Origin of the sequence: Streptomyces sp. NPDC093260 (assembly GCF_040683715.1) — a bacterium.
GTDB classification, from domain to species: Bacteria; Actinomycetota; Actinomycetes; order Streptomycetales; family Streptomycetaceae; genus Streptomyces; species Streptomyces sennicomposti.
Map to the genome: position 1 here is coordinate 230687 of NZ_JBFBEK010000006.1, position 57149 is coordinate 287835.

Genomic DNA, 57149 nt, shown 5'->3' on the forward strand with positions numbered 1-57149 from the left:
CCCGGTCGTAGGACTCGGTCGCCTTCTCGGCCTCCTGGTAGAGGCGGTCGACCTCGGTCCGGGCGTCGCCGTGCGGTGTGGCGGGCGCGGCGGGTGCGGCGCCGGCCGGCAGGGCGCCGAGGGCGGCGGCCGTGACGGACAGGACACTGGCGGCGGTGCCGGCGCCGCGGACCGACCCGGACGGCGCACGGCGGCGATGAGACCCCACGGGAAGCCGAACTCCCTCCACTGGCTGACGGTTGGCGTTCCCGGCCGCAGCGGGGCGGTGCGCTCCGGCGGCGGGGAAACGCGGCAGACAGTAGCCGCGCGGTGACGCACCGGCCAAAACGCCTCGGTGCGCGCACAGCACGGCGCCCCGCCTCCGACACAGGTCAGAGGCGGGGCGCGGGGTCGGTGCGGGCCGCTGTGATTCGCCCGTTCGGGCGGTACGGCGGCGTGATCCGGACGGCGGTCCGGGCCGGTGTGGCGTCAGACGCGGACGCCGAACTGGAAGGGCATGTTGCCCATGGCCTCGTAGCGCACGACGGCTCCGGTGTGCGGGGCGTGCAGCACCTGGCCGTTGCCCGCGTACAGGCCGACGTGGTGCAGGTCGCCGTAGAAGAAGACGAGGTCGCCGACCTGGAGCTGGCTCTGCGAGTAGATCCGCTGGCCGATGTTGGCCTGCGACTCGGAGGTGCGCGGGATGGAGACGCCGGCCTGCGCGTAGGCCCACGAGGTGAGGCCCGAGCAGTCGAAGGAGGACGGCCCGGTGGCGCCGTAGACGTAGGCGGAGCCTATCTTGCTCTGCGCCGCGGAGAAGGCGGCGCCGGCGCGGCCGGAACCGGCGGAGATCTTGCCGGGGTTGCCGGTGTCGCTGTTGAGGGCGGCCCGCTCGCTGGCCCGGCTGGCGCGGTTCTGCTCGGCGGCCAGGGCCGCCTTCTCCTGCGCGGTGAGGGAGTTGAGCAGCTTCTGCGCCTCGGCGAGCTTGCTCTGGACTTCCTTCTTCTTGTTGCCGAGCTCGGTCCGGGTGGCGGAGAGGTCCTTGAGCTTGGCGGTGGCCTCGGCGCGCTCCTGGGCGAGTTCGCGCTGCTTGTCCTGGATCTTCTTCAGACCGTCGGCCTGCTGGCCGCTGACCTGGTCCAGCGTGGAGGCCTTGTCCAGGTAGTCGTCCGGGTCGGCGGACAGGAACAGCTGGAGCGAGGGGTCGATGCCGCCGGTGCGGTACTGGCCGGCCGCCATCGAACCGATGCCGTCGCGCAGCTTGTTGAGGTCCTGCTGGCCTCGGGCGACGTTGTCCTGGATGGTGGAGATCTCCTTCTGGAGCTTCTCCTGCTTCTCCTTGGCCCCGTTGTACTTCTCGGTGGCCTGCTCGGCCTCCTCGTAGAGCTTGTCGACCTTGGACTTGACCTCGTCCTTGCTCGGCTTCGCGCTGGGCGCCGCGTTGGCCGCCTGTGCGCTGATCGCGACGGCGGCCGCTGCGGTGGCGGTGAGCACGGTCACACGTGCGCGGCTGGGCTGTTTGGGTCGACGGTGGGACGCCACGGAAGCGATCTCCTTCTTTTGGGTGATCACCCGCTTGGAGGTTCGAAGGCAGACCCTAGTGACCTCATCGTGATGAATTCAAATCCCACAGCAGAAAATACCGCCCCCCGAGAGGTTTCTTTGCACTCAACTCACGAGAAGTGAACCCAGGTTGACGCAGGGTCGCGCGGCACGCCCGCCAATTCGGGCGTTAAACCCCTACGCTGGGATTGCGGAGTGAAACGCCTTATGTCCGTTTCCGGTTGCCCGCCGCGGCCCCGCGCCCCGGGGCGCCGCGCCCCGCACCCGCCTCAGCCGCCGGAGAAGCGCTTCAGGAGCATCGCCGAGGCCACCGGGCGGGCGCCCGCCTTCGCCACGCCGTCGGCGACCTCGCGGTCGGTGGAGGCGACGATGACCGGGCGGCCGGGGGGCTCGGCCCGGACCAGCTGGCGGATCAGCTCGTCGGCGGTCACCCCGGGCTTGGAGAACAGCACCCGCACCCCGCGTGGCGGCGCGAGCAGCACCGGCGCGACCAGTTCCGCCCCGTCGAAGACGCAGGTGACCTCCGCACCGGTCTGTGCGGCGAGCTGCGAGAGCTGCCCGAGCAGCCTGAGCCGCTGCTTCTCCAGCGGCATCTGCGGATAGCCGGTCTTGGTGACGTTGTAGCCGTCCACGACCAGATGCGCCTGCGGCAGAGCCAGCAGCTGGTCCAGTACCGCCGGGTCGTGCTCGGACAGCGCGCGGGCCGCGATGTCCTTCGGGGTCATCCGCCCCGGCTCCACCGCGTCCACGGTCTCGGCCGGCCGCACCGACACCGGCGGCAGTGCCAGCTCCCGGCGCAGCCCCTGGGCCGCGTCGAGGACGGTGTCCAGCAGCAGCCGTACCCGCATGTCCTCCACGCTGCGCCCCTCGCGGGCCGCCCTGCGGGTGGCCTCCAGGGCGGACTCCGCCTCGGCGAGGCGCGCCTTGAGCCGCCGGGTCTCGCTCTCGGCGGCCGACACCTGCGTCTGCCCCTCGGCGCGCGCCGCCTCGATCCCGGCCAGCGCCTTGCGCAGCGCCGCCTCGCCGCGCTTGACGTCGCTGTGCGCGGCGCGCAGCTTGCGGTGCAGGGCCTCGGTCTCCTTGCGGGCCGAGTCCAGCTCGGCGCGCAGCCGCTCGGTCTCCGCACGGGTCTGCTCGCGGGCCGCCGCCAGTTCGGCGCGCAGCCGCTCCAGCTCGGCCCGGCTCTCCTCCTCGACGCGTTCGGCGTGGGCCCGCTGGACCTCCTCGCCGGCGGCGGTCACCAGCTTCACCCAGCCCGGCGGGCGCAGCACATAGGCCGCGGCCGCCACGTCGAGCGGGTCCGCGGCCGGGGGCGGGGAGCCGGATTCCAGGGCGCCGGACAGCTCCGGCTCGGCCTCTCTGAACTTCTCCCCCACGCGCTGGCGGAACAGCGTGTCGCCCTCCAGGGCCGCCGCCATCGCGTTGCCGGCGAACTTGGCCCGGCGGTTGGGCGCGAACCGGGCGTACTGGCGCAGCTGGGCCGGCAGCTCGGCGACGGTCAGCCGGCCGAAGGCGTCGGCCACGATCTGCACGACCCGGCGCCGCACGCCGTCGGGCAGGGAACGGTCGAGCACCTCAGCGGCGCCGTCGTCCGGCTCCCCGCCTCGTGTCTCCACCATCCTCACCCCAATGCCTTGCCGGACCCCCGTCCGGGGATCGCCTGTGCGGGGCCCGCTCCGCTCAGGAGCCGGCGCCCGGCCTGTCCACGAGTTCCACCTTGTCCACCGCGTTGCACCAGCGGCAGCGCACCGACTCGATGGTCTCACTGACCACTTCGCGCTCCTCGACGCTCGGCTCGCCGGCCAGATCCAGATGGACGTACTCGACGACCTTCGACGAGCGCGTCACGTCGAAGCGGGTGAGGTTGCCGCAGAGGGTGCAGCGCCACCGCGTCGTGGCGGTCGGCAGGGGAACCGTCATCGTGGCTTCACTTTCCTTCTGGTCTCCGTGACGCGCCAGCTTCCCTGGAGCGCTGGCTCGTAACCCTACGGCCTGGCGGCCCCTCGCCGCCCGGGTGTCCACGGCGGCGAGGCGGTCTGTGCGGATGCGTCCCGTTACGCCATGCTCTGTGCACATGATCGGGTACAGGAACACGGTGGCCGTCCGGGCGGTCGGAACCCTGCGGGCGGTACGGAGCACGCGGGCACCGGTGACGAGGACGCTGATCGTCCTGTGCTGCCTGGTCTTCGCGATCGGCCCGGCCGGGGGCCTGAATCCCGCCCACGGCTCCGGGGACGCGCTGCTCGCCGCGCAGCAGGCCTACTTCCGGCGCTGGGGCGTGATCCCCGCCGAGCTGTTCACCGGCTCCGCCCGCGCCGCCCTCACCCCGGCGACGGCCCTGTTCGTGCACGGCAGCTGGGTGCACCTGCTCGGCAACATGCTCTTCCTGCACGTCTTCGGGGCGATGACCGAGGAGCGCATGGGCCGGGTCCGGTTCACGCTCTTCTACACCGGCTGCGGCTATCTCGCGCTGGTCGGCTACGCGCTCGCCCACTCCGCCTCGGACCAGACCCTGGTGGGCGCCTCGGGGGCGATCTCGGCGGTCCTCGGCGCCTTCCTCTACCTGTTCCCCAGGGCCAGGGTGACGAGCGTGCTGCCGTTCCTGTTCTTCCTGCCGCTCAGGCTGCCCGCTTGGGTGGTGCTGCCGTTCTGGGCGGCCCTCCAGTGGCTGGCGGCGGGCCGGGCGGGCCAGGGCCCGGGGGTGGCGTACCTGGCGCACGTGGTGGGCTTCGGGCTCGGGTTCCTGTTCGCGTGGGTCCGTCACGGCGGGCGGGGGCGCCGCGGGCGGCGGCCCGGCGGGGCGCTGGTGGGCGCCGGGCGGACGACTAGAGTGAAGGGCAGCCCCGCTCCGGCCCCCGAGGGAGAGAACCAGCCGTGATCACCGCGATCGTCCTCATCAAGACCAGTGTGGACCGGATTCCCGAGATCGCCGAGCGGATCGCCTCGCTGGAGAGCGTGAGCGAGGTCTTCTCCGTCACCGGCACCTACGACCTGATCGCCATGGTGCGGGTGCGGCAGCACGAGGACCTGGCGGAGATCATCCCGGGCCGGATCAGCAAGATCCCCGGCGTGGAGGCGACGGACACGCACGTGGCGTTCCGGACGTACTCGCAGCACGACCTGGAGGCGGCGTTCGCCATCGGCCTGGACTCCTGACCGGGCGTACCGCCGCCTCCTGAGGCCCGTGCGGGATCACACCGCCGGGACGCAGCGGCCGTCCTCCGTGCGGTAGCGCCACTTCGCGCCGTCGCGGACCAGTTCCCGCACCGCCGTCACGAACCGCTCGACGTGCTCGTCGGGGGTGCCGGCGCCGAAGCTGACGCGGACGGCGTTGAGGGACTTCTCGCCGGGCGCGGCCTCGGGCGCGCCGCACTCGCCCTGGCTCTGCGGGTCGCTGCCGAGCAGCGTGCGCACCAGCGGGTGGGCGCAGAACAGTCCGTCGCGCACCCCGATGCCGTACTCCGCGGAGAGCGCGGCGGCGAAGTGGGAGCTGTTCCAGCCCTCGACGACGAACGAGATCACGCCGACCCGCGGGGCGTCGTCGCCGAACAGCGACAGCACCCTGACCTCGGGGACCTCGGCCAGTCCCGCCCGCACCTTGCCGATCAGGTACCGCTCGCGGGCCACCAGGGAGTCGAAGCCGGCCTCGGTGAGCGCCTTGCAGGCGGAGGCGATGGAGTAGGCGCCGATGACGTTCGGGGAGCCGGCCTCGTGGCGGGCGGCGCTGTCGTGCCACTCCACGTCCACGCCCCCGTCGGTGCGCCGGGAGACCCGGCGGCTCGCGCCGCCGCCCGCGAGGTACGGCTCGGCCTCGCGCAGCCAGTCCGCGCGGCCCGCCAGCACTCCGGCGCCGAACGGGGCGTACAGCTTGTGGCCGGAGAAGGCGACCCAGTCGACGTCCAGGTCCGTCACGGAGACCGGGTGGTGCGGGGCGAGCTGGGCGGCGTCCAGGACGATCCGGGCGCCGTGCGCGTGGGCGGCGGCGGCCAGCTCGCGCACCGGCCACAGCTCGCCGGTGACGTTGGAGGCGCCGGTCACGCAGACCAGGGCGGGACCGTGGCCCCCTTCGATCGGTACGGTGCGGTCGGCCAGCGCCCGCTCCAGGGTCGCCACCGCCTGCTCGGGGGTGCGCGGGGCGTTCAGGTACGTCACCTGCGCCTCGCGCCAGGGCAGCAGCGAGGCGTGGTGCTCGGTCTCGAAGACGAAGACGCGGCAGTCGGCGGGCAGGGCGCGGGCCAGGAGGTTGAGCGAGTCGGTGGTGGAGCGGGTGAAGACCACCTGGTCGTCCGCGCGGCAGCCGAGGAACTCCGCGACCGTCCGGCGGGCGTTCTCGAACAGGTCGGTGGACAGCTGCGAGAGGTAGCCGGCGCCGCGGTGGACGCTGCCGTAGTAGGGCGCGTAGGCGACCACGTCGTCCCAGACGCGCTGGAGGGCGGGGGCGCTGGCCGCGTAGTCGAGCGCGGCGTAGCCGACCTCGCCGCCGGTCACCAGCGGCACGGTGACATCCCGTCCCAGAACGGGCAGCGGGGCACAAACGGACCGGTCGGCGGCAACAGTGGAGACAGACATGGCGAACTCCCGTGAAAGCAGGCTGAATTCACCGAGCGAGCGGCCATGACGCGGCACACGGCATGACGCGCCTCGAGCGCGGTGGAAAAAGAGGTGTACGCGGAGGCGGGGCGCAGGCCCTAGCGCATTCGCTTGCTCACGGAAGGCTCCCTCGTACGACCAGGACCCCTGGCCCCACACTCGACAAGTGTGCGAGGGGTCCGCGCTTGCCGTAGACCTCGCTGCCTACGGCCTGGTCTTCACCCGGGGCACCCCGCCACGGACGGAGGGTTGCCGGACAGCCGGCCGGGGCCACATGGCTGTCACTCATGACCTGGACAGGAACGTACGCGAACTGATCGCGGTCCCGCAACCCCTGTCCGGATCGCGGGACCGCGAAGGGTCCTGAGGAACCGCCGGTCGCCCCTACGGGCCGTCAGGCGTTGCTCGCGGCCACCCAGCGCTCCAGCGTGCGCCGGGCCGCCCCCGAGTCGATGGACTCCGCCGCCCGCTCCATGCCGGCCCGGATCTGCTCCGCCAGCGTCCCGGAGCCGGGACTGAGGGCCACCAGGGCCGCCGCCGAGTTCAGCAGCACGGCGTCCCGTACGGGCCCCCGCTCGCCGTCCAGCAGCCGGCGGGCCACCTCCGCGTTGTACGACGCGTCGGCGCCGCGCAGCGCCTCCACGGGCACCAGGTCCAGGCCCACGTCCCGCGGGTCGAAGGCCTCCTCGGCGACCTGCCCGTCGCGGACCACCCACACCCGGGAGGTGGCCGTCGTGGTCAGCTCGTCCAGGCCGTCGTCGCCCCGGAAGACCAGCGAGGAGTTGCCGCGTTCGGCGAAGACGCCCGCGACGATCGGTGCCTCGTGGGCCACGGCGACGCCCACCGCCTGGGAGCGCACCTTGGCCGGGTTGGTCAGCGGACCGAGCAGGTTGAACACCGTCCGGATGCCCAACTGGCCGCGCGCGGCGCCCACATGACGCAGGGCCGGGTGGAACTTCACCGCGAAGCAGAAGGTGATCCCGGCCTCCTCGGCGACCTCGACCACCCGACGCGGGGTGAGGTCGAGGTTGACGCCGAGCTTCTCCAGCACGTCGGAGGCGCCGGAGGCGGAGGACGCGGCCCGGTTGCCGTGCTTGACGACCTTCGCGCCGGTGCCGGCGACGACGATCGAGGACATGGTGGAGATGTTCACCGTCTTGGCGCCGTCGCCGCCGGTGCCGACGATGTCGACGGTGTCGCCCGGCACCTTGATCACGTTCGCGTGCTCGTACATCGTGCGCACCAGACCGGTGATCTCCTCGACCGTGGCGCCCTTGGCGCGCAGCGCCACCGCGAAGCCGGCGATCTGTGCGTCCGTCGCCTCCCCGCCCATGATCCGGTCCATGGCCCAGGCCGTGTCGTCGGCCCTGAGGTCACGGCCCTCCAGCAGACCGTTCAGTACGGCGGGCCAGGAACGGGCCGCCGCGGTGTCGCCTCCGGCGGGGGTCACAGCGCTCATAAGCCGCTCCTGGGTAGGCGCCCCGGCTCCGGGACGCTCGGTCGCAAGTCAGCTTTCACCCTATCCGCCCCGGCACACGGCGAAGGGCCCCGTCCGGGGTTCGGACGGGGCCCTTCGACCGTGGCGTGGCGACGCTCAGGGGTCAGTGATCAGTGGTGGCCGTGGCCACTCGTGATCTCCTTGTACTCCTCGACAGTCGGCTTCGGGATCTGGTTGTCCTCGCCGTAGTAGGCCTTGCTGAGCTTGGCGCGCAGCTTGGCCGTACCCGACACCTTGCGCTCGACGCCGTTCTCGTCGACCGTCGGGCCGATCTCGGCCGGCTCGTACTGGTGGTGGGCCGTGAGGGTGTACAGCTGCTCCTGGCTGAGCGGCTCGTGCACCTCGATGAACTCACCGTGCGGCAGGCGCTTGATGATGCCGGACTCGCGGCCGTGCAGCACCTTGTCCTTGTCCCGGCGCTGGAGGCCGAGGCAGATCCGCTTGGTGACGACGAAGGTGATGACCGGCACCACGAAGAACGCGATGCGGACGAACCAGGTGATCGCGTTGATCGACAGGTGGAAGTGGGTGGCCCACAGGTCGTTGCCACCGCCGACCAGCAGCACGAAGTACCAGGCGATCCACGCGGCGCCGAAGGCCGTGCGGGTCGGGACGTTGCGCGGGCGGTCCAGGATGTGGTGCTCGCGCTTGTCGCCGGTGACCCAGGACTCGATGAACGGGTACAGGGCGATCGCCGCGAGGACCACGCCGAACAGCACCAGCGGGATGAACACGCCCAGGACCAGGGTGTGACCCCAGAAGTTGATCTCCCAGCCCGGCATCGCGCGGATCAGACCCTCGGCCATGCCCATGTACCAGTCGGGCTGGGCGCCGGTGGACACCTGGTCCGGCCGGTAGGGGCCGATGGCCCAGATCGGGTTGATCTGGGCGATCGCGGCGATCACCGCGATGACGCCGAAGACCAGGAAGAAGAAGCCTCCGGCCTTGGCCATGTAGACCGGCAGCAGCGGCATGCCGACGACGTTGTTGTTCGTCTTGCCGGGACCCGCGAACTGCGTGTGCTTGTGGTAGAAGACCAGGATCAGGTGGCCGACCACCAGACCGAGCATGATGCCCGGCAGCAGCAGGATGTGGATCGAGTAGAACCGGGCCACGAAGTCGTGACCGGGGAACTCGCCGCCGAACAGGAAGTACGAGATGTACGTGCCGATGATCGGCACGGACAGGATCGCGCCCTCCATGAAGCGGACACCGGTGCCGGAGAGCAGGTCGTCCGGGAGCGAGTAACCGGTGAAGCCGGTGAACATGCCGAGGACGAACAGCAGGAAGCCGAACAGCCAGTTGACCTCACGCGGCTTGCGGAACGCGCCGGTGAAGAACACGCGCATCATGTGCACGAACATGCCGGCCAGGAAGACCAGCGCGGCCCAGTGGTGGATCTGCCGGATGAGCAGACCACCGCGCACCTCGAAGGAGATGTGCAGGGTCGAGTTGAACGCCTCGCTCATCAGCTGTCCCTGGAGCGGGACGTAGCTGCCGTGGTACACCACCTCGTTCATCGAGGGGTGGAAGAACAGCGTCAGATACACACCCGTGAGGATGATGATCAGGAAGCTGTAGAGGCAGACCTCACCCAGCATGAACGACCAGTGGTCGGGGAAGATCTTGCGCATGTTGGCCTTGGCCAGGCTGTAGATGCCCAGCCGGCCGTCGGCCCAGTCGGCGAGCTTCTCGCCGGCCGGCGCCTTCCCGCGCGAGCGGGTCTCGTTGCTCGCTGTAGTACTCATCCGCGCTCCCAGAATGCAGGACCGACGGGCTCCTCGAAGTCGCCGAGCGCCTGGAGGTAACCCTCGCTGTCCACGCCGATGCGCAGCTGCGGAAGGGCGTGACCGGCCGGGCCGAAGATCACTCGGGCACCGTCGGAGAGGTCGAAGGTGGACTGGTGGCACGGGCACAGCACGTGATGCGTCTGCTGCTCGTACAGGGAGATCGGGCAGCCCACGTGGGTGCAGATCTTCGAGTAGGCCACGACGCCCTCGTGCGACCACTCCAGCTCGCGCTTGTCCTTGATGTTGTCCGGCTGGAGCCGGACGATCATCAGCGCCGCCTTGGCGATCTCGGTCTGGAACTCCTCGTCCGTCTCCTTCAGCCCGTCGGGCATGGCGAAGGTGAGCGAACCCACGGCGACGTCCTCGGGACGCAGCGGCTGGTTGGTGTTCATGTTGACCAGGCGCTTGCCCTTGGCCCACAGGGTGTGCCGCAGCGTCTCCTTGGGCAGCGGGCCCAGGTCGCGCAGCAGGAACAGACCGGACAGCGGCACCAGGGTGAGCGCGCCCAGCATGGTGTTGCGGATCAGCGGCCGGCGGCCGATCGCCGATTCCTTGGCGCCCTGCTTGAAGTCCGCGTGGACCTTCGCACGGACCTCCGGCGACGCCTCGATCGGGTGACGCTCGTCGGCGACCTCGGCGTCCGACATCAGGGTGCGGGCCCAGTGGACGGCGCCCGCGCCGATGCAGAACAGCGCCACACCCAGCGTCAGACCGAGCGCGAAGTTCATCGCGCTCATGTGGCCGATCGGGAAGACGTAGACCGACTTGTCGTTCGGGATCGTCACGTACGAGACGATGAAGCCGATGGTGGCCAGCATGGACACCGTGAACAGCAGGGCGACGACGCGCTCGGACCGCCTGGCGGCCCGCTCGTCGATGTCCTGGATCCGGTGCTCGTGCGGCGGCAGGCCCGGGTCGGCGAACGGGTTCTTCTCGTCCGCGACGCCTACGGCGCCGTGCGCCGTGCCCTGCTCGGCGGGCAGGTTCTCTTCTGGAATGTCTTGGCTACTCATGACTTCTTGGCCTTTGCGGTCCGAGCGGCGACCCACACGGCTACGGCGATCAGTGCGCCGAGGCCGAAGATCCACGCGAACAGACCCTCACTGACCGGCCCGAGGCCGCCCAGTTCGAGACCGCCCGGGTTGTCGGTCTGGTCGCTGTTGACCGCGTTCAGGTACGCGATGATGTCCTTCTTGTTCTTCGCCGACAGCGTGGTGTCGGGGAAGGAGGGCATGTTCTGCGGGCCGGTCTGCATGGCCTCGTAGATGTGCTTCGGCTGGACGCCTTCGAGGTCCGGGGCGAACTTGCCGTGCGTGAGCGCACCGCCCTTGCCGGTGAAGTTGTGGCACTGGGCGCAGTTGGTGCGGAACAGCTCGCCACCCTTGGCGATGTCCGCGCCCTCCGGGCTGTACTGGTTCTTCGTCGGCACGGCGGGGCCGGCGCCCAGGGAGGCGATGTACGCCGCCAGCTGGTCGATCTCGGGCTGCGTGTAGATGACCTTCTTGCGCGGGATCTGCGCGCCGGGCTGCTGCGCCGGCATACGGCCGGTGCCGACCTGGAAGTCGACCGCGGCGGCGCCCACGCCCACGAGGCTCGGGCCGTCAGTGGTGCCCTGACCGCCCGTGCCGTGGCAGCTTGCGCAGCCGACCGCGTAGAGCTTCTTGCCCTCCTCGATCGTGAGGGACTGGGCTGAGTCGTCGGCCTTGGCCTTGCTCGCGGGCGCGAACGCGGTGTACAGCCCCCCCGTGGCCGCCAGCGCGAGAAGTAGGACGACGACCGCCGCCAGCGGATGGCGTCGTCGTGCGGAGAGCTTTTTCACGGATTACCCCGGTGTCAGGATCTTCTGCGTCGATGCTTTGCGGACTGAGATCGGTTCGTCGGCTACTTGATCAGGTAGATCGTGGCGAAGAGGCCGATCCAGACGACATCGACGAAGTGCCAGTAGTAGGACACGACGATGGCCGCGGTCGCCTGCTCGTGGGTGAACCTCCGCGCCGCGTAGGTGCGGCCGAGGACCAGCAGGAAGGCGATGAGACCGCCCGTCACGTGCAGGCCGTGGAAGCCGGTGGTCAGGTAGAACACCGAGCCGTACGGGTCGGAGGACAGGGAGAGCCCGTCTTCCTTCACCAGGCTGGTGTACTCGTAGATCTGACCGCCGATGAAGATCGCACCCATGATGAAGGTGACGATGAACCAGCCCCGGAGCTTCTTCACGTCACCGCGCTCGGCGGCGAAGACGCCGAGCTGGCAGGTGAGCGAGGAGAGCACCAGGATCGTGGTGTTCGCCGACGAGAAGGGGACGTTGAGGTGGTCCGCCATCTCCTTCCAGTGCGCCGGACCCGTCACCGATCGCAGGGTGAAGTACATCGCGAAGAGGGCCGCGAAGAACATCAGCTCGGAACTCAGCCAGATGATGGTTCCGACGCTGGTGAGGTTCGGCCGGTTGACCGACGGGTGCGCGTGCCCGGTTTCTACTGTCGTTGCTGTCGCCACGACCGACATTATGTCGGTCGCTTATCCCGCCCTCACTCCGGGGGGTGCCGTTCGGAGTGTCTGGGGGGTGTGTCCAGCCCGTATGGCCCATCGAAGGCGTGTTCCAAGCGGTGTTGACCAGGGATGGGGAGGAGTAGCATCCGCCGCATCGGTACCCGGAAGTTCCCGATGAGTTCTCCGACCAAGGCTGTTCTGAGATGCGTGGAGGAACAATGCAGGCGACCGCCACGGTGCTGGTCTACAGCGACGACGCAGGCACCCGGGAGCAGGTGCGGCTTGCCACCGGCCGCAGGCCGGCCCAGGACGCGCCCTTGGTGGAGTTCCTGGAGTGCGCCACGCCCGCCGCGGTGCTCAAGGAGCTGGACAGGGGCGGGGTCGACGTCTGCGTCCTGGACGGCGAGGCCGTGCCGATGGGCGGCATGGGGCTGTGCCGGCAGATCAAGGACGAGGTCTTCCGGTGCCCGCCGGTGCTGCTGCTGATCGGGCGGCCGCAGGACGCGTGGCTGGCCACGTGGAGCCGGGCGGACGCGGCGGTGACGCTGCCGGTGGAGCCGGTGGAGTTCGCGTCCACGCTGACGGCGCTGCTGCGGAAAAGCATGCCGGTGACCGCGTGAGGGCGCGCCGCGGCGCGTGAAGGGGTTGCACCGCGCCCGGCAGCTCGGGACGGCCCGTAGTCGTGCGGCTGCGGGCCGTCCGTGTCCGGGGGGGCGCTCACGCGGCGGAGCCGCACGTCGGCACAGCCCCGCGCCCCCGGGTTGCGGCGGTCTCCCGGGTCTACAGGCTCTGGGGGCGCAGCCGCGTCGTGTCGCCCTGAGGGGAGCCCTGGGCGCCGGTGAGGGCGCTGCCCTGGAGCCATTTGTCCCAGGACAGGTTCCAGTCGCCGAAGCCGTTGTCGAAGGTCTCCATCTGCTGGCCGGCCGAGTTCACCACCTGGACGATGTCGCCCTCGTGGATGTTGTCGAAGAACCACTTGGCGTTCGGCGTGCTCATGCCCGTGCAGCCGTGGCTGACGTTGGCGCTGCCCTGTGAGCCCACGGACCAGGGGGCCGCGTGGACGAACTCGCCGCTCCAGGTCACCCGGGTGGCGTAGTAGACGGGCAGGTCGTAGGAGTCCGAGGAACCGGCGGCGATGCCGACGGTGGAACTCTTCATCCGCACGAAGTACTGCTTGGCCAGTACGACCTTGACGCCGTTGCGGGTCTCGAAGCCGGGCTTGCCCGTGGTGACGGGGATCTCCTTGACCTTCTCGTCGTTGCGGTAGAGCGTCAGCCGGTGCGTGGCGGCGTCCGTGAGGGCGATGACCCGGTCGCCGGTGGTGACGGTCAGCGGCTTGGCCGCGCCGCCCCACAGCTCGTTGTTGATCCGGATGTTCTCGAGGTTGCTGTGCACCTCGACGGTGGCGTTGGCCGGCCAGTAGTCCCGGGGACGGTAGTGCAGCTGCTTGTCGTCCACCCAGTACCAGGAGCCCTGCACGGCGGGCGTGGACTCGACCCTGAGGCCGCGCTCCACGATGGCGCGCTGCGCCTTGTCCTTGATGGGCTGGTCGAGCTGCGCCACGATGGGCTCGCCGACGCCATAGGTGCCCGCCTCCGGCCCGAACTCCACGTTCAGGCGCTTGAGGGTGGCGGGCTTGCTGGTGTCGACGGTGAGGACCTTGCGGCCGGGTGCCCCGTCGCCGTCCTCCGTGCTCACCGTGACCGTGTAGTGGGCGCCGGCGGCCAGGGGCGAGGTGCTGTGCCAGCGGGCCCCGTCGGCGTCGAGTTCGCCGGAGACGTGGCGGCCCGTGGTGTCCACGGCCGTGACGTCCGTGATCCGGCCGTCCGACCCCTCTGCGGTGACCACCAGGGGCTTGTCCGGGTCGGCCTGTTTCCCGGCTTCCGTGGGGCCGCTGACGGAGATCTGGTCCGCCGCGTCGTACGGGGCGGCGGCCAGGGGATTGCCGTCCGGGCCGCAAGCGGTGGCGCCCGCGCCGAGGGCGGCCACCAACAGGGCACGGCTGACGACGGTGCGGGTACGCGTGCGCGGAGTGGTGCTCATGGCAGCACGCTAGGTAGCTCCGTCAACTTCGGCGCGGTAAGTCGTCCGTTCGGGCGACGCTCGTACGGCGGCCGTGCGGTCGCGGGCCGGATCCGCGGTCCGGTCGCGGGACGGAAGGTCCGTGCGCTCGGGGCGCGGAAAGGCGGGAGCCCGGACCCTCCGTGCGGAGGGTCCGGGCTCCCGGGGTCGAGCGGGTGTCACTGGGTGCGGTTCTCACCGCGGTAGTACTCGAACACCCAGCCCCACAGCGCGATCATGACGAGCGGGGCGCCGAAGTACAGCAGCCACCAGCCGAGCGCCACACCGAGGAAGGCCAGCGCGCCGCCGACGCCGAGGGCGAGCGGCTGCCAGCTGTGCGGGCTGAAGAAGCCCAGCTCACCGGCGTCGTCCGCGACGTCGGCCTCCTTGTTGTCCTGAGCGCCGGCGTCCACCCGCTTGGCCGTGAAGCCCAGGTAGAAGCCGACCATGATGCTCAGGCCGAACGACAGGAAGAGTGCCGTGGTACCGGCCGGCTCCTTCGACCACACGCCGTAGACGATGGCCATGATGAGGAGGAAGGCGCTCAGCCAGATGAACATCTTGCCCTGGATCTTCACTTGCCGGCCTCCTTGCCGCCAGCGAGGGCTGCCTTCTCGCCGTGACCGGCGTTCTCGAGCTGGTCGAGCGCGGCGATCTCCGGGTGGTGCAGGTCGAACGCCGGGGATTCACTGCGGATCCGCGGCAGGGTGAGGAAGTTGTGCCGCGGCGGCGGGCAGGAGGTCGCCCACTCCAGGGAGCGGCCGTAGCCCCACGGGTCGTCGACGCCGACCGGCTTGCCGTACTTGGCCGTCTTCCACACGTTGTAGAAGAACGGCAGGATCGACAGGCCGAGCAGGAAGGAGAAGATCGTCGAGATCGTGTTCAGGGCGGTGAAGCCGTCGGCCGCCAGGTAGTCGGCGTACCGGCGCGGCATGCCCTCGGCGCCCAGCCAGTGCTGGATGAGGAAGGTGCCGTGGAAGCCGATGAACAGCATCCAGAAGGTCATCTTGCCGAGCCGCTCGTCCAGCATCTTGCCGGTGAACTTCGGCCACCAGAAGTGGAAGCCGGAGAACATCGCGAAGACGACCGTGCCGAAGACGACGTAGTGGAAGTGGGCCACCACGAAGTACGAGTCGGAGATGTGGAAGTCCATCGGGGGCGAGGCCAGGATGACGCCGGTCAGACCACCGAAGGTGAAGGTGATCAGGAAGCCGGTCGCCCAGAGCATCGGCGTCTCGAAGGACAGCGAGCCCTTCCACATGGTGCCGATCCAGTTGAAGAACTTCACACCGGTCGGGACCGCGATCAGGAAGGTCATGAAGGAGAAGAACGGCAGGAGCACACCGCCGGTGACGTACATGTGGTGGGCCCACACGGTCACGGACAGACCCGCGATGGCGATGGTCGCGCCGATCAGACCCATGTAGCCGAACATCGGCTTGCGGGAGAAGACCGGGATGACCTCACTGATGATGCCGAAGAACGGCAGCGCGATGATGTACACCTCTGGGTGGCCGAAGAACCAGAAGAGGTGTTGCCAGAGCAAAGCTCCGCCGTTGGCGGCGTCGAAGACGTGGGCGCCGAACTTGCGGTCGGCCTCCAGCGCGAACAGGGCCGCGGCCAGCACGGGGAAGGCCAGCAGGACGAGCACCGCGGTGAGCAGCACGTTCCACACGAAGATCGGCATGCGGAACATGGTCATGCCCGGCGCGCGCATGCAGATGATCGTGGTGATGAAGTTGACCGAGCCGAGGATCGTGCCGAAGCCGGAGAAGGCCAGACCCATGATCCACATGTCGCCGCCGATGCCCGGCGAGTGCACCGCGTCGGAGAGCGGGGCGTAGGCGAACCAGCCGAAGTCGGCGGCGCCCTGCGGGGTGAGGAAGCCGCCCACCGCGATCAGCGAGCCGAACAGGTACAGCCAGTAGGCGAACATGTTCAGCCGCGGGAAGGCCACGTCCGGCGCGCCGATCTGCAGCGGCATGATCCAGTTCGTGAAGCCGGCGAACAGCGGCGTCGCGAACATCAGCAGCATGATCGTGCCGTGCATGGTGAACGCCTGGTTGAACTGCTCGTTCGACATGAACTGCAGACCGGGGCGGGCCAGCTCGGCGCGCATCAGCAGCGCCATCACGCCACCGATGCAGAAGAACGCGAACGACGTGACGAGGTACAGCGTGCCGATCGTCTTGTGGTCGGTGGTCGTCAGCCACTTGATCACGACGTTGCCGGGTTGCTTGCGCCGCACCGGCTGCCCGCTCTCGAAAGAGCCCTCAGCCGCGGCGGCACCCTGAGGTTCGTTGAGGATGCTCACAGGTTGTTCGTCTCCCGGTTCTTCTCGTGGCTCGTCTGCGCGATGCCGGCGGGAACGTAACCGGTCTGCCCCTTCTTAGCGAGGTCCTTGAGGTGCTGCTCGTAACGCTCCGGCGAGACGACCTTCACGTTGAACAGCATCCGGGAGTGGTCCTGGCCGCAGAGCTCGGCGCACTTGCCCCGGAAGGTGCCCTCCTGGTTGGGGGTCACCTGGAAGGAGTTGGTGTGGCCCGGGATGACGTCCATCTTCATCAGGAACGGCAGCACCCAGAAGGAGTGGTTGACGTCCCGCGAGGTGAGGATGAAGCGGACGGTCTTGCCCTTGGGCAGCCACAGGGTCGGGCCGGGGTTCCCGTTCTGCGGGTTCCGCGTGCCCGGCGTGCCGTAGTCGTAGACGCCGCCGGCGTTGGCGGGGAAGTCGTTCTTGAACCGGTCCGGAATGGCCGTCAGGTTCTTGTCGGTCTTCGCGTCACCCGTGGAACCCTGGACGGGCGCCACGTAGTTGAAGGCCCAGCTCCACTGGTAGCCGACGACGTTGACCGTGACGTCGGGCTTCTTGGATTCGTCGAGGAGCTTCGACTCGTCGCGGGCCGTGAAGTAGAACAGCACCGAGACGATGATGAGCGGGACGACCGTGTACAGCGCCTCGATGGGCATGTTGTACCGGGTCTGCGGAGGGACCTCGACCTTGGTGCGGCTGCGCCGGTGGAAGAAAGCACTCCACAGGATCAGACCCCACACCAGCACGCCGACCGCGATCGCGGCGGCCCAGGAGCCCTGCCACAGGGAGAGGATCCGCGGAGCCTCTTCCGTCGCGGGGGTGGGCATACCCAGCCGGGGGAAGTCCTTGTATGTGCAACCGGTTGCGGTCGCCAGGACCAGGCCCGCAGTCAGTGCCTGCAGCAGCTTCCGCCGCATCGGGCGCCGCGGCGAGCGGTCGGAGCCGTTGGGACTCACGTAGCGCCTTCCCGAGAGTCTCGCCCGCGCGGTTGGCTGCGGCCTGCCTTCTCGCTGGTCGGTCGCCGCCCTGCGTCGGGCAGGGGTTTGGATGTTTATGCGGACCAAACCCTACTGGACGCCTTCCGGCGGGTCGCGGGGAGGGGTGCCCAACGCGCCGCGGGTCACGCTGGCGGGTGGGATGCCCCCCGGTGGCGTGGTTTGCGCAGGTGTGTTGGGGCCTCTGACGGTCCGGGAGCAGCGGGTCCGGCGGCGGACGCGGGCCGGTGGCGGACGCTCGCCCGGTTCCCCGCGCCGCTCCGGGGCGCTTAGCGTGGACGTGTGGTCTATTTCGACGCCGCGTCCGGCGCTCCCCTGCATCCCGTTGCCCGGCAGGCGTTTCTCGCCTCCCTCGACGAGGGGTGGGCCGATCCCGCGCGGCTCTACAAGGAGGGGCGGCGGGCGCGGTTGCTGCTGGACGCGGCGCGGGAGGCGACCGCCGAGGCGGTGGGGTGCCGACCCGACGAGCTGACGTTCACCGCCTCCGGGACGCGGGCCGTGCACTCCGGGATCGCGGGGGCGCTGGCCGGCCGGCGCCGGGTCGGGGATCACCTGATCGTGTCAGCCGTAGAACACTCCTCGGTGCTCCATTCGGCCGAGGCGCACGAGGCGCAGGGCGGTTCCGTCACCCGGGTCCCGGTGGACCGCGGGGGCGCGGTGGACGCCGCGGCGTACGCCGGGGCGCTGCGCGCGGACACCGCGCTGGCCTGTCTCCAGTCCGCCAACCACGAGGTGGGCACCGAGCAGCCGGTGGCGGAGGTGGCCGGGGCGTGCCGGGCGGCGGGAGTGCCGCTGCTGGTGGACGCGGCGCAGTCGCTGGGCTGGGGGCCCGTGCCGGGCGACTGGTCGCTGCTGGCGGCCAGCGCGCACAAGTGGGGCGGACCGCCCGGGGTCGGGCTGCTCGTGGTGCGCAAGGGCGTGCGGTTCGCGGTGCGGGGGCCGGTGGACGAGCGGGAGTCGGGGCGGGCGGCCGGGTTCGAGAACATCCCGGCGATCGTGGCGGCGGCGGCCTCGCTGCGGGCGGTGCGCGCGGAGGCGGCCGGTGAGGCGGCGCGGCTGCGGGAGTTGACGGGACGGATCCGGGCGCGGGTGCCGCATCTGGTGCCGGACGTGGAGGTGGTGGGCGATCCGGAGCGGCGGCTGCCGGGGATCGTCACCTTCTCCTGTCTCTACGTCGACGGCGAGGCACTGCTGCACGGACTGGACCGGGAGGGCTTCGCCGTCTCCTCGGGCTCGTCCTGCACCAGCAGCACGCTGACGCCGAGCCATGTGCTGCGGGCGATGGGCGTGCTGAGCGAGGGCAACGTACGGGTGTCGCTGCCGGCGGGGACGTCGGCGGAGGACGTCGAGCGGTTCCTGACGGTGCTGCCCGGGGTGGTGGCGGGGGTGCGGGAGAAGCTGGGCGCCGGGGCGCCGCCCGCGCCGCGGGCGGCCGCGGCCCGGGAGGAACTGGTGCTGGACGCGCTCGGCAAGCGCTGCCCGATCCCGGTGATCGAGCTGGCCAAGGTCATCGGGGACGTCCCGGTCGGCGGCACGGTACGGGTCCTGGCGGACGACGCGGCGGCACGCCTGGACATCCCGGCGTGGTGCGAGATGCGGGGCCAGGAGTACGTCGGCGAGGAACCGGCGGCCGAGGGCGCGGCCTACGTCGTGCGCCGGATCGCCTGAGCGGGGACCGGGCAGCGGCCGCTCTCGTGTGGCGGCCGCTGCCCGGTCCGGCCGTGGCGGTGCGCGGCGCGGGGTCAGCCCAGGTGGGCGCGGACCTCGCGGGCCGCGTCGTCGCCGTAGGCCTTGGTGAAGCGCTCCATGAAGTGGGCGCGGCGCAGCGTGTACTCCTGGGTGCCGACGGTCTCGATGACCAGTGTGGCGAGCATGCAGCCGACCTGCGCGGCGCGCTCGTGGTCCACGCCCCACACCAGGCCGGAGAGGAAACCGGCGCGGAAGGCGTCGCCGACGCCCGTCGGGTCGGCCTTGCGCTCCTCGTCCGGGCAGCCGACCTCGATCGGCTCCTCGCCCACGCGCTCGATGCGGACGCCGCGGGCGCCGAGGGTGGTGACCCGGTGGCCGACCCGGTCGAGGATCTCGGCGTCGCTCCAGCCCGTCTTGGACTCGATGAGGCCCTTCTCGTACTCGTTGGAGAAGAGGTATGTCGCGCCGTCCAGCAGCGTGCGGATCTCCTCGCCGTCCATGCGGGCGATCTGCTGGGAGAAGTCCGCGGCGAACGGGATGGAGCGCGAGCGGCACTCCTCGGTGTGCCGGAGCATCGCCTCCGGGTCGTCGGCCCCGATCAGCACCAGGTCGAGGCCGCCGACGCGGTCCGCGACGGTCTTCAGCTCGATGAGGCGGGCCTCGCTCATCGCGCCGGTGTAGAAGGAGCCGATCTGGTTGTGGTCGGCGTCCGTGGTGCACACGAAGCGGGCGGTGTGCAGGGTCTCGGAGATGCGGACCGAGGCGGTGTCGACGCCGTGCCGGTCCAGCCAGTCGCGGTACTCGCCGAAGTCGGGGCCCGCGGCGCCCACCAGGACGGGGGACGTGCCGAGCTGGCCCATGCCGAAGGCGATGTTGGCGCCGACGCCGCCGCGCCGGACGTCCAGCTGGTCGACCAGGAAGGAGAGCGAGACCGTGTGCAGCTGGTCCGCGACGAGCTGGTCGGCGAAGCGGCCGGGGAACGTCATGAGGTGGTCGGTGGCGATGGAGCCGGTGACAGCGATGCGCACGGCGTGGACTCTCCTGCCGGAAGGGGGTTTGACGCTTCACGCTACCCGCTCGGCGCGGACCGCTGAAGCGGGCGAAACTACCCGATAGTAGGTCTTTCCCGGACGGTCGTGCCGTGCTTACGGTTCGCCCATGACGAACCCCGAGGCCCACAGCCGTCCCGTCCCGGCCGATCAGGACACCGACCTGGCCACCCTGCGCGGGGACTGCGCCCGGATGGCGCCCCACTGGTCCACGCCCGAGCGCCACGCCGCCCGCCCGGTCCCGCCGTCGCGCATCCACGGCGTGTCCGTGCCCGCGTCGGCCGCCCGGCTGCTGGACGCCATGGCGGAGTACGGCGACTGAGGGCGCGGTACTCCGACCGGGTGGCGTACGCCTGCTGACTACGGATTGCTCCGGCTGAGCGTTCGGATTGCTCCGCCCGGGCGTTCGGCGCCGGTGCGCCCGGCGGGCGGCCCGCGCGCGGCGGGAACCGTACGCTCCCCCGCCGCGTCCCATCGCCGCCCCCGTTCGGGGGATGCGGGACACGACCCGCCGGCCGATCACTTCCACAGGGCCGGTCGGGTGCCGACCCCGGGAAGTACGGCAGCCGAAGGAGCGATGCGGTGAACACCGAGCGACCCGACCACGACGACGCGGCCGAGGCCGCGGGGAACGGCGCAGCGGGCGGCGGCGCCTCCGGGACCGCTCCCGGGCCCGGGGCCTCCGGGACCGGCGAGGACACCTCGGGCGGGGACACGGCGCGTACGGAGGGCGGCGAGCGGTCCCGGTGGGGGCGCGGGCCGCTGATGGCGGCGTCGGTGGCGGCGGCCGTGCTGCTGGTGGGCGGCGGCGGGGCGTACCTGGCGGCCGGCGCCTCGGACGGCCGCACGGAGTCGGCCGCGCCCGCCGGACAGGGCACTCCCCCGCCGCTGGTCCTCGACGGCTACTCCGCCCGGGGCACGGGCGGCTCCGGGACGGCCGGCATCGCGCCCGGCGAACCCGACCCCTACGGCGCCGCCTACCGGGCGGCAGGCGCGCTGCCCGCCGGTCCGGGATCGGCGCCCGTCTACACGGCGCGGGGCGAGGTCACCCGCGAGGAGGCGGCCCGGCTGGCGAGGGCGTTCGGCGTCGAGGGCGCTCCGGTGGCCGAGGCGCGGGCGTGGCGGGCCGGGGCCGCGAAGGACGGGTCGGGACCGGTGCTGCGGGTGGACCGGCAGGCGCCGGGCTCCTGGACGTTCAGCCGGTACGCACCGGGCACCGACAACTGCAAGGGCGTGACCTGCGCGCACGGCCCCATCGCTCCGGCCGGCCGTCCGGTGAGCGTGGCGGCGGCCGAGAAGGCGGTGGCCCCGGTGCTGACGGCGGTGGGCCAGGGCGACGCGGCGGTGGACGCGGGCCACGTCATGGGCGCCCAGCGGGCGGTGACCGCCGAGCCACGGGTGGGCGGCCTGCCCACGTACGGTTGGACGACCGATCTGGTCGTCGGCGTGCGGGGCGAACTGGTCGGCGGCAGCGGGCTGTTGAAGCCGCCGGCGAAGGGGGACGCGTATCCGGTGCTGAGCGCGCGCAGGACGCTGGACCTGATGAACGCGGCGCCCCGGACCGACCACCGCATGGGCATCGGCGGCTGCGCGAGTCCGGTGCCGCGCAAGGACCGGCTGGAGGCGCCCTGCGGCTCCTCCTCGGGCGGGTCGGTCAAGGGCGGGACGCTGACACTGACCGTGGACAAGGCGGTGTTCGGGCTGGCCTCGCGCACCTCCGAGGGGCGGCGGACGCTGGTGCCGTCCTGGTTGTTCCAGGTGCGCGGGGCGGCCGGGCAGGAGAGCTACACGGTGGCGTACCCGGCCGTCGACCCCCGGTATCTGGCCTCGTCGGCCGGTGGGCCGGCGGCGCCGTCCGGGCCGGGGGAGCCGAAGCCGAGCGGTCCGGGCACCGCCGCCCCGGTCACCAGGGACGTGCCGGTGACGGCGTACGGCGTCCAGGGCGATGAGCTGACGGTGACCTTCGAGGGCGGGGTGTGCTCGGACTACAAGGTGGCCGCGCGCGAGGCCGCCGACCGGGTGACGGTCACGGTGACCGAGAGGCGGTGGCCGGACCGGGTGTGCATCGCGATCGCCAGGATCTACCACCGGACGGTTCCGCTGGAGCGTCCGCTCGGCGAGCGGAAGGTGTTCGGGTCGGACGGGGACCCGGTCCCGCTGGAGCGCCCCGCCGCCCGGACGACCGACGCGCCGCACGCGAACAAGGGGCAGCCGGTGCGGTAGGCGGCCGGGGGCGGCGGACGACGCCGCCCGCGGTGGACCGTGCGGGAGACGGACGGGAGCGCACACGGAGCGGTCCGCATGCGGAAGGCGGCGGTCCCCCAGGTGGGGGCCGCCGCCTTCCGTCAGATCCGTTCCGTCGGGACGCTCACGCGTCCGGCCGGGTCAGCTGAAGGAGTCGCCGCAGGCGCAGGAACCCGTCGCGTTCGGGTTGTCGATCGTGAAGCCCTGCTTCTCGATGGTGTCCACGAAGTCGATGGTGGCGCCGCCCAGGTACGGGGCGCTCATCCGGTCGGTTACGACCTTGACGCCGCCGAAGTCCTTGACGACGTCGCCGTCGAGGGAGCGCTCGTCGAAGAAGAGCTGGTAGCGCAGGCCGGAGCAGCCGCCGGGCTGGACGGCGACGCGCAGGGCGAGGTCGTCACGGCCTTCCTGGTCGAGCAGGGCCTTGACCTTGGACGCGGCGGCGTCGGTCAGAACGATGCCGTCGGTGACGGTGGTGGTCTCGTCCGATACGGACATCTACATCTCTCCCGGGTTGTACGGAGACTGCTTGCCGACGAGTGCAACCGGCGAGGCCGCGGATTCATTCCGGGCCGAGCACTTGCCTTCTCACGTGTCCATGCTCGTCCTCTTCATGCTCGCACACGCGCCGGGCCGCGGACAGGGCCGCACGGATCGGGCGCACCGATGCGACGAAGACGACAACGGGGGCAACGGCTGCGGACGAGAAGTCGCCGGGATTCACGTCACATCGACGCTATGGGCATCGTCAAAGTGACGTGAAGCGGTTATGATAGATAACGTCAATTAGACGAAAAGTAGAAAGGGTGCGTGTCGTGACCACCGCCCAGCCCCAGGAGCTCGACGTCCAGCCGACGCCGCTCGCCCTGCTGCTGCTCGGCCGCGAGGCCGACCCGAGGAGCGAGCGCGGCGTCGACTGCCCCGGCGAGCTGCCCTCCCCGTCCGACCCCGATCTGGTGGCGCGCGCCCGCGCCGCCAAGGACAAGCTCGGGGACAAGATCTTCGTCCTCGGCCACCACTACCAGCGTGACGAGGTCATCCAGTTCGCCGACGTCACGGGCGACTCCTTCAAGCTGGCCCGCGATGCCGCCGCGCGTCCGGACGCGGAGTACATCGTGTTCTGCGGTGTGCACTTCATGGCGGAGTCCGCGGACATCCTGACGAGCGACGAGCAGAAGGTCGTCCTGCCGGACCTGGCCGCCGGGTGCTCGATGGCCGACATGGCGACGGCCGAACAGGTCGCCGAGTGCTGGGACGTGCTGACCGAGGCCGGCATCGCCGAGCAGGTCGTGCCGGTGTCGTACATGAACTCCTCGGCCGACATCAAGGCGTTCACCGGCAAGCACGGCGGCACCATCTGCACCTCGTCCAACGCGAAGCGCGCCCTGGACTGGGCGTTCGAGCAGGGCGAGAAGGTGCTGTTCCTGCCCGACCAGCACCTCGGCCGCAACACGGCGGTACGGGACATGGGCATGTCCCTGGAGGACTGCGTCGTCTACAACCCGCACCGGCCGAACGGCGGTCTGACCGCCGAGGAGTTGCGCGCGGCGAAGATGATCCTGTGGCGCGGCCACTGCTCGGTGCACGGCCGCTTCAGTCTGGAGTCGGTCCAGGACGTGCGGGCGCGCATCCCCGGCGTCAACGTCCTGGTGCACCCGGAGTGCAAGCACGAGGTGGTCGCCGCGGCGGACCACGTCGGCTCGACGGAGTACATCATCAAGGCGCTGGAGGCGGCCCCGGCCGGCTCCAAGTGGGCCATCGGCACCGAGCTGAACCTGGTCCGCCGCCTGGCGAACCGATTCGCTCCGGAGGGCAAGGAGATCGTCTTCCTCGACCGGACGGTCTGCTTCTGCTCGACCATGAACCGCATCGACCTGCCCCACCTGGTGTGGGCCCTGGAGTCCCTGGCCGAGGGCAACCTGGTGAACCGCATCGAGGTCGACAAGGAGACCGAGGCGTTCGCGAAGCTGGCCCTGGAACGGATGCTGGCGCTGCCGTAACGGCGGCCCGCGCCCCGGCGAGAACCGCGACGGCCGGACTCCCCCGAAGGGAGTCCGGCCGTCTTCGTGTCCGGGTGGCGTCAGACGCCCGCCGGTTCCAGGTCCTCCGTCTTCGCCGCCCGCTTCGCCTCGCGCTTCTTCGCACGGCGCTCCTTGCGGAGTTCCAGCATGGCGTAGAGGGTCGGGACGAGGAGGAGGGTGAGGAGGGTCGAGGTGACCAGGCCGCCGATCACGACCACCGCCAGCGGCTGGGCGATGAAGCCGCCCTCGCCGGTGACCCCGAGCGCCATCGGGAGCAGGGCGAAGATGGTGGCCAGCGCCGTCATCAGGATGGGCCGCAGCCGGTGCCGGCCGCCTTCCAGCACGGCCTCCACGACGCCGTGGCCCTGCTTGCGGTACTGGTTGATCAGGTCGATCAGCACGATCGCGTTCGTCACCACGATGCCGATCAGCATCAGCATGCCGATCATCGCGGGCACGCCCATCGGGGTGCCGGTGACGATCAGCAGGCCGAGCGCGCCGGTGGCCGCGAACGGGATGGACACCAGCAGGATCAGCGGCTGGGCCAGCGACCGGAAGGTGGCGACCAGCAGCATGAAGACGATCGCGATCGCCGCGAGCATCGCCAGGCCGAGGTTCTTGAACGCGTCGTTCTGGTCGGAGGTGACGCCGCCGATCTCGGCCGTCGCGCCCGCCGGGAGCTTCAGCGCCTTGATCTTCGACTGGAGCTTGGTGCTGACCGCGCCGGTGTTGTCGCCGGTCGGCTTGGCGGTGACGGTCGCCGCCCGCTGGCCGTCGATCCGGGTCATCGACACCGGCCCGTCCACCAGCCGCACGGTGGCCACGTCACTCAGCTTCACCGGCCCCAGGCGCAGGTCCCTGAGCTGCGCCAGCGTCTCGGCGGGCCGCGCCGACCGGATGACGACGTCCCGCTCGGTGTCGCCCAGGACCGCCTTGGCGGCGGTGGTGCCCCGCACCGACTGGGCGACGGCCAGGCCGAGCGTCTGGTCGTCGAAACCGGCTGCGGCCGCCTTGGCGTTGGCGCGCACCGAGATGCGGGGCACGCTCTGCGAGAGGTCGCTGGTGACGTCGGTGACGTCGTCCAGCCCCGCGACGGTCTTGCGGACCTGCTCGGCCGCGGTGCGCAGCACGTTCGCGTCGGACGCCTTGACGACGACCTTCAGGTCCTGGTCGCCGAAGCCGTCGCCGGCGTTGACCGTGGTGGTGCCGATGCCGGACAGTTTGTGCAGGCCGTCCTCGAGGTGGGCGCGGACGTCGTCGGCGGAGGCCGAGTCCTCCAGCATCACCTGGTACGAGGCGTGGTGGGAGTCGGTGGAGCCTCCGAAGGCCGCCATGAAGCCGGACGAGCCGACAGTGACCTGGTAGTCCTTGACGCCCTCCGTGCCGGCGAGCAGCTTCTCGACCTTGCGCGCCGCGGCGTCGGTCGCCGCCAGGCCGGTGCCGGGCGCGAGCTGCTGCCTGACGCTGAGCACCTTCTGGTCGCCGGAGTCGAAGAAGTTCGTCTTCAGCAGCGGGGTCATGCCGAACGTGCCGATCAGCACCACGACCGCGATCAGCACACTGGTCAGCCGGCGCCGGGTGGCGAACCGCAGGACGGGGACGTAGAAGCGCTGGAGGCGGCTGTTCGCCTCCTTCTCCTCGGCCCGGCGACGGGCCTGGTCGGCCTCGGCGGGCGTGCCCTTGGGCGCGCGCAGAAACCAGTACGACAGCACCGGCACCACCGTCAGCGACACCAGCAGCGAGGCCAGCAGGGCGGCGGTGACGGTGAGGCTGAACGGCCCGAACAGCTCGCCCACCATGCCGCCGACCAGGCCGATCGGCAGGAACACGGCGACCGTGGTGAGCGTGGAGGAGGTCACCGCGCCGGCCACCTCGCGCACGGCGTTCAAGATGGCCTCGCGCCGCTCCTCGCCGTAGCCGAGGTGCCGCTTGATGTTCTCCAGGACCACGATCGAGTCGTCCACGACCCGGCCGATGGCGATGGTCAGCGCGCCCAGCGTCAGCATGTTCAGCGACAGGTCGCGCGTCCACAGCACGATCAGGGCCAGCACCACCGACAGCGGGATGGACACCGCCGTGACCAGCGTGGAGCGCACCGAGGCCAGGAAGACCAGGATGACCAGGACCGCGAAGAGCAGCCCGAGCGCGCCCTCGGTGGTCAGGCCGTCGATGGACTTGGCGACGGCCGGACCCTGGTCGCTGACCGTGGTGATCTTCGCGTCGCCGCCGAGCGCCTCGCGCAGGTCGGGCAGCTTGTCCTCGACCGCGTGGGAGATGGCGACCGCGCTGCCGTCGTGGTCCATGGTGACGGCGACGGCCAGGCTCGGCCGGCCGTCGGTACGGGTGATGGAGTCGGCCTTGGCCGCCTCCTGCTTCACCGTCGCCACGTCGCCGAGGCGGACGGGCTTCTTCGCCGCCTCCCCCTGACCGGTGACCATCAGGTCCCGGATCTGCCGCAGCGAGGTGAGGCCGCCGCCGACCTGGACGGTGCGGTTGGCGCCGCCCTCGTCGAAGGAGCCCGCCGGCACGGTGGCGCCGCCCGCCTGGAGCGCCTGGGTGAGCGCGGCGGAGGTGAGCCCGGCCGCGGCGAGCTTGCGGTCGTCCGGGGTGACGGTGACCTGGAGGTCGCGCACGCCGTCCACGGTGACCTGGCCGACGCCGTCGATGTTCTTCAGCTCCGGGACGACCGTCCTGTCCAGCTGGTCGGCCAGCGCCTGCTGGTCCCTGCCCGAGGTGACGGCCAGCACCACGGTCGGGATGTCGTCGGTCGAACCGGCGACGACCTGCGGGTCGACGTCGTCCGGCAGCTTGGGGCGGGCCCGGTTGACGGCCTGCTGGACATCGGCGACGAGCTGCTGGGTGTCGTTGCCGTAGTCGAAGGACGCCGTGATCACGGCGCTGCCCTCACTGGCCGTGGAGGTGACGCCGGTGATGCCGTCGACGGCCTTGAGGTTGTCTTCCAGCGGCTCGACGACCTGCTTCTCCACCACGTCCGGCGACGCGCCCTGGTAGGGCGCCAGCACGGACACGATGGGCAGCTCGATCGTGGGCAGCAGCTGCTGTTTGAGCTGGGGTATGGCGATCGCCCCGAACGCGAGCGCCACCACGGACATCAGTCCGATCAGGGCCCGCTGGGCGAGGCTGAACCTGGACAGCCAGGACATCGGTCAGGGTCTCTCTTCTGTGAGCGGCGGTGCGCCGGGCAAGCGGCACGGGCGCGCAGCTGCGCCCCACCCCTACACCCTGGGTCATCGGCGGGGGCCGTTCCGTAGGCCTCTGGTCCCGTTCCTTACGGCGCCCATACTCCCGGCGCAGTACAGCCGCATCGAGGCCGCTCCACCCTCGGACGTAGCGAGGTGGAGAGGGGTCACTCCACCCTGGGGCGGACCAGTCCGGACTCGTAGGCGATGACCACCAGCTGGGCCCGGTCGCGGGCGCCGAGCTTGGCCATCGCCCGGTTCACATGCGTCTTGACGGTCAGCGGGCTGACCGCCAGGCGCTCGGCGATCTCGTCGTTGGAGTGGCCCCCGGCGACCTGGACCAGGACCTCGCGCTCGCGCACGGTCAGCGCCTCCAGCCGCCCGGAGCGGGCCGGGTCGCGGCCGTCGTCGGCGTCGCCCTGGGCGAGGAAGCGGGCGATCAGCCCTTTGGTGGCGACCGGGGACAGCAGTGCCTCGCCCTGGGCGGCGATCCGGATGGCGCTGAGCAGCTCCTCCGGTTCGCTGCCCTTGCCGAGGAAGCCGGAGGCGCCCGCGCGCAGCGCCTGCACGACGTAGTCGTCCACCTCGAAGGTGGTCAGGATGACCACCCGGACGTGCGCGAGGGCGGAGTCGGCGCTGATCAGCCGGGTGGCGGCGAGGCCGTCGGTGCCCGGCATCCGGATGTCCATCAGGACCACGTCGGCGCGCTGCTCCCGGGCCAGGCGCACCGCCTCGGCGCCCTCGGACGCCTCGCCGACCACCTCCATGTCGGGCTCGGAGTCGACGAGCACGCGGAAGGCGCTGCGCAGCAGGGCCTGGTCGTCGGCGAGCAGGACACGGATCGTCATGCGGCATCCCCCGGGGCGGGCGTACGGGCTTGGGCGTGGGGCTGGGTGCGGAGCGAGGTGGGGGGCGGGGTGTGGGTCGTCGCGGGCAGGATCGCATGGACCCGGAAGCCGCCGCCGTACCGGGGGCCGGTGGTGAGGGCCCCGCCGAGGGCGGTGACGCGCTCGCGCATGCCGAGCAGACCGTGGCCGCCCGTGGGGGTGGGGGTGTCGGCAGCGGGGGTGCCTTCGGAGGTCTCCAGGGCTTCGGGGGCCGCGGTCGCGTCGGCGGCGGGGGCGCGCCCGCCGGTGCCGGGGGCGGGTCGGGGTGTGCCGGGGGCGGGTCGGGTGGTGCCGCGTGCGCCGTCGTCCAGGACCGTGATCTCGATCCTGGGCCCGACGCGTACGACGCTGACCTCGGCCCGCGCGCCCGTTCCGGCGTGCTTCTGCACATTGGTCAGCGCCTCCTGGACGACGCGGAACGCGGCCAGGTCGACGGCGGCGGGCAGGGTCGTGCCGCCGTCGGCGCGGGCGACCTCGACGTGCAGCCCGGCACTGCGGAAGGTGCCGACGAGTTCGTCCAGGCGGTCCAGGCCGGGGGCGGGCTCGGTGGGCGCCTCCGGGTCGTCGGACTGCCTGAGCAGCCCGACGGTGGCGCGCAGCTCGTTGAGCGCGGAGCGGCCCGCCTCGCGGACGTGCGCCAGCGCCTCCTTCGCCTGGTCGGGACGCTTGTCCATGACGTGCGCGGCGACTCCGGCCTGCACGTTGACCAGGGCGATGTGATGGGCGACCACGTCGTGCAGATCGCGCGCGATGCGCAGCCGCTCCTCGGCGACGCGGCGGCGGGCCTCCTCCTCGCGGGTGCGTTCGGCGCGCTCGGCGCGTTCGCGCATGGCCCGGACGAAGGCGCGGCGGCTACGGACGGCGTCGCCGCCGGCGGCGGCCATACCGGTCCAGGCGAAGATGCCGAGGTTCTCCTGCGCGTACCAGGGCAGGGGCCCCGCGAGCATCGCGGCGCCGGTCAGCACGACCATCGTGGACAGGCCGAGACGCCAGGTGGTGGTGCGGTCGGTGCTCGCGGCGACGGTGAACAGGGCGACGACGACCGACATCGCGACGGGGGCGCGCGGGTCGCCGGTGACGCACTCGATCAGGGAGACGGCGCCGGTGACGGCGAGGACGGTGCGCGGGGCGCGGCGGCGGAAGACCAGCGCGACGGCGCCGAGGGTCATCAGGACCAGGCTGAGGGCCTCGGGCCTGCGGACGGCCCAGCTCACGCCGCCCGCTTCGTTCGGGTCCACGAAGGAGCCGGCCACCATGCACACCAGGACGGCGGCGGCGAGGGCCGCGTCCAGGGCGAAGGGGTGTGCGCGGAGCCCGCAGCGGGCGCGGTCGAGGGGGGTCACGGGTGCCAACGGTAACTTGGGCGGGGACGCTGGGCGCCGTTACCCGGAAAGGCACCCGGAGGACGCCGGGCCCGCCGCCCCCCGCACCCCCGCTGCCGGCCCGGACGGCCTCGTCCTCACACGCCGGACGGGCCGGAAACGCAGGCGAGGCTCGGGGGCGCCCTCGCCTCACCCCGGGATCAAGCCGTCGTCGCTGAGCAGTTCGCGGACCTCCTCCAGGGTGGCGTCCGGGGACGGGAGGATCAGGTCCGAGGGCTCCAGGGAGTCGTCCGGGAGGGGATCGCCCAGGGCGCGGACCTTGTCGAGGAGGGCGGTCAGGGTGCGGCGGAAGCCGGGGCCGTCGCCGTTCTCCATCTCGGCCAGGAGTTCGTCGTCCAGCTTGTTGAGTTCGGCGAGGTGGCTGTCGGCCAGCCTCACCTGTCCCTCCCCCATGATCCGTACGATCATGTCGCCCTCCTCGGCGGCGTAGGACCCCGGCTGTCGGTGACGTGACGTGGCGTGCTCCGCGCCCTGCCTACTGCTTGTCGAAGCGCGGAGCGTCCTGCGGCTGCTGCTGGGGCTGCGCCTGGTTCTGGCCGCCCTCGATGGCCTGCTGCGGGGCGCCGCCGGCCAGCTCGGCCTTCATGCGCTGCAGCTCCAGCTCTACATCCGTACCACCGGAGAGGCGGTCCAGCTCGGCCGCGATGTCGTCCTTGGCCATGCCCGACGGGTCGTCGAGGGCGCCGGAGGCGAGCAGTTCGTCGATCGCGCCGGCCCGGGCCTGGAGCTGCTGGGTCTTGTCCTCGGCGCGCTGGATGGCCAGGCCGACGTCGCCCATCTCCTCGGAGATGCCGGAGAACGCCTCGCCGATCCGGGTCTGCGCCTGGGCGGCGGTGTAGGTGGCCTTGATGGTCTCCTTCTTGGTCCGGAAGGCGTCCACCTTGGCCTGCAGGCGCTGGGCCGCCAGGGTGAGCTTCTCCTCCTCGCCCTGAAGGGTGGAGTGCTGCGTCTCCAGGTCGGTGACCTGCTGCTGGAGCGCGGCGCGGCGGGACAGGGCCTCGCGGGCCAGGTCCTCACGGCCGAGCGCCAGCGCCTTGCGGCCCTGGTCCTCCAGCTTGGAGGACTGCTGCTGCAGCTGGTTCAGCTGCAGCTCGAGGCGCTTGCGGCTGGTCGCCACGTCGGCGACGCCGCGGCGGACCTTCTGCAGCAGCTCCAGCTGCTTCTGGTACGAGTAATCGAGGGTCTCGCGCGGGTCCTCGGCCCGGTCAAGGGCCTTGTTCGCCTTCGCGCGGAAGATCATCCCCATACGCTTCATGACACCGCTCATGGGCTTCGCGCGCCCCCTTCTGACGGACTCCAGCTCACAGCTCTGCGACAGAACCCACAGTACGGGCCCTGCATCCATTACCGCACTGTTCGGACGCGGATGCGGTCATCCCCAAGGACGACTGCGTACGCCACCGCTCCGGCCCAGGGAGTAGGTGATCCCCGGGAGCGCCGGACCGCCGCGGTCGTGCCGTCCCCCTGTTCTCCTTCAGACGTCCGGTGTTGCCGGATCGTTCCCGGCCGGGCTGTGGTCCATGCGGGTCAAGCCCTTACCCTTGGGATTTGTGTTCCGTAGCCGTGCCAAGGAAGAGAAGGCCCCGGTCGCCGACAAGGCCCCGGTGAGCATCTCCAAGCAGCCCCGTGACCCTCAGGCCCCCAAGGGCCGTCCGACGCCGAAGCGGAGTGAGGCCCAGTCCCAGCGACGCAGCGTCGCCACCACGCCCACGACGCGCAAGGACGCCGCCAAGCGGCAGCGCGAGGAGCGCCGTGTCGTGCTGGAGCGCCAGCGCCAGGCGCTGGCCAACGGCGACGAGCGCTACCTCCCGGCCCGCGACAAGGGCCCGGTGCGCCGCTTCGCGCGCGACTTCATCGACTCGCGGTTCAACATCGCCGAGTTCTTCCTGCCGATGGCCGTGGCCATCCTCGTGCTGACCATGGTGCGGGTGGGCTACCTCCAGCAGGTCGCGCTGCTGCTGTGGCTGGTGGTGATCGTCCTGATCGTGCTGGACTCCGTCGTCAGCGGCTTCCGGCTCAGGAAGCGGCTCGCCGAGCGCTTCCCGGACCAGAACACCAAGGGCGCGGTCGCCTACGGTCTGATGCGCTCCCTGCAGATGCGTCGGCTGAGGCTGCCGAAGCCGCAGGTCAAGCGGGGCGAGCGGCCCTGAGTACGACCGCTTTCTCCGGGGACGCGGCCGATTCCTGGCTGACCAGGCTGGGCGGGCTGCGCGATGTCGTACGGCAGGAACTGGTCGCCCGGCAGCTGGAGGAGCAGATAGCCGGGCGGTTCCCCGTGGGGCAGCGGCTGCGGGTGCTCGACGTGGGGATGGGCCAGGGCACGCAGGCGCTGCGCCTCGCGCGCGCCGGTCACCAGGTGACCGGCCTGGAGCGGGACGAGACGATGATCTCCGCGGCGCGCGCGGCGCTGGCCCGCGAGCCGGAGGGCATCCGGGCGCGGATGCGGATCGTCGAGGGCGACGGCCGGGACACCGGGGTGCACTTCCTGCCCGGCAGTTTCGACGTGGTGCTGTGCCACGGCGTGCTGATGTACGTCGAGGAGCCGGACGCGCTGCTCGCCGGACTGGCGCGGATGCTCGCGCCGGGCGGCCTGCTGTCGCTGCTGGTGCGCAACGGCGACGCGCTGGCGCTGCGGCCCGGCCTGTCCGGTGACTGGGCGGGCGCGCTGGCCGCCTTCGACACGACCGCCTACCGCAACCGGCTCGGCCTGGACGTCCGCGCGGACCGGCTCGCCGATCTGACGGCGACGCTGGCCGGCATCGGGGCGCCGCTGCACTCCTGGTACGGGGTGCGGGTCTTCACGGACACGGCGGCGGACGGCACGGAGCCGCCGGCCGACCTGGAGACCCTGCTCGCCGCCGAGGAACGGGCCGGCCGCACCGACCCGTACCGCTCGGTGGCGGCGCTGCTGCATCTGTGCGGCGTACGGGGGCTGAGCCTCTCCCCGCGTGCGGGGGCTTGAGCTTCCTCCGGCGGGACGTTCCGCCGGCGTACGGGGCTGGGCCTCCTCGGGCGGGTCTCCCCCGGCGCACCGGGCTGGGGCTTTGCGGGCGTACGGGGCGGGGGCTCCCCGGAATCCCGAACCGCCCCGGCGGGACGTCCTCCCCCGGCGCACGTTCGGGTGAGCTGTGCGGGACGGGGCGCGGAGGCGGGGACAGACTCGGTTCATGGACGTCTCTCTCGGCCGGGACCGGCGCTTCAGGTGGGCCGGTCCGCTGCTCGCTCTGGTCTGCTGTGCCGCGCTGCTGTCCGGGTGCAGCGGCTCCTCGTCGCCGGGCGGAACGGCGGCCTCCGCGAGCGGTGAGGCTTCGGCGGGCACCAAGGACGGTTCCGGGGACCGGCAGCAGGCGATCGCCCCACGCTCCGCGAACGACCTCCAGAACGACTACCTCCGGGTGATCCGGGACGTCCTGCCCTCGGTGGTGCAGATCCAGGGCAGCAACGACCTCGGTTCCGGGGTCGTCTACGACGACAAGGGCCATGTCGTCACCAACGCGCACGTCGTCGGGAACGAGAAGCGGTTCCGGGTGACGACGGCCGGCAGCGAGGGGACGTTCACCGCCACCCTCGTCTCCTCCTACCCGGACCAGGACCTGGCCGTGGTGAAGCTGGACAAGGTGCCGCGGGGTCTGAAGGCGGCGACCCTCGGCGACTCGGAGAAGGTCGAGGTCGGGCAGATCGTGCTGGCCATGGGTTCGCCGTTGGGACTGTCCTCCAGCGTGACCCAGGGCATCGTGTCGGCGACCGGCCGCACGGTCAGCGAGGGCAGCAGCGGCGGCGGCACGGGGGCGACGATCGCCAACATGGTGCAGACCTCGGCCGCGATCAACCCGGGCAACAGCGGGGGCGCGCTGGTCAACCTGGACGGCCAGGTCATCGGCATCCCGACGCTCGCCGCCACCGACCCGCAGCTCGGCGGCAGCGCCGCGCCCGGCATCGGCTTCGCGATCCCGGCGTCGATGGTGAGCACGATCGCCGGGCAGATCGTGAAGTACGGCAAGGTCGTGGACTCCGGCCGGGCCGCGCTCGGCATCACCGGCCGCACGGTCGTCGACACCGACTACCAGCCCGCCGGGGTGGCCGTGGTCGAGGTCAAGGCGGGCGGTGCGGCGGCCAGGGCAGGCATCCGGCCCGGCGACATCATCACCCGTGTGGGCGACTCGCCGATCACGACGATCACCTCGCTGTCCGAGGCGCTGGCCGCGGACCGGCCCGGCCGGCGGACCAAGGTGACGTTCTCCCGCGACGGCCGGGACCACACGGTGGACGTGACACTGGGCGAACAGTGAGGCGGGGGCGGGCGCCGGCTCCGGCCCCGCCCCCGCCCGCCCTCACGCCCGGGCCCCGACCCCGTCAGGGCCGGGAGCCGTCACGGACGGGCCCTGCCCCGCACGAGCCGTGTCAGGCCCGCACCCTGTCGCGTCCGGCCGCCGTCACGCCTGCGCTTCGTCGGCGTGCAGACTCATCGGACCGTAGATCTCCGAAGCGTCCTCGAACAGCCGGACCTGGTCCGCGCCGCCGTCGGCCAGGGCCTTCCAGTTCTCGCCGATCCAGGACTCGGCGTCGCCCTGCGTGGTGAACTCCTCCGGCTGCACCGCGGGCTGGACCTCCGTCCCGTCGGCCGTCTCGAACCGCCACGTCCATGCCGCCATGTACGCCTCCCTGATGTGAGCACACTGCACAGCGGAAGCCGGATCTTCATCCGGCTCCTGCCCGCAGCCTAGCCGGATGCGCAAGACCGGCGGCGACCCGCGAAAATCATCTCCGTGGACGTGACTCTGCTCGGCACCGGCGCCCCCGCGGGCCTGCCCCGCCCCCACTGCCCCTGCGCGGCCTGCGCCACGGCGCTCGGCGCCGACGCGCGGGCGGCGACCTCGCTGCTGGTGGACGGGGCGCTGCTGCTGGACCTGACCCCGGGGGCGGCCCTCGCGGCGGCGCGGGCCGGGGCCTCGCTGGGCCAGGTGGCGCAGGTGCTGCTGACCCATCCGCACGACGGGCCCGCCGTGGAGGTGCCGGCCGGGCTGCCGCAGCCGGGCCGGGTGCCGGACGGGCGGGAGCTGACGCTGCTGTCGGGGCACCGGGTGCGGGCGGTGGCGATGGACGCGCCGGGCACCGGGTACGCGGTGACCGCGCCGGACGGGCTGCGGTTGCTGTACCTGCCGCCGGGCGGCGCGCCCGCGGGTCTGGAGGAGGACACGGCTCAGTCGTACGACATGGTGCTCGCCGACGTGGTGGGCCGGCCGGACGCGCTGGCCAGGCTGCGGGCGGTGGGCTCGGTGGGACCGGCCACGGACGTCGTCGCGGTGCACCTGGACCACGACGTGCCGCCGGGGCCCGAACTGCGGCGGCGACTGGCGGCGGCGGGCGCGCGGGCCGTGCCGGACGGTACGACGCTGGCGGTCGGCGGGTACGAGGAGGTGCCGGACGTGCCCCGGCGCACGCTGGTGCTCGGCGGGGCGCGCTCGGGCAAGTCGGTGGAGGCGGAACGACGGCTGGAGTCCTTCCCCGGCGTCCTGTACGTCGCGACGGGCGGGACCCGCGGCGGGGACACCGAGTGGGCGGACCGGGTCGCCGCGCACCGGGAGCGGCGGCCGGGCTCGTGGCGTACGGCGGAGACCTGTGATCTGGTGCCCCTGCTGGCCGAGGACGGCCCGCCGCTGCTCGTGGACTGCCTGTCGCTGTGGCTGACGGACGCGATGGACGCGGTCGGCGCGTGGGACGACGCCGTGTGGGCGGACGGAGGCGAGCGCGCCCTGCGGAAGCGGGTGGCGGCGCTGACGGCGGCCGTCCGGGCCACCTCCCGGACCGTGGTCGCCGTCTCCAACGAGGTCGGCTCCGGGATCGTCCCGGCCACCGCCTCCGGCCGCCGTTACCGTGACGAACTCGGCCGTCTGAACGCCGCGTTCGCCGCCGAGTGCGAGCAGGTGCTGCTGGTGGTGGCGGGCCAGGCGCTGGTGCTGCGCGGCTGAACGCCCCGGTCGCGCGGCGGCGCGCGCGGGGCCGCCCGCCGGGATCGGCCGGTCAGGCGGCGTCCCTTCGGGCCACGACGCGGTAGGCGTTGGACAGGCCGGGGGTGCGGCGCAGCAGCGGGGACAGCAGCAGGTCGAGCACCGCGACCACGTCCACCAGCGGGCCCAGCGCGGTGGCCAGGACCGCGCGTGCGGCGCGCCGGGCGGCGGAGGGCGGGGTGTGCCGCCAGGGCACGTCGGGGGCGGGCAGCAGCCGGGCGAGGACCAGGGCGAGGGCGGCGGAGAGGTCGTTGGGGGTGTGCGGGGTGCGGCGGTCGACGACGAGGACCGTGCAGCCGGCCGCCTCCAGTTCCGCGCGGAGGTTGGCGAGCGGCAGCAGGTGCAGATGGCGGGGCTGGCCGTGCGGCAGCCACCATTTGCCGAGCAGCCGGGCGAACACGCTGCGCGGGTCGGGCAGTTCGATCAGCAGATGGCCGCCGGGGCGCAACGCGGCGAGCGCACCGCGCAGTTCGGCGCGCGGGTCGGGGGCGTGCGCGAGATGGTGGAAGACGCTGACCACGTCGTAGCGGCCGCGCAGCCGTTCGGCGAGGTGCGGGTCGGCCAGGTGCCCGATGTGCGCCTCCTCGATCCGCCCGGCCTCCCGGGCCCGCTCCACGCGCGGGGTCGGGTCGAGGCCGTCGAAGGCTGTGTACGGGAACACCTCGCGCGCGGCGGCCGGGAAGTGGGCGTGGCCGGTGCCGACGTCGAGCCAGCTCTCCGGTTCGCCCACGTTGAGCATCAGCCGGGCGTCGCCGCGGTGCCGGCGACGCCCGCGGCGGTCGGCGAGGACCGGGTCGGGCAGGCCCCCGGGGTCGGACTCGTCGTGGTCGCGGTGGTAGAAGGCCAGTCCGGCCGGGGTGAGCCGGGGGTTCTGGAAGGCGTGCCCGCAGTCCCGGCACTGGTCGAGGGCGAACACCCCCGGTTTGCGCTGGAGCAGGTCCGGTGCGCGCAGCCGGGTGCGCAGCCGCGCCGATCCGCACCAGGGGCAGTCCTCGCGGCGCGGTTCGCTGAACCGGTCCGTCCCCCGGGCGAGTTCGGCGGCGTACGCGATACGGCGCGGGTCGTAGATCCGCGGGGCGTACGGCAGGGGCGGCATGGGCGGCTCCCGGGGGCGTCGGGGTCGTACGACGGCGGTGCGGGCGGTGCGGTAGGGCGGCGGCCCGGCCACGGCCGTACCGCACGGTCCGCGCCGCCGACATTTCATGGCAAAGGGAACGTATGGGATCTCGCTCGCGAGGGGAAAGAGGCTGTCCGGGTGTGGCGGTGATGTGGCTCCGCCGTGTTCGACCGGGGCCGGTACTGTTCGGCGAATGAGCTCGCTGAATCTCGACGACTTCACCGATCTGATCGAGCGCCCCGACGGCGGAGTGCGCCGTGCCGCCGAGGCGCGCCGGGAGCGTCAGGTCGTGCCGCCAGGCGCGCTGGGCCGCCTGGACGACCTGGGTGAGTGGCTGGCCGCGGCCCAGGGCGCGGTGCCGGTGCGGCCGGTGGAACGGCCGCGGGTCGTGCTCTTCGCCGGTGACCACGGCGTGGCCGGACTGGGCGTGTCGAAGCGGCCCGCGGGCAGTGCCGATCGGCTGGTGCGGGCGGTGCTGGAGGGCGGCCGTCCGGTGTCCGTGCTGGCCCGCCGGCTCGGGGTGCCGGTGCGCGTGGTGGACATGGCGCTGGACTGCGCGCCCGAGACGCTGCCCGCCGACGTCGTACGGCACCGGGTGCGGCGCGGCAGCGGGCGCATCGACATCGAGGACGCGCTGACCCTTGAGGAGGCGGAGGCCGCCTTCCGGGCCGGGATGGCGGTGGCCGACGAGGAGGCCGACTCCGGTACGGACCTGGTCGTGCTCGGCGATGTCAGCGTGGGCGGGACGACGGCGGCTGCCGTGCTGGTGGCCGCGCTGTGCGGGACGGACGCGTCAGTGGTGACCGGGCGCGGCGGCGAGCCGATCGACGATCTGGCGTGGATGCGCAAGTGCGCCGCGATCCGGGACGCGCTGCGCCGGGCGCGGCCGGTGCTGGGCGACCAGTTGCAGCTGCTGGCGACCGTGGGCGGGGCGGACCTCGCGGCGGCGACCGGCTTCCTGCTCCAGTGCGCGGTGCGCAAGCTCCCGGTGGTCCTGGACGGCGTGGTCTCGGCGGCGTGCGCGCTGGTGGGCCAGCGGATCGCGTTCCGGGCGCCGGACTGGTGGCTGGCGGGACAGGCCGCCGGGGAGCCGGGGCAGGCCAAGGCGCTGGACCGGATGGCGCTGGAACCCCTGCTCGACCAGGGCCTGACGGTGGGCGAGGGCGCGGGCGCGCTGCTGGCCCTGCCCCTGGTACAGGCCGCGGCGGAACTGGCGGCGGAACTGCCGGCGCGGCCGGAGTCGCCGGAGGCGCCCGCCGGGGACGGCGACGAGGAGAAGCCGACGGAGACCGACGCCGGGGTCTGAGCGGCGGGCTCGGCGATCGTGTCGGGGCCGCTGCCGGAGGCGGCGGTCCCCGGCCCGCGCGGCCGGTAGGGGCCCGCCCCGGCGGCGCCGGGGACACCGCGCCGATCCGCCGCGCATCGCCCCGGCGGCGGCCCCGCGCGGAGGATGTGCCGACGGCACCCGGGCCGCCGGGGCGGCCGCCCCGGCGGCGGCCGGAGACCCGGCGCCCTCACGACGGTGGCGGTGGGCCGGGGCGCGGTGCGGGTGTTCCGGGGGGCGGGGCGGCGCCCGACGGCCCGGCCGGACCCGTGCCCGGCGGCGTGGCCCGACCCGTCGTGACCGACGGCTCGGCCGGGGCCGTACCCGGCCGCCCGGCCCGGGTCGCGCCCGGCGGTCCGGCCTCGGCCGCACCCGGCGACTCGGCCGGAGGCCCGTCCGGCAGCCCGGCCGGAGCCGGGGCGTCCGGTCTTCCGCCGATCCAGTCCTCGAAGGCCCGGCGCGGAGCGCCCCAGCGGCGGTCGTGGCGCTCGGCGCGGCGGTCCGCCCGGGCCTGGGCGCGCGGGCGGCGGGCGTAGAAGCGTCTGGCCCAGTACGAGTCGGGGCGGGCCAGGCGCACGGCTCCGATCAGGGCCAGCAGCGGGACGATCACACCGAACACGGCGAGCCGCAGCTTGCCCTTGCCGAGCGCCACCAGGGAGAACAGGAAGTTCACGGCCACGGTGGACAGGACCGTGCCGCGGTCCTGGAGTTCGCCCGGGGACACGTCGTTGACCCCGAACGGCGAGAAACCGGCCAGCACCAGGCCGACCAGGGCGGCGGTGAGGACCACGGCCTCGACGCTCTTGCGCCCGGCCTCGCTCCAGTAGACGTCGTCCAGGTGCAGGATGAGCGCGAACTCGTCCAGGACCAGGCCCGCGCCCGCCCCGAAGACCACCGCGAAGGCCGCCGCGCCGAACCCGTGCCGTCCGCTGGCCACCGCCCCGAAGCCGCCGAGGACGCTGAGGACCACCCCGGGCACCACGTGGTGGATGTGCACCCCGCCGGCCCTCACGTTCCCGAAGGGGCCCTTGCCGGCCCGGATCAGCCGGGTGATGACCCGGGTGACCAGGAAGGTCACGACGAGGGCGCCGAGGGCGAGGAGCAGCGGCAGTTTGCCCGGTTCCACGATGTTGCGGTACAGCCAGTGCCCCATGCAGTCAGTCTGCGCCGTCCGCCCCCGCACCGCCCGCCGCCGGGGGGCGCGGGGGCCTCCCGTAGGCTGCCCGCGTGTCCGACCCCGCCCTCTCCCCCGCTCCCGCCCTGCCCGGTCTGCGCTTCGCGTTCGGGACGCTGACCGTCCTCCCGGTGCGGGTGAGCCGCTGGGACCGGGAGGCGGCCCGCGCGGGCATGCTGTGCGCACCGCTGGCAGGGCTCGTGGTCGGCGCGGCGGCCGCCGCCGTGGGCGTGCTGCTGCTGTGGGGCGGCGCCGGCCCGCTGCTCGCGGCCGTCGGCAGTGCCGCCGTGCCCGCCGTGCTGACCCGCGGCCTGCATCTGGACGGGCTCGCCGACACCGCAGACGGGCTCGGCAGCGGCAAGCCCGCCGAGGACGCGCTGCGGATCATGAAGCAGTCGGACATCGGCCCGTTCGGCGTCATCACCCTCGTCCTCGTGCTGCTCGCGCAGGTGGCCGCGCTGAGCCAGGCCTACGGCCACTCGTGGGCCCGGGGCGCGCTGGCCGCCGTCGTCTCGGCGACCGTGGCCCGGCTCGCGCTGACCCTGGCCGCGCGCACCGGGGTGCCGGCCGCGCGGCCCGAGGGGCTGGGGGCGGCGGTCGCGGGCGTGGCCCCGGCGGCCGGCGCGCTCGGCACGGCCCTGGCGCTCACCCTGGCGGCGGGCGCAGCGGGGGCGGGCCTCGGGACGCGTACCGCGCTGCTCGCCGCGGGCGCGGCGCCCGCGGCGCTCGGCGCCGCCGAACTCCTCCTGCGGCACTGCACGCGCCGCTTCGGCGGGGTCACGGGCGATGTCTTCGGCGCCCTCGCCGAGACGGCGGCCACCACAGCGCTGGTCGTTCTCGCCCTGGGCTGACCCGCCGCCCCCGCCGTGCACCGCACGACGGTGAGCGCGCCCGCACCGTCACCGGGCTGAAACGATCCGCTCCGCGCGCTGGGCCGGTCCGCGCCACCTCGCTAGGGTGACGCGGACAGACACGCGATCGGGGGGGACGTCCGTGCCGAAGCTACGCCGTGCCGTGGCCTGGTTCATCGACTTCGCGCTGGTGGCCGCGGCCGCCTCGGCGCTCGCCGTGCTCACCTTCCACCGGATGTCCGCGCTCGTCGCCGACGTGCCCGGACTCGCCGCCCGGGGCGGCTTCGACCTGCTCTCCTCGCGCGGCGACGTCCTCGGCTCCTCCGAGCACCTCGGCCTCTCGCTGTGGGACAAGGCGGTGCTGTACGTCGAGGAGGCGTTCGGGCTGCTGGTGCTGGCGGTCTTCCTCTACCAGTGGGCGTGTCTCGCCCTGGTGGGGCGGACGGTCGGCAAGGGGCTGCTGGGGCTGCGGGTGGACCCGGCCGGGGCGGTCGCCTCCGGGCGGGCGCGCCGGGCCGCGCTGCGGGCCGCCGTCACCACAGCGGCCGACGTCGCGGTCTACGCCGTGGCCTGCGTGCTGCTGATCGAGGGCCACTTCGCGCTGTCGGTGCTGGTGTGGGCGGCGGCGGTGGCGCTCTTCCTGCTCAACGCACTGCCGGTCCTGCTGCCCGCCCGGCGCTCACTGGCCGACCGGCTCGCGGGCACGGCGGTCACGGGCCTCGGCCTGCGCCGGACGCCCGGCGCACCGGCCGCCCAGGGCCACGGCACGTCGGCCGCCCCGGAGTTCGGCACCCCGGCCGCCCGGGACTGCCGCACTCCGGCCGGTCCGGGCCACGGCATCCCGGCAGGCCCGGGCCACGGCACTCCGGCGGGTCCGGGCCACGGCGGTGCTCCGGGCCACGCCCTGCCGGCCGCCCCGGGCTACGCCCCGCCGGGCGCCCCCGGCTACGGCGCCCCCGCGGCCCCCGGGTTCAACACGCCTGCCGCCACGCCCCCAACTCGTACTTCTTGAGCAGCGAGCTGAGCCGCAGCCGGCGCGAGTCGGCGCAGAACCTGCCGGTGGGCAGCTCGTACTCGGCGTGGAAGACCGCCTTGCCGGCGGCGACGAACGGCTTCAACCGCTCGCACTCGCCGTACTGGGCGCACTGCTCGTTGACCGCGAAGTCGAAGTCGCCCACCAGCTGGGGGATCTGGCCCAGGTCGTTCTTCAGGCCGACGGACATGCCCCGTTCGTGCGCCAGCCTCGCGACGAGACGGTTGTAGCGGAGCTGGTCGGCGGCGGTGAGCGGGAAGCCGGTGCGATTGCGGTAGCCGTCCATGTTGTCCGGCTCCACCGCGTCGAAGCCCTTCGCGCGGCACATGTCGAGACGGGCCGCCATCAGCGGCTCCAGCACGTCGGTGCGGCGGATGTCGAACCAGCGCTCGCCCCGCCAGCCGTTGCCCTCGCCGAGCACCGCCTTCGGGAACTTCCCGGCGTCCGGCCTGAAGTCCTCCCAGGCGCCGGTGGAGACGTAGCAGATCACCTTGCGGCCCGCGCGGTGCAACTGCGCGACGGTCGCCGCCGGGTGGTCGAAGCCGTCGATGTCGTAGACCGCCGCGTCGACGGAGGTGTCGAGCCGGCCGCTGAGCTGCCACTGCCAGCTCACACCGGGGCGCGGCAGCCAGCGCCCGGCGGCGGACGGCCGCGCGGAGGCGGACGCGCCGCCGCGGGAAGCGCCGTTCCCGCCGGAACCGCCGGACCCGCCGACGCAGCCGGTGAGCAGCAGGAGCAGGGCGGCGAGGAGGACCACGGCGGCCGGGGCCGGGCGGAGCGGACGGGCGGGGGCGCTGTGACGCGTGGGGGCGTACATCCGACGATCATCGCCGATCGCCGCTCCGTTCCGGCGAGTTGGTCCCGCCCGGACGCCCGCGGGGGTGGGGCGGGAGCCGCCGGACGACCGGGGCGCCTCTTGCGGGTGAACGACCGCGGGACCGCCGCGCCCGGCAACGCGCGTAGGCTCGTGCCGGGTGTTTGCCCGCCCGGGTGGAGACCGCACCGCAGGAGGGATCTAGGGTCGGTCGTCGGGCCCGGTCGACCCCACCCGCATTCGGCCACTCCATTTCACAGGGAAGCGAGATTTCACCACCGTGACTGCTCTCACTCTCAGCACCGCCGCGGTGCCCGGCCTGCGGGCCGACGCGATCGTCGTCGGTGTCGCCAAGGGCACCAACGGCCCGGTCGTCGCACCGGGCGCCGAGGCCGTCGACGCGGCGTACGACGGCGGGCTCGCCGACGTCCTGGAGACCCTCGGCGCCACCGGTGCCGAGGGCGAGGTGACGAAGCTGCCCGCGCCCGCCGGCTTCAAGGCTCCGCTCATCCTGGCGGTGGGCCTCGGCGCGAAGTCCGAGAAGGACGCCGGTTACGGCGCCGAGGCGCTGCGCCGGGCCGCCGGCGTGGCCGCCCGCGCCCTCTTCGGGGCGAAGAAGGCCGCCTTCGCGCTGCCGCTGACGGAGGCCGCCGACGCGGGCGCCGTCGGCGAGGGCGCGCTGCTCGGCGCGTACTCCTTCGACGCCTACAAGGAGAACGGCAAGGACGCCAAGGGCCGCGGCGGCAAGGCGCCGCTCGCCGACGTCGTGCTGCTCGGCGGCAAGCCCCGCGACCGCGCCTACAAGGCGGCCGTGGAGCGCGCCGTGGCGGTCGGCGAGGAGCTGAACCGCGCCCGCGACCTGATCAACATGCCGCCCAACGACCTCAACCCGGCCGCCTTCGCCGCCATCGCGCAGGACGCGGCCAAGCTGCACGGCCTGAAGATCCAGGTGCTGGACGAGAAGGCGCTCACCAAGGGCGGCTACGGCGGCATCCTCGGCGTCGGCTCGGGCTCGGCGTCCGCCCCGCGGCTGGTCAAGCTGTCGTACACCAGCTCCAAGGCGAAGAAGCACCTGGCGCTCGTCGGCAAGGGCATCACCTACGACTCGGGCGGCATCTCGCTCAAGCCGGCCGGTCACAACGAGACGATGAAGTGCGACATGAGCGGCGCCGCCGCCGTGTTCGCGACCGTCGTCGCCGCCGCCCGCCTGGGCCTGGAGGTCAACGTCACCGGCTGGCTGGCGCTGGCCGAGAACATGCCCTCCGGTTCCGCCGTGCGCCCCGGTGACGTGCTGCGCATGTTCAGCGGCAAGACGGTGGAGGTGCTCAACACCGACGCCGAGGGCCGGCTGGTGCTGGCGGACGCGCTGTGGGCCGCCTCGCAGGAGAAGCCGGACGCGATCGTGGACGTCGCGACCCTGACCGGCGCGATGATGCTGGCGCTCGGCAACCGCACCTTCGGCATCATGGCCAACGACGACGCGTTCCGCGGCGCGGTCCACGAGGCCGCCACGGAGGTCGGCGAGGACTCCTGGCCGATGCCGCTGCCGGAGCACCTGCGCAAGGGCATGGACTCCCCCGTCGCCGACATCGCCAACATGGGCGAGCGGATGGGCGGCGGCCTGGTGGCCGGTCTGTTCCTGCGCGAGTTCGTCGGCGAGGGCATCACCTGGGCGCACCTGGACATCGCCGGTCCGGCGTTCAACGAGGGCGGGCCGTTCGGCTACACGCCCAAGGGCGGCACGGGGTCCGCGGTGCGGACGCTGGTGCGGCTGGCCGAGCTGGCGGCCTCGGGTGAGCTGAGCTAGTTCGCCCGTCGACCCGGGTCCGTCCGTCGTGGGGCGGGTGCGGGGGCGTGGGGGCCGGTCGTGCCGCGCGGCGGAGCCGCGCGGCGGCACAGCCCCCGCGCCCCTTTCCGTACTGCCCGCTCCGCGGAATCCGGACCCGGCGCCCTGCCCTGGGACACGGAGTGGGGTGTCTCACACCCCGGCCCCGCGTCTCGTGGGCCTCCGACAAGTGCGAAGATGGGCGTCGGCAGGACAGGGCCCCACCTAAGGGCCGAAGAACGAGCGGCCGGACACCAGCCGCCTGCCGGTCAGTGACGACCGGCGCACGGCGCACATGCATGGAGGACGTGACGTGGCGAACGACGCCAGCACCGTTTTCGACCTAGTGATCCTCGGCGGTGGTAGCGGTGGTTACGCCGCGGCCCTGCGCGGGGCGCAGCTGGGCCTGGACGTCGCCCTGATCGAGAAGGACAAGGTCGGCGGCACCTGCCTGCACAAGGGATGCATCCCCACCAAGGCCCTGCTGCACGCGGGCGAGATCGCCGACCAGGCCCGCGAGAGCGAGCAGTTCGGCGTCAAGGCCACCTTCGAGGGCATCGACGTCCCGGCCGTCCAGAAGTACAAGGACGACGTGATCTCGGGCCTGTACAAGGGCCTGCAGGGTCTCATCGCCTCCCGCAAGGTGACCTACATCGAGGGTGAGGGCCGGCTGTCCTCCCCGACCTCCGTCGACGTGAACGGGCAGCGGATCCAGGGCCGCCACGTCCTCCTGGCGACCGGTTCCGTGCCGAAGTCCCTGCCGGGTCTCCAGATCGACGGCAACCGCATCATCTCCTCGGACCACGCGCTGGTCCTGGACCGCGTGCCGCAGTCCGCGATCATCCTGGGCGGCGGCGTGATCGGCGTCGAGTTCGCCTCCGCCTGGAAGTCCTTCGGCGCCGACGTCACGGTCATCGAGGGCCTCAAGCACCTCGTCCCGGTCGAGGACGAGAACTCCTCGAAGCTGCTGGAGCGCGCCTTCCGCAAGCGCGGGATCAAGTTCAACCTCGGCACCTTCTTCCAGAAGGCCGAGTACACCGAGAACGGCGTCAAGGTCACCCTCGCCGACGGCAAGGAGTTCGAGGCCGAGGTCCTGCTCGTCGCCGTCGGCCGCGGCCCGGTCTCCCAGGGCCTGGGCTACGAGGAGGCCGGGGTCGCCATGGACCGCGGCTACGTCCTGGTCGACGAGTACATGCGCACCAACGTGCCGACCATCTCGGCCGTCGGCGACCTGGTCCCGACTCTCCAGCTCGCGCACGTCGGCTTCGCCGAGGGCATCCTGGTCGCGGAGCGTCTGGCCGGCCTGAAGGTCGTCCCGATCGACTACGACGGCGTCCCGCGCGTGACGTACTGCCACCCCGAGGTCGCCTCCGTCGGCATCACCGAGGCCAAGGCCAAGGAGATCTACGGCGCGGACAAGGTCGTCGCCCTCAAGTACAACCTCGCGGGCAACGGCAAGAGCAAGATCCTGAAGACCGCGGGCGAGATCAAGCTCGTCCAGGTCAAGGACGGTGCCGTGGTCGGCGTCCACATGGTGGGCGACCGGATGGGCGAGCAGGTCGGCGAGGCGCAGCTGATCTACAACTGGGAGGCGCTGCCGGCCGAGGTGGCCCAGCTCGTCCACGCCCACCCGACGCAGAACGAGGCGCTCGGCGAGGCCCACCTGGCGCTGGCCGGCAAGCCGCTGCACTCCCACGACTGACGCCCTCAGTCATCGGGCGCGACGACACAGACTTCCGCACTTCTAAGGAGCAACCGAAACCATGGCGGTTTCCGTAACCCTTCCCGCGCTCGGCGAGAGCGTCACCGAGGGCACTGTCACCCGCTGGCTGAAGGCCGAGGGCGAGCGCGTCGAGGCCGACGAGCCGCTGCTCGAGGTCTCGACCGACAAGGTCGACACCGAGATCCCCTCGCCCGCCGCCGGCGTGCTGGCGTCCATCAAGGTCGCCGAGGACGAGACGGTCGAGGTCGGCGCCGAGCTGGCCGTCATCGACGACGGCACCGGTGCGCCGGCCGCGGCCCCGGCCGCCGAGCAGGCGCCCGCCGAGGCCGCCCCGGCCCCGACCGAGACGGCCGCCCCGGCCGCCCAGACCCCGGCCGCGCCCGCCACCGAGCAGGCCGCCCCCGCCCCGGCCCCGACCGCCGAGGCCGCTTCCGGCGGCGGCAGCGCCGAGGGCACGGACGTGGTCCTGCCCGCGCTCGGCGAGTCCGTCACCGAGGGCACCGTCACCCGCTGGCTGAAGTCGGTCGGCGACTCCGTCGAGGCCGACGAGCCGCTGCTCGAGGTCTCCACGGACAAGGTCGACACCGAGATCCCGGCGCCCACCTCGGGTGTGCTGCTGGAGATCGTGGTCGGCGAGGACGAGACCGCCGAGGTCGGCGCCAAGCTCGCCGTCATCGGCGCTCCGGGCGCCGCTCCCAAGGCCGCCCCGGCCCCCGCCGCCCCGGCCCCGGCGCCCGCCGCCGAGGCCCCGGCCCAGCCCGCCCCGGCCCCGGCTCCCGCACAGCCCGCCGCCCCGGCTGCGGCTCCGGCCGCCCCGGCGCAGCCCGCCGCTGCCGCCCCGGCCCCGGCCCCGGCCCAGCCCGCGGCTCCCGCGCCCGCTCCCGCGCCGGTCGCCCCCGCGGCCCCGGCCGCTCCGGCCGCCGCCCAGGCGACCGACGAGGGCGCGTACGTGACCCCGCTGGTGCGCAAGCTCGCCGCCGAGAACGGCGTCGACCTGTCCACCGTCAAGGGCACCGGCGTCGGCGGCCGTATCCGCAAGCAGGACGTGCTCAGCGCCGCCGAGGCCGCCAAGGCCGCCGCCCCGGCTCCGGCCGCTGCCGCCGCCGCGCCCGCCGCGAAGAAGGCCCCCGTCCTGGAGGCCTCCCCGCTGCGCGGCCAGACCGTGAAGATGCCGCGCATCCGCAAGGTCATCGGCGACAACATGGTCAAGGCGCTGCACGAGCAGGCGCAGCTGTCCTCGGTGGTCGAGGTCGACGTGACCCGGCTGATGCGGCTGCGCGCCCAGGCGAAGGACTCCTTCGCGGCGCGCGAGGGCGTCAAGCTCTCCCCGATGCCGTTCTTCGTCAAGGCCGCCGCGCAGGCGCTGAAGGCCCACCCGGTCATCAACGCCAAGATCAACGAGGCCGAGGGCACGATCACCTACTTCGACACCGAGAACATCGGTATCGCGGTGGACTCCGAGAAGGGCCTGATGACCCCGGTCATCAAGCACGCCGGCGACCTGAACATCGCGGGCATCGCCAAGGCCACGGCGGAGCTGGCCGGCAAGGTCCGGGCCAACAAGATCACTCCGGACGAGCTGTCCGGCGCGACCTTCACCATCTCCAACACCGGTTCGCGCGGCGCGCTGTTCGACACGATCATCGTGCCGCCGGGTCAGGTCGCGATCCTCGGCATCGGCGCCACCGTCAAGCGCCCGGCCGTGATCGAGACCGAGGAGGGCACGGTCATCGGCGTCCGCGACATGACGTACCTGACCCTCTCCTACGACCACCGCCTGGTGGACGGCGCCGACGCGGCCCGTTACCTGACGGCGGTCAAGGCGATCCTGGAGGCGGGCGAGTTCGAGGTCGAACTGGGTCTCTGACCCCCGGCCGCACCAGCACCACGGCGCCCCGCCCGGACCCTTCCGGGCGGGGCGCCGCCTTGTGCCCCGCCGGACGCGGGGGCCCACTCCCGCAGTGGGGGCGCTCGCAGTTCCCCGGGGGCGCGGGGGCGTGCGTCGCTGGCTCGGGGAACTGCGCGACCAGCCACAAACGACCCGCACCGGCCCAACAACGGACGGAACCGAGCCATATCGCGCCACCCACCACTCCCGCCATGTAAGTCTCGTCTCACCTGCGCAAAAGCGCCCCCGCGCGTCCTCCCCCGCACCCGCACCCGCCGTATTGTCTAAGCGTCAGCCCCCGGGAGGAGCCCCCATGACCGCGCCCGTCGTCCACTCGCTGCGCGAACAGATCCGCGAGCACATCGTGGAGGGGATCGTCAGCGGTCGCTGGAAGCCGGGCGAGCGGATCGTGGAGCGGCGGATCGCCACCGAGCTGGAGGTCAGCCAGACCCCGGTACGGGAGGCGCTGCGCGAGCTGGAGTCGCTGCGGCTGATCGAGTCCGCGCCGAACAAGGGCGTACGCGTACGCAACCTCACCGCCGCCGACCTGGAGGAGAGCTACCCGGTCCGGGCCGGCCTGGAGGCCATCGCGGCCGAGCTGGCGGCCGACCGGCTGGCCGAGGACTGCTCGGCCCTCGACCCGCACGTCAGCGCGCTCTACGAGGCCGACCGGCGGGCCGACGGCACCGCGCAGGTGCGGCACACCGTGGGCTTCCACCGGGAGATGGTGCGGGCGGCCGGCAACTCGGTGCTGTTGCACACCTGGGAGGGGCTGGGGATCGAGGTGTTCACCGCGCTGTCGATCCGGTGGCTGGGGACGGTGCAGCAGTCGTACGCGGAGGAGCACGAAGAGCTGGTCGCCGCGTTCCGCCGCCGCGACCCGCGCATCCCGGAACTGGTCAAGGCCCACGTCCTCGGCTGCGCGCCGCGCGCCTGAGGGTCATCGGTCCGCCCCCCGTCCCAGGGGGCTTCGGCCCAGACCCGTTCTGTGCGCAGTTCCCGCGCCCCCGGGGAGAGGCGCGGGACAACAGGCGCCTCCATCCCGGGGGCGCACCCGAGCCGACCCCCGCTCACCTGCACAAACACCCTCGCCCCAAGGTCACCCGGTGCCATCGCCGGAGGCACCGGGTGCCGACTTTCTCGGAATCGAGAGGTTTTGCCCCTCAACCCTTTGATCGATCATCGATCACGGAGTTAGAGTCCTCGACGGGCTCTCACCGGAGCCCCGCGCCCTGTCCTGCCAAAGACCAAGGGCACCCCCGAACCCTTACGCAGATGAGGGAACCCCCTTCGACTGAGGAAGGCGGCGACATGACCGACCCCAACGCCATCCAGCCGAGCGAGCTCGACCAGCTCCCGGACCGCGACCCCGAGGAGACCGCCGAATGGCAGGCCTCCCTGGACGCCGTTGCCAAGGCGGCCGGGCCGCACCGTGCCGCGTACCTGATGCGCCGCACGCTGGAGCGCGCGGAGGGCACCGGCGTCGCCCTGCCCAAGCTGCTGGAGACGGACTACGTCAACTCCATCCCGACCGGCGCCGAGCCCGCCGTTCCCGGTGACGAGGCCCTGGAGGCCCGGATCACCGCGTGGAACCGCTGGAACGCCGCGGCGATGGTCACCCGCGGCAGCAAGTACGGCGTCGGCGGCCACATCGCCACCTTCGCCTCCGCCGCCTGGCTGTACGAGACCGGCTTCAACCACTTCTTCCGCGGCAAGGAGGGCGACGGCTCGGGCGACCAGCTCTACATCCAGGGCCACGCCTCCCCCGGCATCTACGCCCGCGCCTTCCTGGACGGCCGCCTCACCGAGCAGCAGCTCGACAACTTCCGGCAGGAGGCCGGCGGCAACGGCCTGCCGTCCTACCCGCACCCGCGGCGCCTGCCCTGGCTGTGGGAGTTCCCGACCGTCTCCATGGGCCTCGGCCCGCTGTCGGCGATCTACCAGGCCCGGTTCAACCGCTACCTGACCAACCGCGGCATCAAGGACGTCTCGAACTCCCACGTCTGGGCGTTCCTCGGCGACGGCGAGATGGACGAGCCGGAGTCCACGGCCGCCCTCGCGCTCGCCTCCCGCGAGCAGCTGGACAACCTGACCTTCGTCATCAACTGCAACCTGCAGCGCCTGGACGGTCCGGTCCGCGCCAACTTCAAGATCGTGCAGGAGCTGGAGGCCCAGTTCCGCGGCGCCGGCTGGAACGTCGTCAAGACGCTGTGGGGCTCCGCCTGGGACGAACTGTTCCAGCTGGACACCACGGGCGCGCTGGTCCGCCGGCTGCGCGAGGTACCGGACGCGCAGGTGCAGACGTACCAGACGCGCGACGCCGCCTACATCCGCCAGGACTTCTTCGGCGCCGACCCGGCGCTCGCCGAGATGGCGAAGCTGCTGAGCGACGACAAGATCGTCGAGTGCTTCCACCTCTCCCGCGGCGGCCACGAGTCCCGCAAGGTCTACGCCGCCTACAAGGCCGCCCTGGAGCACAAGGGCGCCCCGACGGTGATCCTGGCCCAGACGGTCAAGGGCCACACCCTCGGTGAGGGCTTCGCCTCCAAGAACGCCAACCACCAGATGAAGAAGCTGACGGTGGACGAGTTCAAGGCGATGCGCGACCGCCTCGACCTGCCGATCAAGGACAGCGACTTCGTCGACGGCGTGGTGCCCTACGGCCACCCCGGCGCCGACTCCCCCGAGGTGCGCTACCTCCAGGAGCGCCGTGCGGCCCTCGGCGGCCCGGCCCCGGCCCGCCGCGTCCACCCGGTCCCGGCGCTGCCCGCCCCCGCCGACAAGGCGTTCGCCGCCTTCGACAAGGGCTCCGGCTCGCAGAACGTGGCGACCACCATGGCCTTCGTCCGCCTGGTCAAGGACCTGGTCCGCGACAAGGAGACCGGCAGGCGCTGGGTGCCGATCGTCCCCGACGAGGCGCGCACCTTCGGCATGGAGTCGCTGTTCCCGTCGCTCGGCATCTACTCGCCCAAGGGCCAGACGTACGAGCCGGTCGACCGCGACCAGCTGATGTACTACAAGGAGGCCAAGAACGGCCAGATCCTCAACGAGGGGATCACCGAGGCCGGTTCGATGGCCGACTTCATCGCCGCGTCCACCGCGTACGCGACGCACGGCGAGGCGATGATCCCCTTCTACATCTTCTACTCGATGTTCGGCTGGCAGCGCACCGCCGACCAGATGTGGCAGCTCGGCGACCAGCTCGGCCGCGGCTTCCTCGTCGGCGCGACGGCCGGCCGCACCACCCTGACGGGCGAGGGCCTCCAGCACGCCGACGGCCACTCCCCGGTCATCGCCGCGACCAACCCGGCCGCGCTGACCTACGACCCGGCGTTCGCGTACGAGGTCGCGGCCATCGTCAAGGAGGGCCTGCGCCGGATGTACGGCGAGGCGGCCGAGGGCGAGGACCAGAACGTCTTCTACTACCTCACCGTCTACAACGAGCCGCTGCCGCAGCCGGCCAAGCCGTCGGCGGCCGGGGTGGACGAGGGCATCGTCAAGGGCCTGTACCGCTTCAACACGGCGGAGTCGGCCGGTCTGACCGTCCCGGCGAACGCCCCCCGCATCCAGCTGCTGGGTTCCGGCACGGCGATCCACTGGGCGCTCAAGGCACAGCGCATGCTCGCCGAGGAGTGGGGCGTGGCCGCCGACGTGTGGTCCGCGACCTCCTGGACCGAGCTGCGCCGCGACGCGCTGGAGGCCGACGCGGCCCTGCTGCGCGGCGAGGAGCGGGTGCCGTACGTACGCCGTGCGCTCCAGGGCGCCGAGGGTCCGGTGCTGGCCGTCTCCGACTACATGCGCCAGGTCCCCGACCAGATCGCGCAGTGGGTCGAGCAGGACTGGTCCTCGCTGGGCGCCGACGGCTTCGGTCTGTCGGACACCCGTGACGCCGCCCGCCGCCACTTCGGCGTCGACGCGCCGTCGATCGTCGCCGCCGCGCTGGCTCAGCTCGCCCGGCGCGGCGAGGTGAAGGCCGCGGCGGTCAAGGAGGCCCGGGAGAAGTACGGCCTGTAAGCGGCGCCGCTGACAGGGGCATGAGCTGAAAAGGGAATGGGAGGGGAAGGGGTACGGCCGTGCGCCGTGTCCCTTCCCCTTTTTCCCTTCCGTCTCGGCACGGGGGCGTCTGTCCACGCCTCAGGGGCGTGCGGGGCGCGTATAACGATCCGCCGCACTCCGCGTGCGCCCCTTGGCCAGAGGGCCGATGCTTGACGCGTGATGGACGAGACGGAGTTCTGGGAGCTGATCGACACCTCGCGCGAGGCCGCCGAGGGCGACCCCGAGGAGCAGGCCGATCTGCTCGTGGAGCGGCTGCTCGACTGCGATCCCGAGGTGGTCCTCGACTTCGCGCGCCACTTCGAGTCCCGGTACAACCGGGCCTACCGCTGGGACCTGTGGGGCGCCGCCTGGGTGCTGCTCGACGGGGCCAGCGACGACGCGTTCGACTTCTTCCGGTGCTGGCTGATCGGCCAGGGCCGGGAGGTCTTCGAGGGCGCCCTGCACGACCCGGACTCGCTCGCCGATCTGCTGGACGACTTCGACGAGGAGATCGACGGCGACGGCGAGGAACTGGGCTACGCGGCCGACGAGGCGTACGAGCAGCTCACCGGCACCGTCGCCCCCGATCTCGGCATCCCGCCCGCCCCGGCGGAGCCGGAGGGCACGCCGGTGGCGTTCGAGGACGACCGCGCGCTCGCCCTGCGCTACCCGCGGCTGTGGGACCGGTTCCGCGAGTAGCCGCCCGGGGTTGCGCGGGCTCGCGGGCTCAGCTCCGGCCCTGGAGGCGGGCCGCGGCGTCCCGGATGGCCGGCAGGCGGACGGTGAGGGCCGCGCCCGGGCAGTTGGTCGGGAAGCCGTCGGTGTGCCCGGCGACGGCCGGGAACAGGGCCGTGGTGCCCGGCTTGTAGCGGCTGAGCCCGTTGCTGGAGACCAGGGGGACGCTCGCGCGCGGATCGACGCCGGCCAGGCCGAGCTTCCAGGCGGCCAGCGCGGCGATCGCGTCCGTCATGGCCTGCGGCACGGGCGTCCCGGCGGTGAACGTGCCGATCGCGGCGATGCCCGCGGTGCGGTGGTTGAAGCCCTGGGCGTGGGCGCCGGTGACGGCCCGCTCGACGCCGCCGGCGCGGCCCTCGTAGATGGTGCCGCAGCGGTCCACGAGGAAGTTGTAGCCGATGTCGTCCCACTGGCGTGCACCCGTCTGGCCCGCGTACAGATGGCGGATGACGCGCGGGGCGTCGGCGCAGGCGTAGACGTTGGGCGAGTCGGTGTGGTGGATGAAGACGGCGACCACCTTGTCGTCGTAGCGCGGCGGCGGCTGGACGTGCCGGGTGGTGGCGTCCAGCCACACCGAGCGGGGCAGGATGCGCGGCCGGGGCGCGCCGTGCGACGAGGTGGCGCCGCGGGGCGCGACCGCGCCCGCGGGCACCGGGGCGGGCGCCTGGGCGTGCGCCGGCGCGGTGAGCGTACGGTCCACGTCGGCGGCGCCGAACAGCAGCGCACCGACGGCGGCGGCCGCGGGCAGGCCGCACAGCAGCGCCATGACGGCGCCGCGCGACCGCCGGGGGCGTGCGCCGGAGCGCCCGGCGAGCGTGCCGTACGGCCGTCCGGGGCGCCGGTTCCGGGCGCGCCAGGTCTTCCCCACACCATGCATGAGCCCACTGTCACCCCCATCCGGTCCGCCCGCGATGTGTGGTGTGCCACCTGGTGGAACCATCGTCCTGGTCCGGGCGTTTTCGCGGGTACACGTACACGTGGCCGGTTCCCGGATCCATGTGCGTGTGCTGATCGCCGGGTCCGTCCCGCGCGTATTCAGGGTCCGGGAGAAAGGCGGCCGGTGTGGACCTGCTCGACCTCGTGCTGGTGCTGGTGGTCCTCGTGTACGCGGTGTCGGGCTACCGGCGCGGCCTGGTGGCCGGCTGTGTGTCGCTGGCCGGGTTCGTCGGCGGCGCGGTCGTCGGCGTGTGGGCGCTGCCGTGGGTGATGGACCTCGTCACACGCGGGACGACGACGGCGACGGTGACCGCCGTGCTCACGGTGCTGGTGCCCGCGGTGGTGGGCCACGAGCTGGCCGGGCGGCTCGCGCTGCGGCTGCGCGGCGAGCTGGACCGCGGTCCGCTGCGGGTGGCCGACGGGGTCGGCGGGGCCGCGGCGAACGCGGTGGCGGTGCTGATCGTGGCGTGGGTGGCCGCGAGCGTCCTGGGCGCCTCCTCGTCCCCGGTGGTGACCACCGCGATACGCGACTCCAAGCTGCTGGGGGCGGTCCAGGAGGCGATGCCGGACACCACGCCGGCCTGGTTCTCGCGGGCCACCTCCGCGCTCACGGAGGCGGGGTTCCCGCAGGTCTTCAACCCGTTCGAGACCGAGCCGGCGGCGGGCGTCGCCGAGCCGTCGGGCGACAGCGTCACCGCCGGCGCGACGAGCGCGGCCCGGCTCAGCACGGTGAAGATCGAGGGCTCCTCGGGCAACCAGGGCCGCGAGGGCAGCGGTTTCGTGTTCGCCCGCCGCCACGTGATGACCAACGCGCACGTGGTGGCGGGCATCGACACGCCGTTCGTGCGGGTCGGCGGCGTCGGGCGGTCGTACGAGGCGCGGGTGGTGCTGTTCGACCCGGACCGGGACGTGGCGGTGCTGTACGTGCCGCAGCTGAGCGCCCCCGTCCTGCGGTTCGACGGCGTGGCCGCGCGGGGCGCCCCGGCGGTCGTCGCGGGCTATCCGCAGGACGGCGGCCTGAACCTCCAGGCGGCGACGGTGGCGAGCCGCATCCGGGCCACCGGCCAGAACATCTACAACGACGCCACGGTCACCCGTGAGATCTACGCGATCCGCTCCACCGTCCGGCCGGGCAACTCCGGCGGCCCGCTGCTGACCACCGACGGCCGCGTCTACGGCATGGTCTTCGCCCGCTCCACCTCCGACAGCGGCACGGGCTATGTGCTGACGGCGGCGGAGATCGGCGCGGACGCCCGGCGCGGGGCCGCCGCGACGGCCCCGGTGGACACGGGCCGCCTGGTCACGTCCTGAGGCCGCCTGCGCGCGGGCGGGGTCACACGAGGCGGCCCATCAGCACGTCGTCGACGTAGGCGCCCTCGAGCAGGAACTCCCCCGGCAGAACGCCCTCCACGGCGTAGCCCTCGGACTCGTAGAGCCGGCGGGCCGGGGTGTTGTGCCCGAGCACCCTCAGGGTGATGCGGCGCGCCCCCTGCCGCCGGGCCTCCTCCCGCGCGGCCCGCAGCAGCGCCCGGCCGACCCCGGCGCCGCGCGCCTTGTCGGCGACGGCCAGGCCGCGGATCTGGCGGACGTGCGCGTTGCACTCCAGCGGGGTGGCGAGGCCGAGGCGGAGGTAGCCGACGACGACGCCGTCCAGCTCGGCCACGAGGATCTCCGGCGGCCCGGAGCGCTCGGTGAAGAAGGGCTCGTACGGCGGCTGCGGGCGCGGCTGCACGGCGTGCAGCGGGGACCAGGTGTCCCGGTCGAGCGCCGCCAGGGGCTCCTCGTCGGCGAACGTGGCGGGACGTATGTGCAGATCGGGCATGGCGGTCACCCTACTGCGCGACCGGTCCGCGTCCGGCGGGATTTCCGTGCGCCGGCGGGCAGGATGGGGGCATGGAACGTTCGCGAATCGCGGTGGCCGGGGCGTCCGGCCTGATCGGCAGCGCCCTGGTGCGGTCCCTGGCGGCGGACGGGCACGAGGTGGTGCGCCTGGTGCGCCGCCCGGCCCGCGCGGCGGACGAGGTCCGCTGGGACCCCGAGGAGCAGTACGTCGACTCGGCGGGGCTGGCGGGCTGCGACGCCGTGGTCAATCTGGCGGGCGCGGGGGTGGGCGACCACCGCTGGACGGACGCGTACAAGAAGACGATCCGGGACAGCCGGGTGCTGGGCACGGCGGCGCTCGCCGAGGCCGTCGCCGCCCTCGACGTGCCGCCGCGGGTCTTCGTCGCCGGCAGCGCGATCGGCTTCTACGGCGACACCGGCGACCGGGCCGTGGACGAGGACGCGCCGCCGGGGGACGGCTTCCTGCCCCGGGTGTGCGTGGAGTGGGAGGAGGCAGCCGCGCCCGCCGAGGAGGCCGGCATCCGCACGGTGCACGCCCGCACCGGGCTGGTGGTCGCGCGCGGGGGCGGGGCCTGGGCGCGGCTGTTCCCGCTGTTCAAGGCGGGGCTGGGCGGGCGGATGGGCGACGGGCGGCAGTACTGGTCGTTCATCGCGCTGCACGACGAGGTGGCGGCGCTGCGGCATCTGATCGACACCGACTCGCTGTGGGGGCCGGTCAATCTGACCTCGCCGCAGCCGCTGACGAACCGTGAGGTCACGGCGGCGATGGGGCGGGTGCTGCACCGGCCGGCGCTGCTGCCCGTGCCGGCGGCCGCGCTCAGGGCGGTGCTCGGGGAGATGGCGGGGGATGTGCTGGGCAGCGCGCGGGTGCTGCCGGCGCGGCTGCTGGAGTCGGGGTTCTCGTTCGCGTTCCCGGGGATCGAGGACGCGGTGCGGGCGGCGCTGTGAGGGGCGCGGGAGTGGGCTGTGCCGGGTGCGCGGGCGGGGCCGTCAGGGGCGCGGGAGTGGGACCGTGACCGGTGCGCGGGCGGGGCCGTGACCGGTTCACGGGTGGCGCTGTGACGGTTTGACGTACGGTGGCGAAACGTTGCGGCCGTATGCGACCGCCGTGCGACCGTGCCCTGTCGATGCGCGACTGTTCCCGACCGGTCACCGACCTACCCTCGTGCCGAACTCGGGTATCCCTCATGCCGGTTGAGGGCATCACCGCTCCACCGGTCGCGCAACCTCGAGGAGGGGCACGTGCTTGAGCCCGCGTACCAGGTCGATGTCGTCGTCGTGGGAGCCGGGGTCGCCGGGCTCTCGGCGGCGCACCGGCTGACCAGTGCAGGAGTAACGACCGCGGTCCTGGAAGCCGCCCCCTTCGTGGGGGGCCGGATGTCGACGGAGAAGGTCGACGGGTTCCGGCTGGACAGGATCGGACAGCCGCTGTTCACGTCCTATCCCCAACTGGGCCACAGCCCGGGGCTGGACGCGCTCGTGCTGCGGCCCTTCGCACCCGGGGTGCTGCTGCACAGCGACGGACGGCACCACCGCGCGGGCGGCCCGGCGGGCGGAGGGGGCACACGGAGCGCACTCCACGCGGTGCGCGCCTTCGCGAGCGCCCCCCGGCCGCCGGCCGCGCTGCCGAAGGTGCGGGCCCGGGTCCGCGCGCTGCGGCCCGTACCGCCCGCGGCGGCCTACGGGGTGCCGGGCGCCCTGGTCGCCGACGAACGCTTCGCCGCCGAGCCGCCCTTCGACGCCGGGCCGCCGGGGCGGGCCCTGCCGGGCGACCGGGTCCAGCCGTTCGGGATCGGCACGCCGCTGCGGCTGCGCGCCGCGCTCTCCCGGATCGCCACGACTCCGGTGGAACGCCTGCTGGCCCGGCCCGAACTGCCCGCCGCGCAGGCGCTCGCGGCCCGCGGGTTGCCCGCCCGCACCGTCGACGGCTTCCTGCGGCCGCTGCTGGCCGCGCTGCTGTGCGATCCGGACCTCACCACCTCCAGCCGCTGCGCGGACCTGGCGCTGCGGGCCTTCGCGAGCGGGCGGCTGTGCCTGCCGGAGGGCGGTGCGGACGTGCTGCCGGAACTGCTCGCCGCCTCGCTGCCGGCGGGCA

At 72.8% G+C, this 57149-nt stretch carries 49 protein-coding genes, 1 pseudogene and 1 riboswitch (2 of these 51 running past the window's edge); of the genes and pseudogenes, 23 read left to right on the forward strand and 27 right to left on the reverse strand.

What is annotated here, in order from left to right:
- The 4 genes from AB0N63_RS10540 to AB0N63_RS10555 form a co-directional block, all read right to left on the reverse strand.
- Positions 1-208 carry the start of an NlpC/P60 family protein gene (locus tag AB0N63_RS10540; RefSeq protein ID WP_365526898.1) on the reverse strand. The gene continues 827 nt to the left of window position 1, outside the view, so the window shows 208 of its 1035 coding nt (coding positions 1-208); its start codon is at positions 206-208; the stop codon falls past the left edge of the window.
- 260 nt (positions 209-468) lie between these two features.
- Positions 469-1521 carry a C40 family peptidase gene (locus AB0N63_RS10545; RefSeq protein WP_009188161.1) on the reverse strand — a complete coding sequence of 351 codons (1053 nt, stop codon included), beginning with the start codon at positions 1519-1521 and terminating at the stop codon, positions 469-471.
- A 290-nt stretch (positions 1522-1811) separates the two neighbouring features.
- Positions 1812-3161, reverse strand: a complete 1350-nt coding sequence (locus AB0N63_RS10550; protein ID WP_365526901.1) for an NYN domain-containing protein — start codon at positions 3159-3161, stop codon at positions 1812-1814.
- A 61-nt stretch (positions 3162-3222) separates the two neighbouring features.
- A complete protein-coding gene (locus AB0N63_RS10555) occupies positions 3223-3462 on the reverse strand; it encodes a hypothetical protein (protein ID WP_365526903.1) in 240 nt (79 codons plus the stop codon).
- Positions 3463-3616: 154 nt separating this feature from the next.
- Between AB0N63_RS10555 and AB0N63_RS10560 the strand changes: the two genes are divergently transcribed.
- Together AB0N63_RS10560 and AB0N63_RS10565 are read left to right on the forward strand one after the other, a co-directional pair.
- On the forward strand, positions 3617-4420 hold the full coding sequence (locus AB0N63_RS10560; protein WP_365526905.1) for a rhomboid family intramembrane serine protease: 804 nt from the start codon (positions 3617-3619) through the stop codon (positions 4418-4420).
- A complete protein-coding gene (locus AB0N63_RS10565) occupies positions 4417-4698 on the forward strand; it encodes an Lrp/AsnC ligand binding domain-containing protein (protein ID WP_009188173.1) in 282 nt (93 codons plus the stop codon). The genes AB0N63_RS10560 and AB0N63_RS10565 overlap by 4 nt, the downstream gene beginning before the upstream one ends.
- A gap of 36 nt (positions 4699-4734) precedes the next feature.
- Here the strand turns inward: AB0N63_RS10565 and AB0N63_RS10570 are convergent, their stop codons facing one another.
- From AB0N63_RS10570 to AB0N63_RS10595, 6 genes are all read right to left on the reverse strand, one after another.
- Positions 4735-6111, reverse strand: a complete 1377-nt coding sequence (locus AB0N63_RS10570) for an aminotransferase class V-fold PLP-dependent enzyme (RefSeq protein WP_365526907.1) — start codon at positions 6109-6111, stop codon at positions 4735-4737.
- A 197-nt stretch (positions 6112-6308) separates the two neighbouring features.
- Positions 6309-6425, reverse strand: a riboswitch (SAM riboswitch).
- Positions 6426-6526: 101 nt separating this feature from the next.
- Positions 6527-7591, reverse strand: coding sequence for an anthranilate phosphoribosyltransferase (gene trpD, locus AB0N63_RS10575; RefSeq protein WP_365526909.1), 1065 nt, complete (start codon positions 7589-7591; stop codon positions 6527-6529).
- Positions 7592-7740: 149 nt separating this feature from the next.
- Positions 7741-9378, reverse strand: a complete 1638-nt coding sequence (locus AB0N63_RS10580; protein ID WP_365526912.1) for a cytochrome bc complex cytochrome b subunit — start codon at positions 9376-9378, stop codon at positions 7741-7743.
- Positions 9375-10433 carry a Rieske 2Fe-2S domain-containing protein gene (locus tag AB0N63_RS10585; protein WP_365526914.1) on the reverse strand — a complete coding sequence of 353 codons (1059 nt, stop codon included), beginning with the start codon at positions 10431-10433 and terminating at the stop codon, positions 9375-9377. Before AB0N63_RS10585 ends, AB0N63_RS10580 begins: the two co-directional genes overlap by 4 nt.
- Positions 10430-11239 carry a c-type cytochrome gene (locus AB0N63_RS10590; RefSeq protein WP_365526917.1) on the reverse strand — a complete coding sequence of 270 codons (810 nt, stop codon included), beginning with the start codon at positions 11237-11239 and terminating at the stop codon, positions 10430-10432. The genes AB0N63_RS10585 and AB0N63_RS10590 overlap by 4 nt, the downstream gene beginning before the upstream one ends.
- 62 nt (positions 11240-11301) lie before the next feature.
- Positions 11302-11922, reverse strand: a complete 621-nt coding sequence (locus AB0N63_RS10595; protein WP_009188180.1) for a heme-copper oxidase subunit III — start codon at positions 11920-11922, stop codon at positions 11302-11304.
- 203 nt (positions 11923-12125) lie between these two features.
- On the opposite strand from AB0N63_RS10595, the gene AB0N63_RS10600 reads away from it, so the two are divergent.
- Positions 12126-12527, forward strand: coding sequence for a hypothetical protein (locus tag AB0N63_RS10600; protein WP_365526920.1), 402 nt, complete (start codon positions 12126-12128; stop codon positions 12525-12527).
- A gap of 160 nt (positions 12528-12687) precedes the next feature.
- Here AB0N63_RS10600 and AB0N63_RS10605 read toward each other — a convergent pair whose 3' ends face one another.
- From AB0N63_RS10605 to coxB, 4 genes are all read right to left on the reverse strand, one after another.
- Positions 12688-13950, reverse strand: a complete 1263-nt coding sequence (locus AB0N63_RS10605; RefSeq protein WP_365526923.1) for an Ig-like domain-containing protein — start codon at positions 13948-13950, stop codon at positions 12688-12690.
- A 197-nt stretch (positions 13951-14147) separates the two neighbouring features.
- A complete protein-coding gene (locus AB0N63_RS10610) occupies positions 14148-14546 on the reverse strand; it encodes a cytochrome c oxidase subunit 4 (RefSeq protein WP_365526925.1) in 399 nt (132 codons plus the stop codon).
- Complete coding sequence (gene ctaD / locus AB0N63_RS10615) at positions 14543-16282, reverse strand: cytochrome c oxidase subunit I (RefSeq protein WP_365526927.1); 1740 nt, start codon at positions 16280-16282, stop codon at positions 14543-14545. Before ctaD ends, AB0N63_RS10610 begins: the two co-directional genes overlap by 4 nt.
- Positions 16279-17238 (reverse strand): cytochrome c oxidase subunit II, encoded by a 960-nt coding sequence (coxB, locus tag AB0N63_RS10620; RefSeq protein ID WP_009188185.1) that lies wholly within the window; start codon positions 17236-17238, stop codon positions 16279-16281. The genes ctaD and coxB overlap by 4 nt, the downstream gene beginning before the upstream one ends.
- Positions 17239-17559: 321 nt before the next feature.
- On the opposite strand from coxB, the gene AB0N63_RS10625 reads away from it, so the two are divergent.
- The gene (locus tag AB0N63_RS10625) at positions 17560-18945 is read left to right on the forward strand and encodes an aminotransferase class V-fold PLP-dependent enzyme (RefSeq protein ID WP_365526930.1); all 1386 of its coding nucleotides are present in this window, start codon (positions 17560-17562) and stop codon (positions 18943-18945) included.
- Positions 18946-19019: 74 nt separating this feature from the next.
- On the opposite strand, the gene AB0N63_RS10630 is transcribed toward AB0N63_RS10625, so the two are convergent.
- Positions 19020-19994: a carbohydrate kinase family protein gene (locus AB0N63_RS10630; RefSeq protein ID WP_365526933.1), complete on the reverse strand. Its 975-nt coding sequence runs from the start codon at positions 19992-19994 to the stop codon at positions 19020-19022.
- Between the two features lie 130 nt (positions 19995-20124).
- Between AB0N63_RS10630 and AB0N63_RS10635 the strand changes: the two genes are divergently transcribed.
- Together AB0N63_RS10635 and AB0N63_RS10640 are read left to right on the forward strand one after the other, a co-directional pair.
- Positions 20125-20337, forward strand: coding sequence for a hypothetical protein (locus tag AB0N63_RS10635; protein ID WP_365526935.1), 213 nt, complete (start codon positions 20125-20127; stop codon positions 20335-20337).
- A 260-nt stretch (positions 20338-20597) separates the two neighbouring features.
- The gene (locus tag AB0N63_RS10640; protein ID WP_365526938.1) at positions 20598-22238 is read left to right on the forward strand and encodes a hypothetical protein; all 1641 of its coding nucleotides are present in this window, start codon (positions 20598-20600) and stop codon (positions 22236-22238) included.
- Positions 22239-22400: 162 nt separating this feature from the next.
- Here AB0N63_RS10640 and erpA read toward each other — a convergent pair whose 3' ends face one another.
- The gene (gene erpA, locus AB0N63_RS10645) at positions 22401-22757 is read right to left on the reverse strand and encodes an iron-sulfur cluster insertion protein ErpA (protein WP_019522019.1); all 357 of its coding nucleotides are present in this window, start codon (positions 22755-22757) and stop codon (positions 22401-22403) included.
- A gap of 317 nt (positions 22758-23074) precedes the next feature.
- On the opposite strand from erpA, the gene nadA reads away from it, so the two are divergent.
- Entirely contained in the window at positions 23075-24259 is a 1185-nt protein-coding gene (gene nadA / locus AB0N63_RS10650; protein ID WP_365526941.1) for a quinolinate synthase NadA, read from the forward strand.
- 80 nt (positions 24260-24339) lie between these two features.
- On the opposite strand, the gene AB0N63_RS10655 is transcribed toward nadA, so the two are convergent.
- The 5 genes from AB0N63_RS10655 to AB0N63_RS10675 all read right to left on the reverse strand — a co-directional run bounded on the left by AB0N63_RS10655 (position 24340) and on the right by AB0N63_RS10675 (position 31016).
- Positions 24340-27444, reverse strand: coding sequence for an efflux RND transporter permease subunit (locus AB0N63_RS10655; RefSeq protein WP_365526944.1), 3105 nt, complete (start codon positions 27442-27444; stop codon positions 24340-24342).
- Positions 27445-27647: 203 nt separating this feature from the next.
- Positions 27648-28328 (reverse strand): response regulator transcription factor, encoded by a 681-nt coding sequence (locus AB0N63_RS10660; protein ID WP_365526946.1) that lies wholly within the window; start codon positions 28326-28328, stop codon positions 27648-27650.
- Positions 28325-29710, reverse strand: coding sequence for a histidine kinase (locus tag AB0N63_RS10665; RefSeq protein WP_365526949.1), 1386 nt, complete (start codon positions 29708-29710; stop codon positions 28325-28327). The genes AB0N63_RS10660 and AB0N63_RS10665 overlap by 4 nt, the downstream gene beginning before the upstream one ends.
- Positions 29711-29878: 168 nt before the next feature.
- Positions 29879-30157 (reverse strand): hypothetical protein, encoded by a 279-nt coding sequence (locus tag AB0N63_RS10670; protein WP_365526952.1) that lies wholly within the window; start codon positions 30155-30157, stop codon positions 29879-29881.
- 67 nt (positions 30158-30224) lie between these two features.
- Positions 30225-31016: a PspA/IM30 family protein gene (locus AB0N63_RS10675; protein ID WP_009188196.1), complete on the reverse strand. Its 792-nt coding sequence runs from the start codon at positions 31014-31016 to the stop codon at positions 30225-30227.
- 337 nt (positions 31017-31353) lie between these two features.
- On the opposite strand from AB0N63_RS10675, the gene AB0N63_RS10680 reads away from it, so the two are divergent.
- The 3 genes from AB0N63_RS10680 (at position 31354) to AB0N63_RS10690 (ending at position 34038) form a co-directional block, all read left to right on the forward strand.
- Positions 31354-31899, forward strand: coding sequence for a DUF3043 domain-containing protein (locus AB0N63_RS10680; RefSeq protein WP_365527054.1), 546 nt, complete (start codon positions 31354-31356; stop codon positions 31897-31899).
- A gap of 80 nt (positions 31900-31979) precedes the next feature.
- Positions 31980-32711, forward strand: coding sequence for a methyltransferase domain-containing protein (locus AB0N63_RS10685; RefSeq protein WP_365527056.1), 732 nt, complete (start codon positions 31980-31982; stop codon positions 32709-32711).
- A gap of 205 nt (positions 32712-32916) precedes the next feature.
- Positions 32917-34038, forward strand: coding sequence for a trypsin-like peptidase domain-containing protein (locus tag AB0N63_RS10690; protein WP_365526954.1), 1122 nt, complete (start codon positions 32917-32919; stop codon positions 34036-34038).
- Positions 34039-34182: 144 nt separating this feature from the next.
- Here the strand turns inward: AB0N63_RS10690 and AB0N63_RS10695 are convergent, their stop codons facing one another.
- Positions 34183-34401, reverse strand: a complete 219-nt coding sequence (locus tag AB0N63_RS10695; protein WP_019984479.1) for a hypothetical protein — start codon at positions 34399-34401, stop codon at positions 34183-34185.
- A gap of 114 nt (positions 34402-34515) precedes the next feature.
- On the opposite strand from AB0N63_RS10695, the gene AB0N63_RS10700 reads away from it, so the two are divergent.
- A complete protein-coding gene (locus AB0N63_RS10700; RefSeq protein ID WP_365526956.1) occupies positions 34516-35718 on the forward strand; it encodes a bifunctional adenosylcobinamide kinase/adenosylcobinamide-phosphate guanylyltransferase in 1203 nt (400 codons plus the stop codon).
- 52 nt (positions 35719-35770) lie between these two features.
- On the opposite strand, the gene AB0N63_RS10705 is transcribed toward AB0N63_RS10700, so the two are convergent.
- Positions 35771-36853: a class I SAM-dependent methyltransferase gene (locus AB0N63_RS10705; protein ID WP_365526959.1), complete on the reverse strand. Its 1083-nt coding sequence runs from the start codon at positions 36851-36853 to the stop codon at positions 35771-35773.
- A 214-nt stretch (positions 36854-37067) separates the two neighbouring features.
- On the opposite strand from AB0N63_RS10705, the gene cobT reads away from it, so the two are divergent.
- Entirely contained in the window at positions 37068-38180 is a 1113-nt protein-coding gene (gene cobT, locus AB0N63_RS10710; RefSeq protein ID WP_365526961.1) for a nicotinate-nucleotide--dimethylbenzimidazole phosphoribosyltransferase, read from the forward strand.
- Positions 38181-38619: 439 nt separating this feature from the next.
- On the opposite strand, the pseudogene AB0N63_RS10715 reads toward cobT, so the two are convergent.
- Positions 38620-39351 (reverse strand): annotated as a pseudogene (locus AB0N63_RS10715) (hypothetical protein); the annotation flags it as partial.
- A gap of 74 nt (positions 39352-39425) precedes the next feature.
- Here AB0N63_RS10715 and AB0N63_RS10720 point away from each other — a divergent pair.
- Both AB0N63_RS10720 and AB0N63_RS10725 read left to right on the forward strand, forming a co-directional pair.
- On the forward strand, positions 39426-40223 hold the full coding sequence (locus AB0N63_RS10720; RefSeq protein WP_365526964.1) for an adenosylcobinamide-GDP ribazoletransferase: 798 nt from the start codon (positions 39426-39428) through the stop codon (positions 40221-40223).
- 142 nt (positions 40224-40365) lie between these two features.
- Positions 40366-41235: an RDD family protein gene (locus tag AB0N63_RS10725; RefSeq protein ID WP_365526967.1), complete on the forward strand. Its 870-nt coding sequence runs from the start codon at positions 40366-40368 to the stop codon at positions 41233-41235.
- On the opposite strand, the gene AB0N63_RS10730 is transcribed toward AB0N63_RS10725, so the two are convergent.
- Positions 41195-42073 (reverse strand): endo alpha-1,4 polygalactosaminidase, encoded by an 879-nt coding sequence (locus AB0N63_RS10730; RefSeq protein WP_365526970.1) that lies wholly within the window; start codon positions 42071-42073, stop codon positions 41195-41197. The genes AB0N63_RS10725 and AB0N63_RS10730 overlap by 41 nt on opposite strands.
- A 277-nt stretch (positions 42074-42350) precedes the next feature.
- Here AB0N63_RS10730 and AB0N63_RS10735 point away from each other — a divergent pair, with 277 nt between their 5' ends.
- The 6 genes from AB0N63_RS10735 (at position 42351) to AB0N63_RS10760 (ending at position 52240) form a co-directional block, all read left to right on the forward strand.
- A complete protein-coding gene (locus AB0N63_RS10735; protein WP_365526973.1) occupies positions 42351-43877 on the forward strand; it encodes a leucyl aminopeptidase in 1527 nt (508 codons plus the stop codon).
- A gap of 331 nt (positions 43878-44208) precedes the next feature.
- Positions 44209-45597 carry a dihydrolipoyl dehydrogenase gene (lpdA, locus tag AB0N63_RS10740; RefSeq protein ID WP_365526975.1) on the forward strand — a complete coding sequence of 463 codons (1389 nt, stop codon included), beginning with the start codon at positions 44209-44211 and terminating at the stop codon, positions 45595-45597.
- Between the two features lie 61 nt (positions 45598-45658).
- The gene (gene sucB / locus AB0N63_RS10745) at positions 45659-47485 is read left to right on the forward strand and encodes a 2-oxoglutarate dehydrogenase, E2 component, dihydrolipoamide succinyltransferase (RefSeq protein WP_365526978.1); all 1827 of its coding nucleotides are present in this window, start codon (positions 45659-45661) and stop codon (positions 47483-47485) included.
- Positions 47486-47819: 334 nt separating this feature from the next.
- Positions 47820-48443 (forward strand): GntR family transcriptional regulator, encoded by a 624-nt coding sequence (locus AB0N63_RS10750; protein ID WP_365526981.1) that lies wholly within the window; start codon positions 47820-47822, stop codon positions 48441-48443.
- A 374-nt stretch (positions 48444-48817) separates the two neighbouring features.
- Complete coding sequence (gene aceE / locus AB0N63_RS10755) at positions 48818-51520, forward strand: pyruvate dehydrogenase (acetyl-transferring), homodimeric type (RefSeq protein ID WP_365526984.1); 2703 nt, start codon at positions 48818-48820, stop codon at positions 51518-51520.
- A 201-nt stretch (positions 51521-51721) separates the two neighbouring features.
- Positions 51722-52240 (forward strand): DUF4240 domain-containing protein, encoded by a 519-nt coding sequence (locus tag AB0N63_RS10760; protein WP_365527059.1) that lies wholly within the window; start codon positions 51722-51724, stop codon positions 52238-52240.
- 28 nt (positions 52241-52268) lie between these two features.
- Here AB0N63_RS10760 and AB0N63_RS10765 read toward each other — a convergent pair whose 3' ends face one another.
- Positions 52269-53144 (reverse strand): peptidoglycan recognition protein, encoded by an 876-nt coding sequence (locus AB0N63_RS10765; RefSeq protein WP_365527062.1) that lies wholly within the window; start codon positions 53142-53144, stop codon positions 52269-52271.
- Positions 53145-53338: 194 nt separating this feature from the next.
- Between AB0N63_RS10765 and AB0N63_RS10770 the strand changes: the two genes are divergently transcribed.
- Positions 53339-54523 carry a MarP family serine protease gene (locus AB0N63_RS10770; RefSeq protein ID WP_365526987.1) on the forward strand — a complete coding sequence of 395 codons (1185 nt, stop codon included), beginning with the start codon at positions 53339-53341 and terminating at the stop codon, positions 54521-54523.
- Between the two features lie 22 nt (positions 54524-54545).
- Here AB0N63_RS10770 and AB0N63_RS10775 read toward each other — a convergent pair whose 3' ends face one another.
- The gene (locus tag AB0N63_RS10775; protein WP_009188217.1) at positions 54546-55043 is read right to left on the reverse strand and encodes a GNAT family N-acetyltransferase; all 498 of its coding nucleotides are present in this window, start codon (positions 55041-55043) and stop codon (positions 54546-54548) included.
- A 62-nt stretch (positions 55044-55105) separates the two neighbouring features.
- Between AB0N63_RS10775 and AB0N63_RS10780 the strand changes: the two genes are divergently transcribed.
- Together AB0N63_RS10780 and AB0N63_RS10785 are read left to right on the forward strand one after the other, a co-directional pair.
- Entirely contained in the window at positions 55106-56002 is an 897-nt protein-coding gene (locus tag AB0N63_RS10780) for a TIGR01777 family oxidoreductase (RefSeq protein WP_365526989.1), read from the forward strand.
- A gap of 294 nt (positions 56003-56296) precedes the next feature.
- Positions 56297-57149, forward strand: the 5' portion of a protein-coding gene (locus tag AB0N63_RS10785) for an NAD(P)/FAD-dependent oxidoreductase (RefSeq protein ID WP_365526992.1). It continues 641 nt past the right edge of the window; 853 of the gene's 1494 nt are visible here — the first part of the coding sequence; its start codon is at positions 56297-56299; its stop codon lies beyond the right edge, outside the window.

Excerpts from the sequence above, each read along its gene's own strand:
- sucB (WP_365526978.1), top strand. The coding sequence starts at position 45,659 with ATGGCGGTTTCCGTAACCCTTCCCGCGCTCGGCGAGAGCGTCACCGAG.
- AB0N63_RS10670 (WP_365526952.1), bottom strand. The coding sequence starts at position 30,157 with ATGATCGTACGGATCATGGGGGAGGGACAGGTGAGGCTGGCCGACAGC.
- trpD (WP_365526909.1), bottom strand. The coding sequence starts at position 7,591 with ATGAGCGCTGTGACCCCCGCCGGAGGCGACACCGCGGCGGCCCGTTCC.
- AB0N63_RS10675 (WP_009188196.1), bottom strand. The coding sequence starts at position 31,016 with ATGAGCGGTGTCATGAAGCGTATGGGGATGATCTTCCGCGCGAAGGCG.
- AB0N63_RS10560 (WP_365526905.1), top strand. The coding sequence starts at position 3,617 with ATGATCGGGTACAGGAACACGGTGGCCGTCCGGGCGGTCGGAACCCTG.
- AB0N63_RS10605 (WP_365526923.1), bottom strand. The coding sequence starts at position 13,950 with ATGAGCACCACTCCGCGCACGCGTACCCGCACCGTCGTCAGCCGTGCC.
- AB0N63_RS10655 (WP_365526944.1), bottom strand. The coding sequence starts at position 27,444 with ATGTCCTGGCTGTCCAGGTTCAGCCTCGCCCAGCGGGCCCTGATCGGA.
- AB0N63_RS10705 (WP_365526959.1), bottom strand. The coding sequence starts at position 36,853 with ATGCCGCCCCTGCCGTACGCCCCGCGGATCTACGACCCGCGCCGTATC.
- AB0N63_RS10660 (WP_365526946.1), bottom strand. The coding sequence starts at position 28,328 with ATGACGATCCGTGTCCTGCTCGCCGACGACCAGGCCCTGCTGCGCAGC.
- AB0N63_RS10580 (WP_365526912.1), bottom strand. The coding sequence starts at position 9,378 with ATGAGTACTACAGCGAGCAACGAGACCCGCTCGCGCGGGAAGGCGCCG.
- AB0N63_RS10730 (WP_365526970.1), bottom strand. The coding sequence starts at position 42,073 with ATGTACGCCCCCACGCGTCACAGCGCCCCCGCCCGTCCGCTCCGCCCG.
- AB0N63_RS10550 (WP_365526901.1), bottom strand. The coding sequence starts at position 3,161 with ATGGTGGAGACACGAGGCGGGGAGCCGGACGACGGCGCCGCTGAGGTG.
- AB0N63_RS10780 (WP_365526989.1), top strand. The coding sequence starts at position 55,106 with ATGGAACGTTCGCGAATCGCGGTGGCCGGGGCGTCCGGCCTGATCGGC.
- AB0N63_RS10570 (WP_365526907.1), bottom strand. The coding sequence starts at position 6,111 with ATGTCTGTCTCCACTGTTGCCGCCGACCGGTCCGTTTGTGCCCCGCTG.
- AB0N63_RS10695 (WP_019984479.1), bottom strand. The coding sequence starts at position 34,401 with ATGGCGGCATGGACGTGGCGGTTCGAGACGGCCGACGGGACGGAGGTC.
- AB0N63_RS10760 (WP_365527059.1), top strand. The coding sequence starts at position 51,722 with ATGGACGAGACGGAGTTCTGGGAGCTGATCGACACCTCGCGCGAGGCC.
- AB0N63_RS10555 (WP_365526903.1), bottom strand. The coding sequence starts at position 3,462 with ATGACGGTTCCCCTGCCGACCGCCACGACGCGGTGGCGCTGCACCCTC.
- AB0N63_RS10600 (WP_365526920.1), top strand. The coding sequence starts at position 12,126 with ATGCAGGCGACCGCCACGGTGCTGGTCTACAGCGACGACGCAGGCACC.
- cobT (WP_365526961.1), top strand. The coding sequence starts at position 37,068 with ATGAGCTCGCTGAATCTCGACGACTTCACCGATCTGATCGAGCGCCCC.
- AB0N63_RS10635 (WP_365526935.1), top strand. The coding sequence starts at position 20,125 with ATGACGAACCCCGAGGCCCACAGCCGTCCCGTCCCGGCCGATCAGGAC.
- aceE (WP_365526984.1), top strand. The coding sequence starts at position 48,818 with ATGACCGACCCCAACGCCATCCAGCCGAGCGAGCTCGACCAGCTCCCG.
- AB0N63_RS10750 (WP_365526981.1), top strand. The coding sequence starts at position 47,820 with ATGACCGCGCCCGTCGTCCACTCGCTGCGCGAACAGATCCGCGAGCAC.
- erpA (WP_019522019.1), bottom strand. The coding sequence starts at position 22,757 with ATGTCCGTATCGGACGAGACCACCACCGTCACCGACGGCATCGTTCTG.
- AB0N63_RS10585 (WP_365526914.1), bottom strand. The coding sequence starts at position 10,433 with ATGAGTAGCCAAGACATTCCAGAAGAGAACCTGCCCGCCGAGCAGGGC.
- AB0N63_RS10690 (WP_365526954.1), top strand. The coding sequence starts at position 32,917 with ATGGACGTCTCTCTCGGCCGGGACCGGCGCTTCAGGTGGGCCGGTCCG.
- AB0N63_RS10595 (WP_009188180.1), bottom strand. The coding sequence starts at position 11,922 with ATGTCGGTCGTGGCGACAGCAACGACAGTAGAAACCGGGCACGCGCAC.